The sequence below is a fragment of the Streptomyces sp. NPDC059850 genome, assembly GCF_042731515.1.
Lineage (GTDB): Bacteria > Actinomycetota > Actinomycetes > Streptomycetales > Streptomycetaceae > Streptomyces.
Map to the genome: position 1 here is coordinate 1 of NZ_JBHWJI010000046.1, position 57,671 is coordinate 57,671.

A 57,671-nucleotide genomic window follows, 5' to 3' on the forward strand; every position below is an offset into this window, starting at 1 on the left:
ATCCAGCCCGTCCGGCGTTTGAGGACCGGGGGTCCGGGGGCGGAGCCCCCGGTTACAGGTAGCGCTTCAGCTCGCGCCGCGCCAGCGACCGCTGATGCACCTCATCCGGGCCATCGGCCAGCCGCAGCGTACGGGCCGCCGCCCACAGCTCGGCCAGCGGGAAGTCCTGGCTCACCCCACCCGCGCCGTGCAACTGCACCGCCTGGTCCAGGATCCCCACCACCGTCCGCGGCGTCGCGATCTTGATGGCCTGGATCTCGGTGTGCGCCTCCCGGTTGCCCACCGTGTCCATCATCCAGGCCGTCTTCAGCACCAGCAGCCGCAGCTGCTCGACGGCCACCCGCGCGTCCGCGATCCACTCGTGGACCTGCCCCTGCTGGGCGAGCGCCTTGCCGAACGCCTGCCGTCCCACCGCCCGTCGGCACATCAGCTCGATCGCCCGCTCGGCCATGCCGATCAGCCGCATGCAGTGGTGGATACGGCCGGGGCCAAGACGGGCCTGGGCGATGGCGAAGCCGCCGCCCTCCTCGCCGATGAGGTTCGCGGCCGGGACCCGGGCGCCGTGGAAGACGACCTCGGCGTGGCCGCCGTGGTAGTGGTCCTCGTAGCCGTAGACCTTCATCGCCCGCCGCACCTCGACCCCGGGCGTATCGCGCGGCACCAGCACCATGGACTGCTGGCGGCGCACATCCGCGCCCTCCGGATCGGTCTTGCCCATCACGATGAAGATCTTGCAGTCGGGGTTCATGGCCCCGGAGATGTACCACTTGCGCCCGGTGATGACGTAGTCGTCGCCGTCCCGCTCGATCCGGGTCTCGATATTGGTCGCGTCGGACGAGGCCACCTCGGGCTCGGTCATCGCGAAGGCCGACCGGATCTCACCCGCGAGCAGCGGCTCCAGCCACCGCTTGCGCTGCTGCTCGTCGCCGAACTGGGTGAGCACCTCCATGTTGCCGGTGTCCGGCGCGGCGCAGTTGAGGGCGGTGGGGGCGAGCTGGGGGCTGCGGCCGGTGATCTCGGCGAGCGGCGCGTACTGGAGGTTGGTCAGCCCGGCCCCGTACGCGGAGTCGGGCAGGAACAGGTTCCACAGCCCCTGCCTACGGGCTTCCGCCTTCAGCTCCTCCACGACCGCCGGGGTGTCCCAGGGCGAGCCGAGCTTGTCGCGCTGCTCCCCGGCGATCTCCTCGGCCGGGTAGACGTGCTCGTCCATGAAGGTCAGCAGTTTGGCGCGGAGTTCTTCGGTGCGGGCGTCGAATGCGAAGTCCATGAGGTGTCTCAGCTCTCCTGGAGGGTGGTGAGGCCGTTTTCGATGAAGGCCGGGACGATTCGGCCGATGCGGTCGAAGCCCGCGCCCAGGGTCTGTCCGAGGGTGAAGCGGTAGTGGATGCCCTCCAAGATCACCGCGAGCTTGAAGTAGGCGAAGGCGGTGTACCAGGCGATGCAGCTGACGTCCCGGCCCGAGCCCTCGGCGTACCGCTGGATCAGCTCGTCGGTGCCGGGGTGGCCGGGGGCGCCCTGGGTGGAGGAGATGGGCGCGTCGTCGAGGGTCGGATGTTCGCTGTACATCACGATCAGACCGAGGTCGGTCAGGGGATCGCCGAGCGTGGACATCTCCCAGTCGAGAATCGCCTTGATCCGGTCGTCGGCGCCCACGAGGACGTTGTCCAGGCGGTAGTCGCCGTGCACCACGGTGGGCGCGGGGGAGGCGGGCAGCGCCTTGGCGAGCCGGGCGTGCAGCTCGTCGATGCCGGGAAGTTCACGGCTGCGAGAGGCCTCCAGCTGCTTGCCCCAGCGCCGCAGCTGCCGCTCCAGGAAGCCGTCAGGCCGCCCGAAGTCGCCGAGCCCGACCGCGCCGGGGTCGACGGAGTGCAGCGCGACGAGCGTGTCCACCAGGGACAGCACCACGCCCCGGGTGCGCTCCGGACCGATGACGGCCAGCTGCTCGGCCGTACGGTACGGGGTGCCCTCCACGTACTCCATGACGTAGAACGGCGCCCCGGCCACCTCCTCGTCCTCGCACAGCAGCACCGGCTCCGGCACCGGCACGCTGGTCGGGTGCAGCGCGCTGATCACCCGGTGCTCGCGCCGCATGTCGTGGGCGGTGGCCAGCACATGCCCCAGCGGCGGGCGGCGGACCACCCAGCGGGAGGTGCCGTCGGTGACGGCGTAGGTGAGATTCGACCGGCCGCCCTCGATCAGCTCCGCGCCGAGCGGGCCGCCCACCAGCCCCGGGCGCTCGCGGTCGAGATGGGCGCGGAGCCGCGTCAGGTCCAGTCCTGGTGGATTGCCTGCGTTCATCGAACCTCTTCTTCCCTGGGAGGCGGGCGGCGGATGGGGTCACTCCATGTCCACCTCATGATGCCGACCAGTCGGTATGCCGTCCAGTGTCCGACCCCCACGGGTTCCCTCCCGCCCGGGCTGGATTTGCGGTGGCGGTTCGTGAGCAGGAGCGTCGTAGGGGAAACCGGGGGAGTGGGGGCAACGACACCAGGAACCGCGAGGAGCAGCCACCATGAAGGCCATCAGCTACCGCCGCTACGGCGGCCCCGAGGTCCTCGAATTCGGCGAGGTCCGGGACCCCAAGGTCGGGCCCGACTCGGTGCTGGTCAGGGTCAGGGCCGCCGCCGTGAACCCCGTCGACTGGAAGGCGCAGGCCGGATATCTCGACCCCGTCCTGGACGCCGTCTTCCCGGTCATCCCCGGCTGGGACGTCGCCGGGGTGGTGGAGCGGACCGGACCGGCGGTGACCGGGTTCCAGGAGGGGGACGAGGTGATCGGGTACGTACGCGAGGACTTCCTGTCCCGGGGCACCTGCGCCGAGTACGTGGCCGCGCCGGTGCGCACGCTCGCCCGCAAGCCGCGCAACCTCACCTTCGAGCAGGCGGCGGGCATCCCCCTCGCCGGGCTGACGGCCTACCAGAGCCTGGTCGGCGCGCTGCGGGTCGGCGAGGGCGACACGGTGCTCGTGCACGCGGCCGCCGGGGGCGTCGGCTCGATGGCGGTGCAGCTGGCCCGGCACCTGGGCGCCCGCGTCATCGGGACGGCCGGTGAGCACAACCACGACTATCTGCGGACGCTGGGCGCCGAGCCGATCGTGTACGGGGAGGGGATCGCGGGTCGGGTGCGAGCGCTCGCGCCCGACGGGGTGCAGGCCGCGTTCGACCTGGTCGGCGGCGACGCCCTCACCGCCTCCGAGGAGGTGCTCGCCCCGGGCGGACGGCTGGCCTCCATCGCCGACCCGGCGGTGCTCGGCCTCGGCGGCCACTACGTCTTCGTACGCCCCGACCCCGACGACCTCCAGGACCTGACCGACCTCGCCGAGCGTGGCGCGCTGGGCGTCGAGGTGTCGGCGACGTACCCGCTGGAGCGGACGGCGGAGGCGCAGCAGCGCAGCGCGGAGGGCCACACCCGGGGCAAGATCGTCATTACGGTGGACTAGCGCAGCATCGCCGCGCCGCACACCGCCGCGCCCAGCACACACCCCACCGCCGCCACCGCCGCGCGCGCCGTCAGGAGGGGTGGGCGCGGGGCGTGCAGGTGGCGGATGCGGTGGTGGGCCACGGCCGAGAAGGCCAGCCAGGACAGGACGACCAGCGACAGGGCGAGCACCGGCAGCGGGCCGAGGCCCGCGTGCAGGGTCTGGCGCCCGGCGAGCGAGGCGGCCACGGCGCAGGCCAGCGTCGTACGCCGCCACGCCAGCCGGGTGCGCTCCGGCTGGAGCCCGGGGTCCCGTACCGGCTCGGTCACCCGTCCCACCCCACGGCGACGACGATCACCATCAGCAGCGCGACCACTCCGACGGCGAGGCCCAGCATCGCCGGGAACCGCGACACCGGCAGATCCTCGCCGCGCCGCATGGCCCGCTCGCAGCGGATCCAGTGGTTGATGGCGCGCAGGGCGCACACCGCGCCGCCCGCGAGCAGGGTGAGCGCGAGGGCCAGCCGCAGCGGGCGGCCGGTGTCCGGCAGGAACTGGTCGACCGCGAAACCCCCGCCCACCAGGGCCATCGCGGTGCGCAGCCAGGCCAGGAAGGTGCGCTCGTTGGCGAGCGAGAAGCGGTAGTCGGGGGTGTCGCCCTCCTCGCGGAGCCGTTCGGGCGAGAACCACAGCCGGGCGCTGGCCACGGCGTCCGCGAATCTGCCTCGGGTCACGGGGCGGGCCTCTCGCGGCGCCAGTCCAGCAGCCGACGGTACGCCTCCGCGCCGTCCGGCACCCACTCCCACTCGGTGAGCCGCCGCTTCAGCTCCTCCTCGGTGACGAAGGCGTGCCAGGCGATCTCGTCCTCCTGCGGTGCGACCGGGAGGTCGCAGCGGACCTCGTAGACCCGGCTCCACCAGGTGTGCTCGGGCGTGTCGTAGAGGAAGGAGAACAGCGGTACGGGCGTGGGGAGCCCCTGGACCCCCAACTCCTCCTCCGCCTCCCGCAGCGCCGCCTCGTCGTAGCTCTCGCCCGCCGCCACGACCCCGCCGACGAACATGTCGTACAACGAGGGGAAGACCAGCTTCCGGTCGGTGCGGCGGTGGACGAAGACGCGGTCCTCGGCGTCGCGTACGAGGATGAAGGCGCAGCGGTGGCGCAGCCGGTGGGCGGTGGCGTCACCGCGGCGGGCCTGGCTGATCACCCGGTCCTGCTCGTCCACGATGTCCAGCAGTTCGTCGGCGGAAAGCGGTTCCTGGTCAGGCATACGGCCATACAAGCAGATGGCGCCGCCGTCAGCGCGAGGGGCCACCGCCGTGGGGGCCGCCGTAGCCGCCCTGGCCGCCCTGCCCGTCGTAGCCGCCGCCCTGGCCGTACGGGCCGCCGCCGTTCCCCTGACCCTGGCCATTGCCCCAGCGCCCCTGACCCTGGCCGCCCGCGGGCGGCTGTTCGGCCTGCTGCCTGGCCTGTTGCTGGCGGGCCTGCTCGGCCCAGCGCTTCCAGGCCTCGGCCCGCTTCTGCCACTGCTCGGCCCGTTCCGGCCAGGACGGGGCCGGGGCGGAGCGCTGACCGGACGACGGGGTGCGGGACTCGGCGGCGGGGGCGGCCGGGGCCTGCGTGGCCGGTTTCGCGGCGGGCGCCGGGGCCGCGGGGTCGGTGGTGCGCGAGCCGCGCAGCGGCTTGTCGCCGACGGCCGACTCGGCGAGCGCGGCGGTCTTCGGCTCGGGCGCGTCGGGGGTGGCGGTCGAGGCGTCGCGCCCCGGGGCGGCCTGCGCCTCGCGCGCGTCCTTGCCCATGAGCATGAAGAGCGCGGTGGCCGCTCCGGTGGCGGACAGCAGGATCGCCCCGGCGGCCGCCTTGCGCCGCGGGTCGATGCCACGGCGGCGGGCGCGGGCGTGCCGGGGGCCGATGACCTCGCCCTGGAGGATGTGCGGGGTGACCGCGTCGCCCGCCTCGAGGGGCTGAGGGCCGGGGGTGACAAGTGTCGGATTCACGATGCGCTTGTCCGCCGGATACGGCGGCCCGGATTGCTCAACGGAGCGGTCAGCCATGGTCGTTGATGATGCCGGTTTGGCTGAACCCTGTCCAATAATGATGGGGGATTGTTCCCATTTGCTGCACAAGAGAGTTATAGCCTGAGGGCGACCGTGTCCGGAAAGCGCTCTCACCCTGGTTTTCGGACCAGCTGACGACCAGTTGACGCCGTACTGACCGGTAGGCAGGATCGCACCCGACGACACCGTCGACCGGCTGACGAGGACGGGATACCACCAACCATGGCGTACGACGCGGATGTGATCGTGGTCGGAGCGGGCCTGGCGGGGCTCGCGGCCACCGCCGAACTGGCCGACGCGGGCCGCAAGGTCATCCTGCTCGACCAGGAGCCCGAGCAGTCGCTCGGCGGCCAGGCCCACTGGTCCTTCGGCGGCCTCTTCCTCGTCGACTCGCCCGAACAGCGGCGGCTGCGCGTCCGCGACAGCCGCGACCTCGCCTGGCAGGACTGGCTGGGTACGGCCGGTTTTGACCGCGACGAGGACCACTGGCCGCGCCGCTGGGCCGAGGCGTACGTGGACTTCGCGGCGGGCGAGAAGCGGTCCTGGCTGCACGCCCAGGGGCTGCGGCTGTTCCCCCTCGTCGGCTGGGCCGAGCGCGGCGGCTACGACGCGACCGGCCACGGCAACTCCGTACCCCGCTTCCACATCACCTGGGGCACCGGACCCGGCGTCGTCGCCCCCTTCGAGCGCCGGGTGCGCGCCGCGGCCGCCCGTGGCCTGGTCGACCTGCGCTTCCGGCACCGGGTCACCGGGCTCTCGCGGAGCGCGGGCGCCGTCGACACCGTCACCGGCGAGGTGCTGGAGCCGAGCCGCGCCGAGCGGGGCACGGCCAGCAGCCGCGAGGTGGCCGGTTCCTTCGAGCTGCGCGCTCAAGCCGTGATCATCACCTCCGGCGGCATCGGCGGCAACCACGACCTCGTACGCGCCAACTGGCCCGAGCGGCTGGGATCCCCGCCCGAGCGGATGATCTCCGGCGTGCCCGCGCACGTGGACGGCAAGATGCTCGGCGTCGCGGAGGCCGCCGGTGGCCGCCTCATCAACCGCGACCGGATGTGGCACTACACCGAGGGCATCGAGAACTGGAACCCGATCTGGCCCCGGCACGGCATCCGCATCCTGCCCGGCCCCTCGTCGCTGTGGTTCGACGCCCGTGGAAAGCGGCTCCCGGTCCCGCTGTTCCCCGGCTTCGACACCCTCGGCACCCTCGAACACATCATGCGGACCGGGTACGACTACACGTGGTTCGTCCTCACCCGGAAGATCATCGAGAAGGAGTTCGCGCTCTCCGGCTCCGAGCAGAACCCGGATCTGACGGGCAAGAGCGTCCGCGATGTGCTGGGGCGCGGACGGGCCGGGGCGCCGGGTCCGGTCCAGGCGTTCATGGACCACGGCGCGGACTTCGTCGTCGAGCGTTCGCTGCCCGCCCTGGTGCGGCGGATGAACGAACTGACCAAGGACCCGCTCATCGACGAGGCCGAGCTGCGCCGTGAGATCGTCGCCCGGGACCGCGAGATCGCCAACCCGTACACCAAGGATCTCCAGGTCACCGCCCTGCGCGGAACCCGTAAGTACATCGCCGACCGGCTCATCCGCACCGCGGCCCCGCACCGCATCCTCGACCCCAAGGCGGGCCCGCTGATCGCCGTGCGGCTGAACATCCTCACCCGCAAGACCCTGGGCGGGCTGGAGACCGATCTGTCGTCGCGGGTGCTGACCGAGGGCGGGGAACCGCTGCCGGGCGTCTACGCGGCGGGCGAGGCGGCGGGCTTCGGCGGCGGGGGCGTGCACGGCTACCGCTCGCTGGAGGGCACCTTCCTGGGCGGCTGCCTCTTCTCGGGCCGCACGGCAGGCCGCGCGGCGGCCAGGGCGGTGTCATAACCCCGGACCCTGACGCCCACCGGCACCCCCGACCGGCCACCGGCCGAGCCCGGACCGCCTGCCGGGCGGCTGGCGGCGGGTGGATGCGCCGGATCTGGTTCCGGGCCGACGCCAGGCCGCGGCGGTCTCATCGCCGGGGTATGCGTCCCCGGGCGCCCCTCATGGCCCGGCCCGCCCCTCGGCCGCCGACGACCCCGGGCCGGGCCGCTGCCGCGCGGCAGGCTGTGGCGCGCCGGGAAAGGTGTCCCGCGTTCCGCGGGGACCTCTCGGGTGCCCGGGGCGGCGCCCCGGTTTCGGGAAGGGGCGGGGTGGGGGGAAGGCTCCCTCACGCCCCGTGCGGCGTTCAGTTCTGACGGAAGTCTGACGAAAAGCCACAGACGATGGCGCGCCACGCCGCCCGGTGGTCTCATCAGGGCATGGACGCAACCCCCGGCGACGGCGACCGCGACGGCGGCGAGGACCACGGCGCACCCGTCGGCCGCCGCATCCTCCTCGGCATGCTCGGCCTCGGCGCGGCCGGTATGGCCGTCGCCCCCTGGGCGCAGCGCGGGCTGGAGAAGACGCTCGGCGCGGTGTCCGACAAGGACCCCACCGGGGTGACCGGGCTGCTGCCCAACGGCGGCGGGTTCCGGTACTACTCCGTGACGTCCTCCGTCCCGCACAAGGACGCCACGGACTACCGCCTCACCGTCGGCGGGCTCGTCGACAAGCCCGCCGACTACCGGCTCGCCGAGTTGCGCGCGCTCCCGCAGGCCCGGCTCGTCCGGGACGTCCAGTGCGTCACCGGGTGGCGGGTGCCGAAGACGCCGTTCGAGGGGGTGCGGCTGTCGACGCTGCTGGACGCCGCCGGGGTGAGCCCGCGCGCCAAGGCCGTCCGGTTCACCTGCTTCGACGGCGCGTACTCCGAGAGCCTCACCCTCGACCAGGCGCGCCGCCCGGACGTGCTGGTGGCGCTGCGGATGCGGGACAAGCCGCTGGGCCACGCGCACGGCGGCCCGGTCCGGCTCTACGTCGCGCCCATGTACTTCTACAAGTCGGCGAAGTGGCTCTCCGGTATCACCGTCACCGACGAGGTGCGCCCGGGCTACTGGGAGGACCGGGGGTACGACGTGGACGCCTGGGTCGGCAAGTCGAACGGACGCGACGATGCCCCCACTGTCTGAATCCCCGCTGCCTGAATCCCCCCTGCCTGAAACAGCCCCGGGCCCGGCCGCCGCCGCCCGCCGGGTGCGCCGCTTCACCCCCGCCGAGCGCTGGATCCACCGTACGACCGCCGCCCTTCTGGGCGTGTGCATCGTGAGCGCGGCCTGTCTGTACGTACCCGAGCTGGCCCAACTCGTCGGCCGCCGCCTGCTCGTGGTCACCGTCCACGAGTGGACCGGCATCCTCACGCCCGTCCCGGCCCTCCTCGGCCTCGCCTCCCGCGCCTTCCGGTCCGACCTGGGCCGACTCAACCGCTTCGGGCCGCACGACCGCCGCTGGCTGCGGGCCGCGCTGCGCCGCGACCACAGTCCCGCGGAGCGCCCGGCGGGCAAGTTCAACGCGGGCCAGAAGGTGTACGCCGCCTGGACGGCGGGCGCGGTGCTGGTGATGGCGGTCACCGGATCGCTGATGTGGTTCACCGGGCTCGCCCCGCTGATGTGGCGCACCAGCGCGACGTTCGTCCATGACTGGCTGGCGCTGGCCGTCGGCATCGTGGTGATCGGACACATCGGGAAGGCGCTCGCCGACCCGGAGGCGCGGCGCGGGATGCGCACCGGGCGGGTCGACCCGCGGTGGGTCGCCCGCCAGCATCCGCTGTGGCGCACGGAGCACGACGGCGGCGACAGCGACGGCGGCGACAGCGACGGCGGCGACAGCGACGACCGGGGACACCCCGCACGCGGCGTCCGCTGAACCGTCGGCACTCGGTGCCATGATGCCTCGCATGCGCGAAAAAGATCCAAAAAAGTCGGTTATGCGGCGATTGGTGACGCTCGCCGCATGTGGTGTCGTGGCGATGGTGCCGCTGTGCGGATGCCAGATGTTCGACTCCCCGCGGCGGGACGGGCTCTGGGTGAACCCGGACGGCCCGGCCGCCCGGCATGTCCGTGCGCGGGAGGAAGACGGAAAGAACGGAGGAAAGAACAACGACGCCGAGCTGATCCGGCGGATCGCGCAGCGGCCGGTCGCCGAATGGCTCGGCCCGCAGCCCCCTCGCGAACGGGTGCGCTTCATCACCGAATCCGCGGCCCGGACCGGCGCCACCCCGGTGCTGGTCGCCTACAACATCCCGCACCGGGACTGCGGCGGACACTCGGCGGGCGGCGCGGCGAACGGCGCGGCCTACCGGAGGTGGATCGAGCAGGTCGCCCTCGGCATCGGCGACCGCAAGGCGATCGTCGTGCTGGAGCCCGACGCGGTGGCGCAGGTCGTCGACCGCTGCGTGCCCCGCCGCGTGGTCGGCCCCCGGCTGGCGATGCTGCGCGACGCGGTGGCCGCGTTCGCCGCGCTGCCCCACGTACGGGTGTATCTGGACGCCGGGCACGCGGGCTGGATCAAGAACCCCGCCCGGCTGATGCTGCCGCTGCTCAAGAGCGGCATCGAGCAGGCGGACGGCTTCTCCCTGAACGTCGCCAACTTCCAGCGCACCGGCCGCACCAAGCGGTACGGCCACCGGCTGTCCCGCGCGGTCGGCGGCGCGCACTTCGTCATCGACACCAGCCGTAACGGCAACGGCCCGCTGCGGCGCGGGGGCAAGGCCCGGCACGGCACCCGGCCGGGGGAGGCCTGGTGCAACCCGCCGGGGCGGGCGCTGGGCGAGCCGCCGAGCACCCGCACGGGCGATCGGCTGGTGGACGCGTATCTGTGGATCAAGCGGCCCGGCGAATCCGACGGGACGTGCAACGGCGGGCCCCCGGCGGGCCGCTGGTGGCCCGAGTACGCGCTCGGCCTGGCCCGGAACGCCGACGGCCCGGGCCGTGACGCACACGGTCCGGGCCGCCACCGCTGATTTCCGATATCACAGGGCGCACACCGCGTCCTGGTCCTTCGCCGGGGCGCACGGTCCCTCGCTGTCCGCGCGCGCGGTCGGTACGGCCGGCGCCGCCACCGGGCGGCGCCGGCCCCGCAGCACCCCGCCGTACCAGATGGCCACCGGCGCCAGGCACAGCGCGAGCGCGAGGACGGCCCAGGTGCGCATCGCCGCGTGGGTATGGCCCAGGAAGAACGAGGCCGCGAGCGAGGTGCCGAAGAGCCCGCCCCACAGCAGATGGATACGGAACGTGGAGAGCCGGTCCGGGCTGGACGAGTCGCCCTTGGGCGTGACCACGAACCGGCTCTTGCGCCGCAGCACCGCGTCGAACAGCGACTTGACGTAGATCGGCGCGGACAGGGCCGAGAGCAGCATCCCGGCGAGTCCGCCCGACCCCTCGGGCTCGTGCGGGGAGACGTTGTGGCGGCGGTTCCAGATGTACAGCCCGATCTGCAGCATGGCGGCGTCGCTGTAGAGCATCATCCACAGCTCGGCCGGGATGTCGAGCCCGGCCGCGCCCAGCATCAGGAACAGCGTGCAGGACAGCGCGGAGAGCACCCAGTTGACCGCGGTCATCGGGTAGTACGTGATCAGCAGCGTGTAGTTGAGCAGCTTCCCCGGGGGCAGCGTGAACGGGGCCTTCCAGAACTGCTTGAGCACCGTCTCGTACGTGCCCCGGCTCCACCGCATCTGCTGGGTGAAGAAGTCCGTCCAGGAGCTGGGGCCCTCGCCGACCGCGAGCACGTCCGGGGTGTAGACCGAGCGCCACTTCCTGCCGGTGGCCGGGTTGCGGTGGCGGTGCAGCTCGAAGCCGGTGGCCATGTCCTCGGTGATCGAGTCGTACAGCCCGCCGATGGCGCGCAGCGCGCTGATCCGCACCGCGTTGTTGGTGCCCACGAACATCGGGCTCCCATAGGCGTTCCCGGCCCGCTGGATCAGCGCGTGGAACAGGAACTGCTGGCTTTCGGCGGCCTTCGTGACGGCGCCGTCGTAGTTTCCGTACACCTGCGGTCCCACCACGAACGAGACATCCGGATCACGGAAGTAACCCAGCATGCGCTCCAGGAAGTTCGGCAGCGGCACATGGTCGGTGTCCACACACGCCATGAATTCATAGTCGTCGCCGTGCGCGTCCAGCCAGGCGTTGTAATTCCCGTGCTTCGTCCGCGCCCGGAATGCGCCCTTCGGCTGGTTCCACTTCTCGATTCCCTTGCGCGAGAAGTGCCGCACGCCGAGCCGCGCGCACAGGTCCTTGACCTCCGCGTCGTCCCCCTCGTCCAGCAGCCAGACGTCCATCGTCCCCTGGTGCCGGATGCGCACCGCGCCCTCCAGCGTCGCCCGGACCATCGCGATCGGCTCCTTGCCGGGCACGAAACTGGTCAGGAACGCCACCCGGGTGCCGCGCTCGGCCGTCACCGGCACCGGATCCCGCGCCACCAGCGTCGCGTGCGCGTTGGAGACGACCGTGACCAGCCGGAACGTCTCGATCAGCGCGATCGAGACCAGCATCGCGACATCCGCCGCGGTCTCCCACGCCGTCACATAGTCGCGCCGCGCCCAGTGGTCGGGCTGCAGCAGCCAGAACAGCAGCAGCGCCGAGCACACCGGCGCCCCGCACAGCAGCAGCGCCGCCCGGAACCGGTGCGGCTCCTGCGCCAGCAGACTGCGGCTGCGCACCCGGTACGGGCGGCCTGCGGGCGGCTCCGTCAGCGGGCCCGCCAGCTCGCTGTACCGCTTGTACTCGTACACCCCGGCCGGGCGGGGGTGCGCGGTATCCGGGGCGGGGCGCGCATGCGGGGGTGCGGCGGCGTGCCCGGCGGTACGCGCGGCGGGGGCGGCGGGGGCGGCTCCCCGGCGCGCATGGGGTGCGTCTCTCGAATTTCTGACGGGGGTCTGTGCAGACATGGGCACTCCCGCGGGCTGTCTTGAACCGAATATCGCGCCGCGATGACCCGGACGGACCACATTCGTCATGTCATCGCGCGAGATGAGAAGGTAACAATCGGATGTGGCGGTATCGCGCACATCGGATTTTCGGCGCGCCCCTGGTGATAGGCCGCGAAAGAGCCACCCTGACGGCCCATCAGCGCGCGTCTTACGTGATTTACATCCCGGCCTCTGGCAAGGTCGGATATCGCGTGAAAGACGGACACCACGCGAAACCACGGCGGAACAACGGAGGATGGGGCGGGGTCGCCCGATGAGAGTCCTGCACATCATCTCCCGCCTCGGCGCGGGCGGCGCCGAGCAGCAACTGCGGCTGCTGCTGCGCCACGTACCGGTGCGCTGCGACGTGGTCGTCCTCGCCGCACCGGGCAGCACCGCCCACGGCATCCGCGCCGACGGCATCCCGGTCACACAGCTGCCCATGGACGGCCGCGCGGGCGAGCTGCGGGCGCTGCCCGCCCTCGTGCGCACCATCCGCTCCGGCGGCTACGACCTGGTGCACACCCATCTCTACCGGGCCTGTGTCTACGGCCGGATCGCCGCCCGGCTGGCGGGCGTACGGGCCGTCATCGCCACCGAACACGCCCTGGGTGAGCGCACCGTCGACGGCCACCCCCTGAACCCCGCCGTCCGCGCCCGCTATCTGGCCGCCGAACGGCTGGGCTCGGCGACCGTCGCCGTCTCGGCCGCCGTCGCCGACCGGCTGCGCGACTGGGGCGTGCCCAACCACCGCATCCATCTGGTGCCCAACGGCATCGACGCCCGCCACTTCCGCTTCACCCCCGCCGCCCGCACCGCCGCCCGCGCCCGCCTGGCCATCCCCGAACACGCCTTCGTCGTCGGCGGGGTCGGCCGCCTGGTCCCCGCCAAGCGGTTCGACACGGCGGTACGGGCCGTCGCCAACGTCCCCGGCGCCCGGCTGCTGCTGGTCGGCGAGGGCCCCGAGCGCCCCGCCCTGGAGGACCTGGCCGCCCGGCTCGGCGCCGCCGACCGCGTCCGGCTGCTGGGCGAGCGGGACGGCGCCGTCGCCTCGCCCGACGACCGGCCCGCCGGGCTGCCCGGGCTGCTGGCCGCCATGGACGTACTGGTCTCGCCGTCCGCCGAGGAGGCGTTCGGACTCGCCGCCCTCGAAGCCCTCGCGTCCGGTCTGCCCGTGCTGCACACCGCATGCCCGGCCCTCGACGAACTGCCCGCCGGCGCCGCCCCCGCCGCCCGCCGCATCGCCCCCGGCGCGGCCCCCCTCGCCGACGCCCTGCGCCGCCAACTGGCCACCGGCCCACACCGGTACCCGGTGCCGGACGCGGTCGAGCGCTACGACATCGCGCGCGGCGTCCGCCGCCTCATGGACCTCTACGACCGCACCACCACCTGCGGCCCGGACGGCTGCCTGCGCGGCCCCGCAGCGGGAATGCGCCCCGTACGCGGCGGCGACCGAGGCGCCACCACGGGCTGAGCCCGGCGTCTCCGTACGGGCCGCCGGTCAGCTCGCGGTCGGCGCGGGACCGTGGGCGCGGTGGTCGCGGGGGCTGATGCCGCGTTCGCGCTTGAACGCCGTGGACAGCGCGAACGCGCTGCCGTACCCCACGCGCCGGGCCACCGCCGCCAGCGTCGCGTCCGGCTCGCGCAGCAGATCGGCGGCGAGTGCCAGCCGCCAGCCGGTCAGATACGCCATCGGCGGCTCGCCCACCAGCGCGGTGAAGCGGCGGGCCAGCGCCGCCCGCGAGACGCCCGCCTTCGCGGCCAGCCCCGCCACCGTCCACGGATGCGCCGGGTTGTTCTGCAGCAGCCGCAGCGCATGGCTCACCACCGGATCGCCCAGCGCCCGGTACCAGGCCGGGGCCCGCGCCTCCGGCCGGGCGAACCAGGCCCGCAGCACGGCGATCAGCAGCAGGTCCAGCAGCCGGTCCAGCACCGCCGACTGGCCCGCCTCGTCCCTCACGATCTCCTCGCCGAGCCAGGGCATCAGCGGGCAGTCCCACACCTCGCCGTCCAGCACCAGCAGCGGCGGCAGCGCGTTCAGCAGCCGCCCGCTGATCTCCCCGTCCAGCAGGTAGGTGCCGATGAGCAGCGTCGTCGAGCCGTCCGCGCTGTTGCCCCAGGTGCGCACGCCCAGCGCCATCGCCTCGGCCAGATCCCGGCCGTCCGCCGTCCGGCACTTCTCGTCCGGCAGGATCCACGCCTGCGGCGCGGTGTCCGGCGAGTCCGCCACGGTGTACGGATCCGGGCCGCGCACGACCGCCACGTCCCCCGGACCCAGCCGCCGTGGCGCGCCGTCGCCCGGCACTACCCACGCCTCGCCGCGCGCCACCGTCATCAGACACAGCGGGGCCCGGTCCTCGATCCGCACCGACCACGGCGGCTCCATCACGGCCCGCAGCAGAAAGGCGTCCCGGGCCCGGGGCCCGTCCAGCAGGTTCGCCAGCGCGTCCATGCCGCACAGCGTAGACGCGCGCTTATGCGGATGAGCCTCTCGGCCATGGCCCGTCTCACCGCAGCCCAGTTGACTGTCCGTATGACCACAACCGAGAACACCACGCTGGTACTCGGCGGCACCGGCAAGACCGGCCGCCGGATCGCCGAGCGGCTGACCGCCGCCGGGCGGCCGGTCCGTATCGGCTCCCGCACCGGCGAGCCGCCCTTCGACTGGGAGGACCGCACGACCTGGGCGCCCGCGCTGCGCGGCACCGGCGCCGCGTACCTCGCGTACTACCCCGACATCGCCGACCCGGGCGCCGCCGCCACCCTCCGGGACTTCGCCGAACAGGCCGTCCGCGGCGGCACCCGGCGGCTGGTGCTGCTCTCCGCGCGCGGTATGGACGCGACGCTGCCCGCCGAGCGGGCCGTGGCGGTGGACGGCGCCGAGTGGACGGTCCTCCGGGCGAGCTGGTTCTTCCAGAACTTCAGCGAGGGCATCCTGCGGGACGGCGTGCTCGGCGGCGAGATCGTCTTCCCCGCCGGGGACGTCGAGGAGCCCTTCATCGACGCCGACGACATCGCGGACGTCGCGGTCGCGGCCCTGACCGGCGACGGGCACGCGGGGCGGATCCACGACCTCACCGGCCCCCGGCTGCTGACCTTCGCCGAGGCGGCCGGGGAGATCGCCCGCGCGAGCGGACGCGAGGTGCGCTACACACCGGTCTCCGTCGAGGAGTACGGGACGATGCTGAGCGGCTACGGGCTCTCCGACGACCTCGTCGCCTTCCTGGCCGAGCTGTTCGGCGCGCTCCTGGACGGCCGTAACGCACAGCTGACGGACGGCGTCCAGCGCGCGCTGGGCCGCCCGCCGCGCGACATCGCCGACTTCGCGCGCGAGGCCGCGGCGATCAGTCTGTAGAGATCAGCTGGTGGCGAGCAGCTTGTCGAGGGTGATCGGCAGGTCGCGCACCCGCACACCGGTCGCGTGGTGCACCGCGTTGGCGATGGCCGCGGCCGTGCCCACGATGCACACCTCGCCGACCCCCTTGGCGCCCATCACATTGGTGTGCGGGTCCGCCGCGTCCACCCAGTGCGCCTCGACCGCGTGCACATCGGCGTTGGCGGCGATGTGGTACTGGGCGAAGTCCTGGTTGACCACATGCCCGAAGCGCGGGTCCAGCACGCTGTGTTCGTACAGCGCCATCGACATGCCCTGCGTCATGCCGCCCAGCAGCTGCGAGCGGGCGGTCCTCGGGTTGATGACCCGGCCCACGTCGAACATGCCCAGCAGCCGTGGCACCCGGATCTCCCCGGTGTCCGCGTCCACCCGGACCTCGGCGAACTGCGCGCCGAAGCTGTGCATCGCGTACCGCTCGGCGGCGGGGTTCGCGGGCAAGTCGGCGGTGACCTCCAGACCGTCCGGCGGGATCACACCGCCGTGCTCGGTCTCCAGGAGCGCCCCCAACTGGTTGGCGGCCTCCGCGATCGACGAACCCCAGCTGTTGATGCCGGAGGAGAAACCGGCGGGGGAGGCGCTGGGCAGGGTGGTGTCCCCGATGCGCAGCTCCACCCGCTCGACCGGCACGCCGAGCGCGTCCGCGGCGATCTGGGTGAGCGCCGTCCAGGTGCCGGTGCCGAGGTCGGCGGCGGCGATCAGCACCGTGCAGTGCCCGTCCGGTGCGATCCGGACCGTCGCCGCGTTCCCCGGGAGGCGCGGCGAGGGGTACGTGGAGACGGCCACCCCGGTCCCGATCAGCCAGCGCCCCATGCGGCGCGCCCGGGGCGTCGGATCGCGGCGCTCCCATCCGGCCCGGCGGGCGCCCTCGCGCAGACAGGCCACCAGATGGCGGCTGGAGAACGGCAGCCCCGACTCGGGGTGGACGTCCGGCTCGTTGCGGATGCGGAACTCCACCGGGTCCATGCCGCACGCGATGGCCATCTCGTCCATCGCCGACTCCAGCGCGAACATGCCCTGCGCCTCGCCCGGCGCCCGCATGATCGTCGGCACCGGGATGTCGAGCGGGGCCAGCCGGTGGGTGGTGCGCCGGTGTGGGGCGGCGTACAGCAGCCGGGTGCAGACGGCGGTCTGGTCGGCGTACCCCTTGGCGCGGGCGGTCTGCTCGACCACGTCATGGGTGATGGCGGTGAGCCTGCCCTCGGTGTCGGCTCCCAGCCGGATGTGCTGGATCGACGCCGGGCGGAAGCCCACCAGCGCGAACATCTGCTGGCGGGTCAGCGTGAACTTCACCGGTCTGCGCACGGTCCGCGCCGCCATCGCGGCGAGCACCGCGTAGCTGTGCGGATAGACCTTCGAGCCGAAGCCGCCGCCGACGTGCGGGGACACCACCCGCACCCGGCCCGGTTCGAGCCCCAGGGTGGCGGCGATCAGATCGCGGCTCATGGTGGCGCCCTGCGTGGAGCAGTACACCAGCAGCTCGCCGTCGGTCCAGGTGACCACGGCGGTGTGCGGCTCCATCGGGTTGTTGTGGTGCATCGGCGTGGTGTACGTGGCGTCCAGCGTGGTGTGCGCACCGGCCAGCGCCGCGTCGGCGTCGCCGAGGACGCTGTCGGCGGGGGAGCCGTCCTGGAGTTCGCCACCGCCCTGGCCGAACTGGGCCGCGTCCAGCGGCTTGTAGAGGTCGTCGCGGTCCTCGCGCAGCGCGGTGTCCGGCGGGCGCTGCTCGTACGTGAACCGCACCAGGCCCGCCGCGTACCGGGCCGTCTCCGGGGTCTCCGCGACCACCGCGCCGGTGAACTGCCCGCGCCAGGCCACCTCGTCGGACTGCAGCACCGCCAGCTCCGGATCGTCCGGGATGGTCAGCCGTGGCGCGGTGAGATGGGTGAGCACGGCCAGCACCCCCGGCTCGGCCTCCGCGGCGGACGTGTCCACCCCGGTGATCCGCCCGGCGGCGATGGTGGACTGCAGCGGATGGAGATAGGCGGGGTGCTCGACGGGCCACTCGAAGGCGTAGGTGGCGGTGCCGGTGACCTTCAGCGCGCCGTCGACCCGGCGCAGCGGCGTGCCGACCGCCCGCGGCCGCTCCCTGACCTCCTCGCTGGCCTTGCTCATCGGGCGACCTCCAGCAGATCGAGCAGCGTGGCGACGAGGGTGTTGCGGGCGAGCGCCACTTTGAAGGCGTTGCCCGGCAGCGGCTCCGCCTGGGCCAGTTCGGCCGCGGCGGCGTCCCGGAAGCTGTCCCACGTCGCGGGCGCGCCGCGCAGCGACTCCTCGGCCTTCCACGCCCGCCACGGCTTGTGCGCCACGCCGCCCAGCGCGATGCGTACGTCCCGTACGGTGCCGCCGTCCGTGACGTCCAGCGCGGCGGCGACCGACACCAGCGCGAACGCGTACGAGGCGCGGTCGCGCACCTTGCGGTAGCGGGAGGTGGTGGCGAAGTCGGGCGGCGGCAGCTCCACGGCCGTGATCAGCTCCCCGCGCCGCAGCACGGTGTCCTGCTCGGGGGAGTCGCCGGGCAGCCGGTGCAGCTCGGTCAGCGGGACGCGCCGCTCGCCGTCCGGGCTCTGGCCCTGTACGCCCTGGACGCACACCACGGCGTCGAGCGCCGCCAGCGCGACCGCCATGTCGGAGGGGTGGGTGGCCACACAGGAGGGCGAGGCGCCGAGGATCGCCATATCGCGCTGATGGCCCTCCAGCGCCGAACAGCCCGACCCCGGTGCGCGTTTGTTGCACGGGGTGGTCACGTTCTGGAAGTACGGGCAGCGGGTGCGCTGCAACAGGTTCCCGCCGGTGGTGGCGAGGTTGCGCAACTGGCCCGAGGCGCCCGCCAGCAGGCCTTGCGAGAGCACCGGATAGCGCCGCCGGACCCGCCGGTCGGCGGCCAGATCGCTGCCCGTGACGGCGGCGCCGATGCGCAGGGCCCCGTCCGGCAGCTCCTCGATCCGGTCGGAGGTGAGCCGCCGGACGTCGATCAGGACCTCGGGGGTCGCGACCTCCAGCCGCATCAGGTCCACCAGGTTCGTACCACCGGCCAGATACGCCGCCCCGGGCTCCTCGGCCAGCGCGGTCACGGCCGCCGACACGGTGTCGGCATGCTCGTAGCGGAAGGGTTTCATCGGTGCCCCTCCTGATGGCGTGCGGCCTCGTCCCGGTGCGCCACATCGGCGATGGCCGGGACGATGTTGGCGTACGCGGCGCAGCGGCACAGGTTGCCGCTCATGCGCTCGGCGATCTCCTCGTCGTCCAGCACCACATCGGCGGCGTTCGGATCCTTGGCCACGGCGCTCGGCCAGCCGTCCGCCGCCTCGCGCAGCATGCCGACCGCCGAGCAGATCTGGCCGGGGGTGCAGTAGCCGCACTGGAAGGCGTCATGGGCGATGAACGAGCGCTGCAGCGGATGCAGGCCGTCGCCCTCCGCGGCACCGTCGCCATTGACGAGACCGGCGGCCGTGACGATGTCGGCGCCCTGGTGCGCCACCGCCAGCGCCAGACAGGCCAGCGCGCGGCGGCCGTCGAGCAGGATCGTGCAGGCGCCGCACTGGCCATGGTCACAGCCCTTCTTGGGGCTGGTGTTCCCCAGCCGCTCGCGGAGGGTGTCCAGCAGCGTCGTACGGGTGTCGACGGTGAGCCGGTGCTCCGTACCGTCCACCCGGAGCGTGATCTCCACGTCCATGCTTCACATCATCGGACATATGTGCACTGATCGCCCGTTCTAGGTCATGCGAACGGCTCCCGACCGGGTGCACGAGATCGCCGACGGCGCGGTGGGCTCAGCTGACCGTCCCGCCGCGCCATCGGCGCCACCGGCTCCGCGCGCCGCTCAGGACCGCTCGGCGCCGCCGTCGACGGACGACAGCACGCCGTCCAGATGCGGCAGGTAGTGGTCCATCCGCTCCCGCTTGGTCAGCAGGTACGGCAGGTTCTCCTCGCACGGCTGGATCAGCAGCGGAACCTGCTCGCTGATCTTGATGCCGTGGCGCAGCAGCGCCTCCCGCTTGCGCGGGTTGTTGGAGAGCAGCCGTATGGAGCGCACCCCGAGGTCGTGCAGCATCTCCGCCGCCACCTGGTAGTCGCGGGCGTCGTCCGGGAGGCCGAGGGCGAGGTTGGCCTCGACCGTGTCGAGCCCTTCCGCCTGCAGCTGCATCGCCTGGAGCTTGGCCAGCAGGCCGATGCCCCGGCCCTCGTGGCCGCGGAGATAGACGAGGATGCCCCGCCCCTCGCTCACGATGGCGCGCAGCGCCGCGGAGAGTTGGTCGCCGCATTCGCAGTGCCGGGAGCCGAAGGCGTCTCCGGTCAGGCACTCGGAATGCACGCGCGTGAGTGCGTCCTCGCCCTTGACGTCGCCGTATACCAGCGCGATCTGTTCGTCTCCGCGATTGTGGTCCTGGTAGCCGAAAGCGAGAAAATCGCCGTGCACGGTGGACAGCCGGAGATTCACCACTCGTTCGACATCCGATCGACGTGCGCTGTCGACCAACACGCTATCACTTGCTGTCATGTTGCAACCCTATCTGGTAAACGCCGGGTGGCGTAGGGGAAAATGGAGAAGTCGGCCGGGTGATTGGCCGCGCATCCCGTAGCACGAAGAACGAAAGGCCCGAAGAACATGAGCGATTCGGAAACGCCGGACCAGTGGGCCTCGGGGCTCCTGCCGCCGACGACCACCGAGGAGGTGCGGGACCTGCGGGCCGGCGTCGCCGTCCTGCCCATCGGCAGCTTCGAGCAACACGGCGCGTATCTCCCGCTGGTGACGGACACGGTCATCGCCTGCACCATCGCCAGAGAGATCGCCGCGGCGTATCCGGTCCAACTCCTCCCGCCCGTCACGGTGTCGTGCTCGCACGAGCACGCGGACTGGCCGGGCACCGTCTCCATATCCGCCGCGACCCTGTACTCCGTGGTGCGCGACATCGCCGGATCGCTGCGCCGCTCGGGTGTCGGCTCGCTGATTCTGGTGAACGGACACGGCGGAAATTACGTCCTGCGCAACATTGTTCAGGAATCCGCCGGGACCGGTACCCGCATGGCCCTTTTCCCGGGCTCGGCCGACTGGGACACGGCCCGCACCAGGGCCGGTGTCCAGACCCCGTCGTACAGCGATATGCACGCGGGGGAAGTGGAGACCTCCATCCTGCTGCATGCCCATCCCGAACTCGTCCGTCCCGGTTATGAAACCTCCGATTGTCTCGCCGACGACCGGAAGCATCTGCTGACTCTCGGTATGGCCGAGTACACCGAGTCCGGTGTCATCGGCCGTCCTTCCCTGGCGTCCGCCGGGAAGGGAAAGGAACTTCTCGCCGCACTCACCGAATCCTTCGCCGAGTATCTAGATTTGGTCGGCGACCGGCAGAAAGTCGGCGACCGGCAGAAAGTCGGCGACCGGCGGGAAGTGTGCGACCGGCAGGAAGCGGGGGAGACGCGATGACGACCCTGGATACGGCACAGGCATGGGAGCGGCTGCTCTCCATACGGACCGTGGCCGAGGCCCGGGCCGCCGGGCTGACGCGCGGCGCGGACGGCGCGGTGCGCTGGCGGCAGGACGCCACCGAGGAGGCGGACGAACTCGCCGACCGCTATCTGCCGCTCTGCCTGGCCGGGCCGCGGCTGACGATCGCCCAGCTCGGCCAGAGCCTCGACGGGTTCATCGCGACCCGCACCGGCGACGCCGACTACGTCACCGGCGAGGAGGACCGGTGCCATCTGCACCGGCTGCGCGCCCTCACCGACGCCGTGGTCGTCGGGGCCGGGACCGCCATCGCGGACGACCCCCAGCTCACCGTGCGCGCCTGCGCCGGACCGCATCCGGTGCGCGTCGTGCTCGATCCGCACGGCCGGGTACCTCACCATCGCCGGGTCTTCACCGACGGCTCAGCGCCGACCCTGTGGGCGGTGGGAGCGGACGCCCGGGACGGGCGGCCGGCGCCGGACGGAGTTGACGTACTGACCCTGCCGGACCGTGCCGCGTTCGCGCCGCAGCGCCTGGTGGAGGCGCTTGCGGCGCGCGGACTTGGCCGGGTGCTGATCGAGGGCGGCGGCGTCACGGTGTCGCGCTTTCTGCATGACGGCGCGCTGCATCGCCTCTATGTCACCGTGGCACCGGTTCTGCTCGGCGACGGCATCCCGGGGCTCCGCTTCGACGGCACCCCCGTCATGCGCGACGCCCTGCGGCCCCGGACCCGCCGGGCCCGTCTCGGCGAGGACACCCTCTTCGAGCTGGACCTGGGGACGCCGCAGCCCGACGGCCCACTGACCGACCAGCACACCGAGACCGGGCAGGCTCGCGGCGAAGGTGAGCACCCCGTACACGACGGAGACCGTCAGCCCCTGGGCGGCGCCCAGGCCCGCGGTGCCGAAGGCCCAGGCGGTGACGCCCTCGCGGGGGCCCCAGCCGCCGACGTTCAGCGGCAGCGCCATGGCGAGCAGGGCCAGCACCATGATGGGCACCAGCTCGGCCGCCGGGGCGGTTGATCCCGCCGCTCGCGCGGCCAGCAGGAACGTTCCGAGATAGCCCGCCAGCACCACGGCGGACGAGAACACGACCCCCGGCCAGCTCGCGCGGGCCAGCAGCCCGAGCCGCGCCTCGGCGAGCGCGGTGCGCAGCGCCCGGCGCCCCCGCGAGGTGCCGGGCCTGCGGCGCAGCCGTACGACGGCCACGGCCCCGAGCCCGCACACCGCGATCAGCGCGAGTGCGGCGCCGGGCGTCGTGGCCACGGCGTGGAGCGCCTGGCGGGCCTCCGCGAGGACGAGCGAGGGCCGGGCGAAGAGAACCGCCACGCCGACCATCACCAGCACCACCTGACCCGCCGTCCGCTCCAGCACCACCGCGCGCACGCCCCGGGCGACATCGCCCTCGGTGCGCCCGTGCCGTACCGCCCGGTGCACATCGCCGAGGACGCCGCCGGGCAGCGCCGCGTTGAGGAACTGCGAGCGGTAGTAGTCGGCGACGGCCTGGGCCAGGGGCAGCCGGATGCGCAGCGCCCGCGCCACCACGCACCAGCGCCAGGCGCTGAACACGGTGGTCAGCAGGCCGAGTCCGAGCGCGGCCAGCAGCGTGAGGCCGTCGATGCGGCGCAGCCCGTCCAGGAAGGCGCCGGTGCCCATCTGCCACAGCAGCACCGCGATGATGGCCGCCCCGGCGAGGGTGCCGAGCCGCGCCCGGATCGTCGCGCTCATGACACTCCGCCCGTAGGCCCGTCGCCCACCGGACGCGGCAGCGCCAGCAGATCGTCGTGGTGCACCACCACCCGCAGCCCGCCCGCCTCGCACTCCGCCAGCCTGCGCCGCAGATACGTCTCGGCGCGCGGCTTCAGCTCCGGCCGGTGCTCCACCGCCGCGCCCACCCAGCCCCGCAGCCACTCCGCCGCCAGCGCCGACTCCCCGGCGCCCAGCAGCCAGGGGCTGGCGTGCGTCCGTACCGTCGCACCGTGCCGGGCGAAGGCCTCGGACGCCACCTCGACCGCGTCCGGACCCAGCAGACCGGACCGGCGCTGATGGGCGTTGAACGCCTCCGCGATCTCCGCGTCCAGCGGGTCCTCCGGGGTCAGATCGACCCGTCCCGCCACCGACAGCGCCAGCAGCACCGGACAACCTGCCCCGGCACTCGCCGCGGCCAGCCCCTCCACCTCCTCGGCGGTGAGCACGTCCAGCAGCGCGGAGGCCGTCACCAGCGAGGCACCCGCCAGATCGGCCGCGGTCAGCGAGCCCAGGTCACCGCGGCGCGTGCGCACCGTGACCGGGCTGCCGTCGGCGGCCGTACGCGGCGCCCGCGCGGCCGCCAGCTCCAGAAGCGCCGGGTCGTGGTCGTGCAGAACCCACTGCTGCGGGCCGTCCAGCCGGGGCGCCAGCCACCGGCCCAGGGAGCCGGTGCCGCAGCCGAGGTCATGGATCACCCGCTCGGTGCCCTCGGGCAGCTCGGCGAACCGGGCCCGCAGCGGCACCACGAGTTCGGGCGCGCGGGCGAGGGCGTCCGCGCCCTCGCGCAACTCCAGCCACTCGGGTGCGTACTGAGGCGTATCGGTGGTGGTCACGCGGCCCTCCGGGGTTCGCGGCGAAGTCGTTCCAGCGCACCGGCCAGATCCCGGACGGTCGTCTGCCAGCCGTCCAGCGCGGTGCGGCGGCCGCGGGCGGCCGTGATCAGCCGGCGGCGTACATCGGGGTCGCCCAGCCAGCGGCGCAGCGCCGCCCTGAGCGCGGCCGGGTCGTCCGGGGCGACGAGCAGGCCCGGCACACTGCCCTCGGGCGCGTGCCCGAGCGCCTCCGGAACCCCGCCCACCGCGGTGGCCAGCACCGGAACGCCGTGCGCCAGCGCCTCGGTCACCACCATCCCGTAGGTCTCGGCGTACGAGGCGAGCACCAGCAGATCGGCACCGGCGAAGCTCGCCTCCAGCTCCGGGCCCTGGAGCGGCCCGGTGAGCCGTACCCGGTCGCCGAGGCCGTTCGCCGCGATCAGCTCGCGGACCCGTTCCACATAGCCGGGGTCCTGGCCGAGACCGCCGACGCACTCAAGCGTCCACGGCACATCGGTGACCTCGGCCAGCGCCTCCACCAGCCGGTGCTGGCCCTTGCGCGGCGTCACCGAGGCGACGCACAGCAGCCGGGTGCCCTCGTCCGTGCCGGACGCCTGCGACGCCACATCGGCGCCGGGCGCGGCCACATGGACCCGGCCCGGGTCCAGCCCGTGGTGCGCCACGAGCCGCCGCGCCGCCCAGCCGCTGGTGACGACGACGGCGGGCATCGCGCCCAGCGTCTTGCGCTCCAGCGCGTCCAGGTCCGCCGCCCGGCCGGGGGCCAGCCCCGTCTCCTCACCCAACGGCAGATGCACCAGCACCGCGAGCCGCAGCCGCTCCGCCTCGGGAACGACGAGATAGGGGAGCGCGCAGGCGACGAGGCCGTCGAGGAGGACGATGCTGCCGTCCGCCAGCTCGGCCAGCAGCCGGGACAGTTCCGCGCGCGTCGCGGGCCCTGGCTGCGGCCAGCTGCCCGCGATCGTGTGCTCGTGGACGTCCCAGCCGATGCCGGGCAGCTCCCGGCAGATCCGCCGGTCGTACGTATTGCCGCCGCTCGGCGCGGCCGGGTCGGCCACCCCGCCGGGCATGACGACATGCACCCGGCGCACCGGCGGCGGGGCGGCACCGCCGCCGAAACTCATCAGGCTCCCGGGGCTCTCCAGATGGGCGGTCACAGGTCACGCTCGTAACTCGCCCAGGCGACATGCGACTCATGCAGGGTCACCTGAATCCCGGCCAGGCCGCGCGCGCCCTCGCCGAGCGCCCCGGCGTGCACCCGCTCCGCGAGCCGGTCGGCGATGACCTTGGCCAGGAACTCGGTGGAGGTGTTGATCCCCTTGAAGGCGGGCTCGTCATCGAGGTTGCGGTAGTTGAGGTCGCCGACGACCGAGGACAGTTCCTGGGTGGCCAGTCCGATGTCGACGACGATGTTGTCGTCGTCCAGCGCGGCGCGCCGGAAGGTGGCGTCCACCAGAAACGTGGCTCCGTGCAGACGCTGCGCGGGTCCGAAGACCTCTCCGCTGAAGCTGTGGGCGACCATCAGGTGATCGCGGACGGTGATGCTGAACAACGGCCCTCCCGGTCCGGCGGCACATCTCGGCTACTAGTACGGCCGATGCCTTCCCCGTGTTCAGCCCCAGCTCAGCCTTGTTTCAGTCGGCCGGTGAGCACTGCGTCACACGCTGAGCGCGAACGCCTAGTACCGCACCCGGTGGCACAGCCCCGGCAGCTCACCGGCGGCGATCCGGGCCATCACCCCCGGCAGTTCCTCGAACGCGCACTCCCCGGTGACCAGCGCGTCGAGCGCGGGATCGGCGAGCAGTTCCAGCGCGACCGCCAGCCGGTCCGCGTAGCCCCGGCGGCCGCTCCGGGCGGCCGGGGACACCGTCCCCACCTGGCTGCTGCGCACGGTCAGCCGCCGGGAGTGGAACGCCTCGCCCAGCGGCACGCTGATCCGGCGGTCGCCGTACCAGCTCAGCTCGATGACCGTGCCCTCCGGAGCGAGGAGTTCCAGGGAGCGCGCGAGGCCTGCCTCACTCGCGCTGGCGTGCACCACCAGATCCCGCTCGCCCTCCGCCTCCTCCGGCAGCGCGAAGTCGACACCGAGCGCCTTGGCGATCTCGGCCCGCGCCGGGTCGGCGTCCACCAACTGCACCCGTACGGCCGGATAGCGGGCCAGCAGCGCGGCGACCGACGCCCCGACCATCCCCGCCCCGACCACCGCGATCCGGTCGCCGAGCAGCGGCGCCGCGTCCCACACGGCGTTCACCGCGGTCTCCACCGTCCCGGCCAGCACCGCCCGCTCGGCGGGCACGCCCTCCGGTACGGGTGTCACGGCGCTCGCCGGGACCACGTACCGCGTCTGATGCGGGAACAGACAGAAGACCGTACGGCCCTCCAACTCCCGAGGCCCCTCCTCGACCACCCCCACATTGAGGTAGCCGTACTTCACCGGCCCGGGGAAGTCGCCCTCCTGGAACGGCGCCCGCATCGCGCCGTACTGGCTCTGAGGCACCCCGCCCCGGAACACCAGCGCCTCCGTGCCACGGCTCACACCGGAGCACAGCGTCCGCACCACCACCTCACCCTCCGCGGGCTCGGGCAGCACCACATCCCGTATCCCGCCGTGACCGGGGGAGTTGAGCCAGAAAGCACGGGCGGCGCGCTCCATGAGCGTCCTCCTTAAGGATCGAGCGGAAACTCCGCCCGGAAACAACGGGCCGCATCTCGCGCTGAACAAACGGGAGACGCGCCACGTACGGGACATCATCAAGCCGCGCACACGCTACGCGGCGCCAATCGACACTGTCACACAGCCGGAGGGGTGCCCGGTGGCCCTGAACACCACATACAACGCGAGGCTGTTGCGGCAGGAGACGGCGGCGGGAGCGGGCGTACAGCTCCTCCTGCTCACGCTTCTGGGCGCCTCGCTCGGCCTGGGTCCCGCAGGCTGGCTCACCGGCCTCGCCTTCGCGGCCGTCACCTGGGCCGTACTGACCCGCGCCGTCTCCCGCTCCTGGCTGTCCTCCTTCGGGCCCGCCAACCGCGTCACCCTGGCCCGCGCCACCCTCGTCGGAGGCGTGACCGCGCTGGTCGCCGACTCCTTCACGAGCCCGCCCCGGGTCGCGGTCCTCACCGCCCTCACGGCGGTGGCCCTGATCCTCGACGCGGTCGACGGCCAGGTGGCGCGCCGCACCGGCTCCTCCTCGGCGCTGGGCGCCCGGTTCGACATGGAGGTCGACGCCATCCTCATCCTGGTGCTCAGCGTCTACGTCGCCACCGCGCTGGGCCCCTGGGTGCTGCTGATCGGCGGCATGCGCTACGCCTTCGTCGCCGCCGCCCGCTTCCTCCCCTGGATGAACGCGCCGCTCCCGCACAGCATGGCCCGCAAAACGGTGGCCGCCCTCCAGGGCGTCGCCCTCCTCCTGGCCGCCACCGGCCTCCTCCCGGCCCCCGCCACCCTCGGCGTCGTCCTGCTGGCCCTGACCTCGCTGGTCTGGTCCTTCGCCCGGGACATCGGATGGCTGTGGACCACCGGCAAGGCCACCCGCGCCGAGCAGCGCCCGGCCCCCACCGCCGTGGCCCGCGTAACCCACCTCGCCCGCCCGGTCCCCCGGGTAACCACCGAAGACGGCCCCCTCCCGGCCCGCAGCGCATGAAAAAGCCCCCCGGGGTCGCTGCCGCGAGGAGCAGGCGGCCCGGAGGGCTTTTATGTGCGTGTCCGAGGGGGGATTTGGACCAACGCCCCACGGCTCACACCCCTCACGACGGTGCTGGCGTTGGCGTAGCCGCAGGTGCGACACGTGAAGGCGGTGGCACGCCACAAGCGTGTGTGGCCGGTCAAGCTCGGCCGCGAATACCTTGCCGCGGCCTTCAGAGTCTCGTTGTCGGACAGGCCCGACTGGCGTTATCAACGTTCGTGATCAATACAGCTATGACGCACGTGCCGCCGTAGCATCCGCCACTGACAGCCAGGGCGTTTGAAGCATCTCTTTGAGTCATCCCATGCCGCTTCTAACTGGATGACTTCTGATCCGGAGCCGCCGCGCAGCTGCCTTTGGCCGACCCATGAATCACCACCAAGGTTGGCCGGAAAGAGCGAGCGTTGCTGCAAAAAGCCCAGGGCGAGCGCCATGGTTCCTGGCACGCACCCGTTGTGTGCGTGGCCACAGAGGGGGATAAGTGATTCCATCCACGCGAGATGGGAAGGCTGGCATGGCCTTCCAGGACATCATCACGGGGCTGACCCGGCGGCGCATCCAGATCTACGACCAGGCAGGCGAGGACTGGCGTTTTGCTGAGAGCCTGAAGTCGGTCAGTGAGGACACGGCCCAGGAGTACGAGGGTCGCGCTGTATTGGAGCTCATCCAGAACGGGCACGATGCGCTGACCGAGTGCGGCGCTGGAAGGATCGCTGTCCTGGTCTGCCCGCACGCGGGCAAGAACGGTGTCCTGTACGTTGCCAACGAGGGCGCGGGATTCACCGAGAGCAACTTTCGCGCGATTACGGAACTCGCCTTGTCGGACAAGGGCGCCGGGGAGGGCATCGGCAACAAGGGGCTCGGATTCCGCAGTGTGCTCCAGCTGACGGACTGGCCCGAGGTCTACTCCAAGGCGTCCCCGTCATCGGTGGAGTTCGACGGATTCTGCTTCCGGTTCGCGCGGCCTGAGGACGTGCGCGAGCTGGTGGACGACCCGGAGCTGGCCGACCGGGTGATCGAGGACATCTCGCCCCTGGCCCTGCCGGTCCCGGCCAAGGTCACCGATGCCGCACTCAAGTCCCTGGCCGCGGAGGGATTTTCCACAGTCGTACGCCTGCCGCTGCGCAACAAGCACGCGGTGGAGGCCGCGATCGCGCAGGCCACAGAAGCGATCAGTAGCGAGGCTCCGCTCCTGCTCTTCCTGGACCGGGTCGGTGAGCTGATCGTAGACGTCCAGGACAGTGGGGACCGGGACGGTCGCCGCGTGCTGGCCCGCTCCGTGGCCCCGTCCACGCTGGTTGCCCGAGAGGAGGGCGGGTGGGTCGAGGAGGTTGACCTCGCAGAAGGCGGACGCTATCTGCTGGCCCGCCGCACGCTCGCCTCCGAGGGGCTGCAACGGGTGATCGAACAAAGCGTCGAGGCGCGCGAGATCGACGCGAAGTGGCTGAAGTGGGAAGGCGAAGCTTGGGTCGGAATCGCGCTCCGGCTGGACGAAGACCTGGAGTGCGGTCTTCTGTACACCTTCCTTCCCATGTCGGATGCGGCCCGGGCGCCCTTCCGCGGCCACGCCCATGCTCCGTTCTTCACCAAGCTGGCCCGGCTTCACATCAGCGAGGCTGTCGGCCTGAATGCGTTCCTCCTGGACCAATTGGCCAAGCTATGCCTCCGATTGGTGTCAGCACTGCGCACTGAGGGACCGTGTTTCGCGGTCCGGCATCTCGTCCTGGACCTCGTGTGCTGGGACGTCCCGGCCCGAATCGACAGGGTGCTCGACGGGAAGCTGGCGGACGAGCCGATCGTTCCCCTGGTCGGGGCAGACTCGTGGGGCACGCTTCGAAATTCGTTCGCATGGTCGGCCGGGACGCGCCCCTGGACGGTCCTCACGGCCGAGGCGCTGGCCGAGGCCGGAGGGTGCCTCCTCGATCCTTCCATCGGGCCACTCCGGGAGGCCCGTCTTATCAAACTCCACAAGAACCTTCTCGGAAGGCTCATGCGCCCTTCGTCGCGAACGGCTGCGGCGTGGGTGGAGCGCGTCGCCGAACGGTTGCAGCCCGCTGAAGATGCACAGTCGGTTCCCCTGTGGGCGGACTTCTACGACGACCTCGCGCGGGCGTTCGCCGACGACCCCGAAGACCTTCGTGGTCGACGGATCATCCTCGATCAGGATGGCCGGCTCTGGCCCGCGCTCGGTGGTGCGGAGACGGCTGGCAAGGGCGAGCAATCAGTCTTCTTCCATCCCGAGGACGAGGCTGGCAACGGCACCGCTCAGGTACCGAAGGCCCTGAAAGCCCTGCGTCGGCGTATGGCCTTCACCCATCCCAGCATCGCCTGGGGACGTCCCGGCCGTACCTTCCTCGAAACCCACCGACTGGTACGCCCGTACCGGCCCGGCCGGGTCTTCGAAGCGCTGAGGGATCTCCTCGCTAAGAGCCCCTCGAACGCCCTGTGCCGGGATTCCTTGGCCTTCGCCCTCCGCCTCTTCCCCTCACTCACTGAGGCCGAACGCCGTCGGCTACCCCAAACAGGCTTCCGCCTGCCCACTGGCGACGGCGACTGGACCAAGGCGACACGTTGCCTCTTCTCTCCTGCTTGGGGCACCGAGGGAGGACGACACCTGGCGAAGTTTCTGGAGACAGGTGGCAGTGGGATCCCGTCCCTGGCGGCCCTGCGTCAGCGCTGGCTCAGCGACCCGGACGACTGGCCCGTGCCGGTCAGCGACCTCGCGGCCTACGTCGACTTCCTCAAGGCCATCGGTGTCGGAGACGGCCTGCCCCTCTCCTGGGTTGGCGGCAGGCTCGGGGCAGCCAACGGCCGGAACATGGAACCTGGAGTCGTGGCCCGGAGGCTGCCGCTCGGCGACGAGCTCGGACGTGCCTGGGCAAAGGACGTCGACCGTACGTGGAACAGCTTCGCCCACCCGTGGACGCCGTACGAGTTTCGCCGGCAACTACCCCACCTGCCAGGTGCCGTCGAGGTCGCGGAGCTGGGCTCGGCCGCTCGCCGAGAATTCGCGGAGTTGCTGCTCATCGGACTCCGCACCTGGAGGGACACAACCTTCACCGTCCCCCTTCATCGGCCGTACCACGACCGGAATCCCGACCCCCACACCTGGCCGAGCCCGCTCGCGTCCTTCCTGCGCTTCATGCCCTGGCTCCCAGTGGAGGGCAGGGACACCGACGGTCCGACCTTCGTCCCGCCGAACCGTGCCTGGTTCAGCACCGAAGGAGATCTTCCAGCGTTCGTCCCCTCACTCCCCCTCTCGATCCGTCGGGCTCTGGCCGACAAAGCGGTACTTGAACGTCTACGCCACTCCGGTCTGCGGTTCTGGGACGAATCCAAGTACGCTGGGGCGGCCGTGAGGGACCTCGGCGTGATCGTGGCCGCGGGTGGGGTGCCCGACCACCTCAGCGTCTCGTTCAAGAAGCACTACGGGAGGGCGTGGTCCCACGTAGCGGAAAGCGAGCGCTGGCCCTGGCCAACCGGAGAGCCGGTACAGCTGGCGGTGGTCCGCGAGCACACCCTGACGACCCTTACGCCCTCCTCCGAGGAGGAGCCGGTCTACGTCTGCGACGAGTCCGATCCACTCAAGGAGACACTCGTCGAGCTGGCGGGCCATCCCATCCTGATCGCCGGATCCGACGACGGCGCGAGGATCGCGAAGAAACTGGAGTCGGGCGGAACACACGTGGCCCGGCTGTCCGAGGCGACGGTGCAGGTGAACAACCGTGACAAGGAGCCGATCAGGCCGTCAAATGACCATGCCCGGCTTACCGAGGGCCGGGAGTGGCTGGTCCTGGTGGTGGCCCTGGTGGTGGAGCTCAAGTCCGGCGCGTTTCTGCGTCGTAGCGAACGCACCGTGCGCTCACTGCTCGACCGGTTGCGCGGAATCCGGATCGTCCGGGTCGAGGAGATCGAGATCCTGATCGCCGGTGAGCGCGTGGAGCCCCCGCCGACGACCCGCAGCCTGCCACTGCCCCATCCCGTCCACCCTACGGTCGTCGTCTGGAACGGCGACGGTGACTGGGACGAACTGCAGGCATCCACGTCGGCGGTCACGCAACTCCTCCATCAGCCGTCCCTGCAGGACGCCTTGGAGCTCGTTCTCGTCAAGCTGCAGCGGCACCTGGACGGCGAGATGCCGAACCACATCGACGACCGCACACTTGCGCTGTCGCTCGACACCACCGAGTCCAGGATTTCGGAACTGCGGCGCAGCCTCACGAACGACCTGCACCACACGGTCCGGCAACTGCGCCCCGTCCTGGTCTGTCTGGCCGACATCGACCGCGCCAGCGCGGTTTTCGAGGCCCTGGACGAAGCCACCGGCGAGGAGGAGCTGATCACGGTCCTCGGCCTGTTCCCATACACCCTCCCGGTCCCCGCTGCCGAGCTGCTCACCGTCGCCCGTTCCTCCACGACGCCCGCCGAGCTTCGCGAAGCCCTGGCGCTGGACTACCAGGCGTTCAACGAGGCGCTCGCCGCGCTCGGAGCCCCCTACAAGCCCGTCTGCGACCCAGACCTCCATGAGCGGACGTTCAGCGAGTTCGTCCGCGCCCATGCCGATGCTGTCCTGGACCGCCTGCGCGAGCGGTACGCGCCACAGGCTGCGGGAGGAGGCGACGTGGCCGCGTACGCAGCGGCCCGCCATCTGGACGACCTCACTCCCGACCCTGACTGGCTGCCCCGCTTCGCCTCCCCTCCCGAGGAGCAGATGCGGGCACGGGTCGCCCACTGGCTGCGGTCGCACGGCGCCGACGACGACCTGGAGCGCGCAGGCGATCTCGAACCCGTCGACGAGCTACGCAGCCTCAACACGACAGCGCTCGAACGCTTGGTCTCCGTGCTGACGAAACTGGTGCCCTCCTGGTGCCGTCATCACCGCGTCCCCGTGCCGACCGGCTGGAACAGCACCCCACTGATGGAGGCGCGGACCGCAGTGCACGGTTCCGGATTGGCCGACCTTCTCCTCCTGAGCGACGAGCGACTCCTGAACGAGGTAGCCCGCTGCGTGGGCTGGCCAGCTGGCATGCCGCACAGCGCCGATCCCGACTTCCTGGGGCTCACGGCCCGCGACCTCGCACAGTCGTCTGTGCCATCTCCCGGCGTCATCGGATCCCGCGGATCGGTCCAGCCCACGATCAAGATCGGCGAGGAAGAGATCGTCGTGGGGCGCGGCCACTTCGCAGCCATCGCCGAACTGGCGGCGCGGACGGTCGACGAGACCTTCCTCGCGCAGTCCGGGAAAGTGCGCCTGGACACAATGGCGTCCGTTCCGCAACCCCGCCGCGCAGTGGACGCGCGGACACCGAGAATCGTCGTCTCGCGCAAGGCCCAACTGAGTGAGGAACAGAAGGCGGCAATCGGTCTGGTGGGCGAGGTCTCTGCACGCGCCTGGCTGGAGCGTCGGTACGCCGAGGTCCACTGGGTCTCGGGCTACGCCGCGGTCCTCAACGAGGACGCGGCAGCGTCCGACGGCCACGGCTACGACTTCGAGGTTGCCTACCGCGGCACCACACGCCTGTACGAGGTGAAGGCGACCAGCGAGTCCGACACAGAGCGGATGGAGTTCGAACTGGGTGTCTCCGAGGAAAGGGCGGCGCGAGAATACGCTCGTGGGACCCGCTATCGGATCTTGCTGATCACCTCTGCCCTCGATCCAGAACGGCGGCGGGTTCTCGAACTACCAAACCCATTCGCGGCGGCCGGACGTGACCGGTTCCGGGTGGTTGGCAGGGGTCTGCGTTACCAGTTTTCCCCGACCCATAAGACATCCCGCCCGATCCCGAAGAAGTAAGAGATCAAGGACACCGGTCGCAGTGCGGTGAGGGAAGAAGGGTCGTGTCTCCTTCCCTGATTGATCTACGACATCGAGCGATCGGAGGCAGAGGGGGTCGCCGGGCGCGCGTGGGCGGCAGGCATCGGGAGAAGGCCAAATGCCTACTACTCGGATGCGGTTTCGTGTCCCCGCCGTGCTGCGTCACCCAGGGACGGCACCGGAAGTTCACAGCGGCTTTCGACGCCGTGTTCGCCCGGCGAGGGCATCACCGTGACCAAGATCCCTCCCCGCAGCCCCAACTGCAATCCGCATGCCAAGCGATTCAGACGCTCCGTCCGCGAGGAGTGCACCGCCCGAGTGCTGATCTTCGGCAGAGGCCACGCGGACAAACTCCTTCACGACTGCGCCCGTCACTTCAACAGCCACCGTCCCCACCAAGGCCGAAACCAGCTGGCACGCTTCGACGCCCCGAACGTTATACCTCTACCGACAACTCGACTCGAACACACACAGGCCGTCACAAGCATCATCAACGAATACCACCGAGCAAGCTGACCACCCAACGAAACCCCAGCTCACAACCAGTGAAGCCGTTTTGAAGCCCTACGGGTCGGTCAGGTTCGCGCCCGCCCGCATCCTCGGTACCGTCAGGAGCCTGATGATTGCCGTGGACGGTACGGACCAGCCGGTCGCGCTCGCCGACATGGCCGCCGCCCACGCCTCCGTCACCCTCCTTGAACGGCTGGCCGACAAGCGGCACCCGGACTTCAGTGACGGCCGTCTTCGGTGAGCCGAGGTCACCGTGATTCCGGTCACCGAGGTCGCCTTCGGCGGCGGCGCGCGACCCGAGGTCGGCGCGGCCAAGACCAGCGAAGGCAGAAGCGGACGCGGGGCACAGCCGCGCGGCTTCATCGAGATCAAGGACGGCACCGCCACCTACAAACGCTCCGGGCCCCCTGGGCGGATGTCGTCGTCCAGCTCGCCACCCTCATCGTCGGCGCGGCCCTCCCACGACTCGCCCGCCGCCTCACCGCGCGGCGCATGCGCTCAGCGGACCGCCTCGGGCGGTGACGGCGAGGGGCAGCCGGATCGCTTCTGCCAGTCGCAAGGGCTCGGCCGAGAGCCGTGTGGGCTTGTCGAACCCCTTCGTCCCTTCTCAGTTGCCGCTCGCGGTCCTCGTCCCGCCTCCGTGTTTTGTCACCCGCGGACGGCACCTCACCCGCACCGCTCCGTGGGTGAATGCCGGATCGGTGGCCTTGCTCGCCCACACATACGCCTCGCCGGGCTGGAGCTCGGCCAGCTGGTCCGGGCGGAGGCCGGCGAAGGCGGTGTTCGCCTTCTGGAGGTGCTTCAGCCAGGCCGGGGAAGTGAACTTGTGCAGGATCACGTGGTCGGACAGCTCGATCAGGGAGATCGGTACGGAGGGCGGGTCCTGACTGGCGACCAGGATGCTCATGCCCTTGTGTCGCATCTCGCGGACCGCCTCGACCAGTCCGGCCACGAGGTCGGGGCTGTCGATGTACTTGTGTGCCTCGTCGAACACGACGAGCTTGTTGAAGTGCTCGCCGTCGACGCGGGCCTCGGCGAAGAGCTGCATCAGGACGACGAAGAGCCCAAGGGCTTCGTCCTTCTCGATGAACTCGTCCCTGAGGTCCACGATGATCAGGCGCCCCGGCCGGATGTGGGCGGTCAGCCGTGCCCCGTCGTCGATGTAGTCGCCAGCGAGCTTCAGTCGTTCCAGGGCCAGTTGTTTCACGTGGTCGGGCATCCCGGAATCGGCGACGCCCTGCCGGATCACGTCAAGGCTCAGGTCGTTGCGGTGGGTGCGCATGATGCGGGTCAGCTGGCGAATGTAGGTGGACTGGTTGCCCACCGCGCCCATGAGGAAGCGCCAGTGCGCCGCCTGGAGCTCGCTGGACGCGAAGGCCAGAGGCTGGACCGCGATGCTGGGGAACTCCCTCCGACGTTCCTCGACCTGATCGGTGGGGGCCAGCAACAGGACATCGTCGAGTGCGCGGGGGTCCGCCCCGTAGCGCTCCTTCAGCACGGCCAGTTGCGCCTCGTTGTCGTTGGGTGCCGCCATGGATGTGAACTCGGGTGCGTAGTCCATGGTCTGGCTGTAGTGGAAAACTACGGTGGCCAGGGGGTGCGGAAGCTCGTTAACCGGTGGGGCGGGAAGAGATGCGGCCTCGATGACGCTGCCGAGGGTGTAGCTCTTGCCGCCGCCCTGGACTCCGAAGAGGCTGATCGTGTGTGTCTCGTGGAGATCGAGTGCGACCTTACGGCCGGCCACCTCCCCTAGGACGCCGTGCTGGGGCGACGGGCGGGTGACCCCGAGGAAGACGTCCGGCACTGTCGTACCGACAGTGAAAGGGCGCACCGGAGTCGCAATGGGTCCCACGGCGCCGATGGTCGGTGCCTCCTGGAAGCTCTGCGGGTCGAGCACAGCGGCCGACCGCTGTACCGGGCCGTCCGATGACGCGGTCGGAGAGGCGGAAGTACTCGGTGTGCCGGTACGCGACGCACCCCACTCCTCCTGCTCCCGTTCGAGGGGCGGCGCCTCTGCGGACGGTGTGGGCGGTCCCGACTCCTGATGCTGCTCCGGGGACGGAGAGTACCCGCCCTCCGGCGCCGGAGTCTGAGGAATTCCGGCCTCAGCCTGATCGGGTTTCTCTGCGGCCGACTCCTCCACGATGACCCCGGCCGTGCTGTCCGGCATGTCGCTCGGTGGGCCCTCTGGTTCCGCACGGAACTCCGCGTCGGCGAGGCGAGGTAGGGAGAGCTGAAGCAGCGCCAGGGTCGGTGCGGTAGCGGACCCCCTCGCCTCGGACGCATCGGCCAGCGGGAAGATGCCGCTCCCCTCCGGGCTCTCCGCGTCAGACGCCGGAACAGCGTCCAGGCCGGGCCGCACCGTGGGAATGGCCTGGATCAGCTCGTCGATCAGGTCGCTGCCGATCCGGTGGAATTCCACGCCCTCGTCGATCTCCCGGTCGGTACCGGTTCGGGCGAGGTCGAAGATGAGTCCGCTGCGGGTGAAGCGCAGCTGATAGCCGTCGTCGAGGCTGTCGAGCAGCTGATGTGTGCTGGTGCGGGCGGCCTGGTCAATGGTGCCGTGGCGGGCGGCACGCTCCAGGTAGAAGCGGAGCATGGAGCCGAGGGCGAGGTTCTTGACCGGCCGGTCCACACGGTCAGTCGTGTGCAGGGCAGGGTCGAAGGATTCGGTGAGTACGCTCTGGCTGCGCTCCAGCTGCTGGACGATCTTGTTCTTCAGTCGCTGGTACGCACTGACGTCGTCGAGTGCGGTGTAGCACTTGACCTCGACGAGACGGCAGGTGATCGTGCGCTGCCGTGCGTCCAGATGGAAGAGCGCGAGGTCGCTGCGCTGGAAAGAGAGCGCGTCGCCCAGTTCGCGGGCCTGGCGGCGTACTTCGGCGTACAACTCGGGGTGGGCGTCGAGAGGGACGACGATCTGGTCGCGCAGCACGTCCTGGTAGTCCAGGTAGAGGCGAGCCAGGGAAAGGCCGAGAACTTCGGTGCGCTGGTTGGGGGCGGTGGAGGCGAGCTTGAAAGCCAGGTTGTCGGAGAGCAACCGGAGTTGGTCGAAGAACGTGTTGAGGTGGCGTTCGGCGACATCGAGTCCGTGCTGCCGGGCGGTGGGGCCGAGCAGGCCACGCAGCTCGTCGACGGAGTTCGAGCTCACCATGATCTGGTGTCCGAGTCCGCTTCCCAGCGAGGGCGCGTAGTCGATGACGTATTCCGGCCTGCCGTGCTCGTCGGCGTGGTCGAAGTACTCCAGGCCGAGGGTTCGGTCGATGGTGACGACCCAGTCCCCGGTCTGGTGTGCCTGGTAGAGCAGGGCGCGGTCGGCGGTGTCGAGGGAGAGGACGGTACAAGGGACGTTTCGAGGTGCCTGCCCGGCGGTGGCCACACTGGCGGCCGCGGTGGCGAGGAGCCCGGGTAGGCGGCTCATCAGCGTGGCCAGGTCCTCGGAGTCCTCTATGGTCCGAGCGGCCCCGTGCCGTGGTGCGGTGCGCCAGACGATCTGCTGCTCGGTGTCCTGGTAGGCGGCGGTGGTCGTCTGCACCAAGCCGTGGACGGGGGCGTGGGCGATGCTCTGGCGGGGAGCGGAGGAGTGCTGTTCGCCGCCGAAGGCGTCGATGAGGACAGTGAGGTGGGCGTCGAACTCGGCAGGCAGGCGGGTGAATTCCGCTACCGAGCGGACGGAGTGGACGAGCTTCGGCGTGCGTGCCGGGCCGGTCGTGTGGAGGAACGCCTCGGCTTCGGCCGAGGAGATCTCGCTCTGCACGCTCTGTAGTTCGGTGAGGGCCGCGCCGACCTCCGGGGCCTCGGGGTCGGCCACACACAGTCGGATGTCGTAGGTGAGGTCACGGGTGGCGGTGCGTCGCTGCAGTTCGAGAAGGGCGTCGGCGACGATCTCGGCACGGCCCGCGTTGACGACATTGAGGATCAAGGTGCGGACGTAGGGGTGCAGCCGGATGTACCGCTCGACACGGTCGGCCAGGGCCGTCCCGGACAGCGCACCGGCACCGTTGCCCGGCCGGGCCGCGGCGGGCAAGCGCAGTACGGTGGCGAGCCTGCCGAGCAGACCGCGGGGGTCTGCGGTCTCGCTGGGCAGATAGGCGCCCCAGTACGGGGTGAGGTTGTCGGCGGCGGCCATGAGCCGACCGTCCTGACGGGGAACGGCGAACGGGAAGCCGAGCGGCGCCAGGGAGCCCAGGAGGGAGTCCTTGGCGGCGAGCACGGCCCGCTTGTCGCTGGCTCCGAGCCGCCGGGTCCAGTCCAGGCCCATTGCGGACCAGGTGGCCAGCCAGAGCGCGCGCAGCGGATGGGTGGGAGAGACCAGCAGGACCGTGTCCCCGCGGCCGAGGCCGTCGGTGAGGGTCGCGGCCACGCAGTCGATCTGCTGGATCCTGGCCAGTGCGGCCAGTGCGCTGCCACGGCCGGTGTCACCGGCCCGTTCGACGTGGAGCGACTGGGCGTCGAGCAGTTCCGCGTACGCCTCCACGTAAGCGACCAGTTCGTCCCGGATGCCTTCGAAGTCGACCGCCTCGCTGGTCAGGAGGTGCGACGGATCGGCCTCCTGACCGTCCGCGGCCGCGGGTGCGCCGCGAAGGGCGGCGAAGTAGGCGTGCCGGGTACCCAGGAAGGTTTCGTATGCCTCGGCTGCCCGCCCGGTGAGCTGTTGCCGCAGGTCCTCGTCCAGACCGGTGGGCGTATCTGCGGTCCCGTCCGGACGCAGGAGGAGACGCCGGAGAAAGGTGTCATCGGGGTGGGCGAGAAGGTCCTGCTGAACCTGTACGAGCGGGGGCGAGAGCCTGACCTCGGCGTTCCCCGCAGACCTGACCTTGACGTGGAGAACCTTGTAGGGGCTTCTCGCGGTGGTCGGCCGCCAGCGGATGTCGGTCGCGAGCACCCGGGAGGGGTCCTCGCCGCCGGCGAGCGCGTCGAGCTGCAGGGCCCGCAGCGCCTGCGCGACACCCGGGTGGCGCCCGGCGCTGCGTTCCGGGGGCTCCTCGGTCTCCCCCTCGGGGATCACGTAGAAGCGTTCACTTTCACCGCCAGGGAGGTTATGGGCGCCGAGTGCGACAAGGAGCGGTTCACCGGCCGCGTCGAGCGGGACTACGCGGATGTAGTGCCAGCCTTCCTCCCAGTCGATCTTGTTGAGTCGCTCCAGCCTGGCCTGGTACTCCGCCGTCCTGCGGGTCCCCTTGCCCTTGTGGACGAAGCGACCGATCGGATCGCCACCCTCGGTGACGATCTCCACCCGGAACCGCTCAAGCCCTTCCACTGTGCGCGGGTCGGGCTCCACCGCGAACCGCGCGGTGATCTCGCGCACGCCCTTCTCGCCCGCGAGTAGGTATGCCTGGCCGGCAATGGCCGCGAGCACCGGATGGCTGTTCACGTCGGCGGGGTTGTCGCCGGCGAGGGGAAGTCCGAGTTCTGACACGTCGATGGCCACGGTGGCACGGTGCCGCTCGTCGATGCGCCAGTGCCCGAAGGACAGCCCCCAGTTTTCCCGCTCGACCACAATGCGGCGGGTCCAGGCGGCGGGGTCTTCAAGTCCGCACCGGGTGGCGAAGCCGGCGAGGCGCGCGGCGAAGTCGCTGTCGCTCAGCCCGAGGTCCAGGACACGCTGGCGCTCGGACCGGGGCGAGGTGGTCAGTTTCTCCACCAGCGCCCGGTTTTGGGCGACCCGCTCGTGCACCAGGGCAGGGTCGGCGAAAAGCTCGAAGTCGGGGACAAGCCCGAAGAGGTACACCGCCGCCCCAGCGACCTGATCGCGGTGGTCGTTGCCCTGGAGAGTGAGGAGATATTGGGCGACCGCTCGGTCACTACCCCGGCCCTCGGGGGGCTCGCGCACGGCGGCGATCAGGGCGTCCACGCTGGGGCGCAGGCGCTGCGGCACCTGGTCGAGCAGATGGTCCGCGAGGAGGGCATAGGCATCGCCGAGGGACACTTCCTCGAAGGTCGCGATGCCGAAGGAGTCCTCGGCGCTCACCTTCGTACCTGGGGGGACGAAGACCAGGAGTGGCCCGGGCAGAATGCCTTCGCCCTCACCACGGTTGCGGAGTTCGACCAGCTTGGTGCTGGTGACACCCACGTCGTGGAACTCACCGTCCGGGCTGAGTTCGTCTGCGGGCTTGAGCAGACACACCGTGGCGTCGGGGCCAAAGGCCCCGCGCAGTCGGCGTACCAGCGACGCCGCGAGTTCGGAATCCGCCTCGGTGACCCGCATGCAGTGCCCGGCGCCGCGTTGTCCGACGAGTGCCGCGAGCCGGGGCACGAGGACGCTTTCGAGCGCCTCGCGCAGCTCCCTGGGGGTGGTCTCCGACATCCCTGTCGTCCCCGTCGTGCTCATCAGGCGGTGGCTCCCGTCCGTGCCCCGGTGCCGATGGCGTACCGGGGGGTGATGGTCTGCGTCAGGTAGGCGTCGGACATGTCCCGGTAATAGCCGATCTCGCGGAGCCGGTTGAGGAACGCAGCGGAGTTGGCGCGTAGCGCAGCCTGGTCGTCGAGGTGGGCGCCGGAGAAGCCGTCGCCGTCGGGGAGCCGGTCGATGTACAGCCCGTAGCGGTCCCGCAGCAGCGCGAGGAACTCGTCCACCCGCATCGGGGAGGTCGCGAGATCACCGGAACCGTCCCCCGCCGCACGGAGCAGCGACACCTGGAGGAGCACTTCGAGGAGCCGCGCGTCCAGGACGAAGCGGCGCGCCGATCCCTCTGCGCCCGTACTGCCCTTGCCGCGGGGCTGGGCGATCAGGGCACCGGGGCGGTGCTTGAGCAGCATCGAGTCCAGGCATTTCACGAACTGGCTGCGGTAGTAGCGCCCTCGGTAGTGCATGAGCATCTCGGTGTACTCCTGGAAGGGGTCGAGCCCGAGCTGGGTGACCCGCTTCAGCTCCGTGGGCAGCTCGTCCTCCTCGTCGCGGACCCGGGTGGCCCGCTGGAGGAAGAAGGCGTCGCGTTCCTGGCGGTGGGAGGTGCCGAGCAGCCGCAGCGCGCCCTCGACGGTTGAGTACTTCGCGTCGCCCGCCCGGCCGGCGGCGGTGGTCTTGGTCGCGCGGTGCACGGCGAAGTCGTCGAGCTTTTTGACCTGATACGTCGCCTGAATGAAGCGGGGAATACGCCGGTACCAGATGTCCGCGCTGTGTTCGGCCAGGGCTGCGGCCGGGGTGCCGGGGTTTCCGTCCACGTCGAGGAAAAGCCGCACCTGGTGGGGGCAGCAGTCGGCGGCCGTCCGGCCGGTATGCCCCTTGCGGCAGGCGGCCGGGACAGTGCCGTTCGCCACGGCGGCCGGCAGCAGTTTGACCATGCGCAGGTGGTAGAGCGCCAGGTGGAACGCGAAGAGCGTCTTGAGGTGGTCCACGAGGACGGTGCGCGGCATGTGGTCCTGGTGGTAGAGCAACCGCATGACGTCCTGGCAGAGCAGCTGGGCGGGTTCGGCACACAGTGGTGGATGCGGGGTACGAGGCCTTCCGGTGTCCGCGCGGTCCTGCATCTGGCCTCCGGCCAGTTCCACGAGGTGGAGCAGCGCCTGGGTCTCGACGTCCGTGCCCCGGCCGGGGGTGATCATGCCAGTGGCGCGATCCACGTCGGAGAAGAAGAACTCCCGCAACCCCTTCAGGGCGCCCTCATCGACGGTGAGCATCTCGTAGAGCTGCTCATCCGCCCCGTAGGGACGGGATTTGCGGCTGTTACGGAATCGGTAGGTGAAGCCGTGCAGGGGCCGTGGTCCCGCCACCGCTTCGTCGGCCCGACCCCGGTTGACCAGGTCCAGGAGATGGGTGGAGATCCAGCGTGAGGTGGTCTCCCGCTCGAAGCCGTCGAACACCTCAGGATTGTCCTGGAACAGCTTGACGAACACCTCGACCTCGAGTGTCCTAGACCGGCGGATCTTGCTGGGCATGCCGTGGTGCCACAGCCGAGCGAGCAGTGCGGTGAGGACACGGTCCATGTCAAGGGGCTTGTAGTCGACCCTGCTGACGCCCGGGTGGTGGAAGGTGCCGAGCGATCCGGTCAGCGCCATGTCGTCTCCTCCTCGCCGGTGGTGTGGTGCGGTGCGTCGTCCCGCCCGGACGCGTCGCCCTCGGTCTCGCCCGCGGCCTCAGCCGTGATCTCTTCCATGTGCAGGACACGGTCCTCGGTACGGTGGATGCGCTGCAGGTCGTGTCCGTGGGTGGTGAGCAGGATCTCTTGGTACGGGACGGCGGACAGCCGGTTCTTGAAGACCGCGAGGGCCAATTGCTGTCCCTGCAGGTCGGCAACCGACGGCCGATAGCCCTTCTCGAATCGCTGGAGCAGCTCGTAGAGGTCGAGCCGGATGTCGAGTTCGGCGGTCCCGCCCTGGTGGCCCGCCGGGTCCGTGTAGCCGAGGCGCAGCGCGGTGCGGCCGGACTCGACGTACGGGGAGGCGGGAACGGATCCGGGTTCGAGACGGAAACCCTCGGCGGGGAAGCTGCGGAAGCTGCGGATGGTGCCTCCCGGCACGTCACGCACCTTCAGCGCGAGCGCGTTGCCCACCCGCTCGGGGGCCGTCATGCCTTCCCCCCTGTTGAGCGCATGGAGGACGGAGTCACGCGCACGGGCCACCCGGGGAGGATCAGCGGCGAGCAGCTCCATGAAGCGCAGCACGGAGGGGAAGGGCAGCATCCGCTGCGCGCGGTCCTCGTCGTGGAGTTCGAAGTAGAGGAGACGGCGGGCAGCGTCAAGAAATCGTCGGTGTGCGGTGGCCCGTCCGCCGTCCGCGACGCCCACCTGCCCGAGCTCCGCGAACTGCCGACCGAGGAGGACACGATCGCGGTCGCCGCGGCCGTCCACGGTGACCAGCGCCCGGTCCTCCAGAAGTCCGGTGTGGTCCAGGCGCCGGTCGAGCCGGGGCTGGGGCGTGGTGGCGACATCGGCCTCGCGGAGCAGCGAGAGCAGCCGGTCACGCTCCCGCACCGTCCCGTCCTCGTCGGGTGGTGTGCCCAGGTGCGCGGAGAAGTAGAAGCTGTTGAGGATCCGCTGGGCGTCACCGTCCGCGTACAGCTGGTGGATCTCGGTGCAGTCGCGGCCGGAGGTGAGGGTGAAGGCGAGCGCCGAGCGCAGGTCGCGCAGGGTGATGTGGAGCTTGCCCCGTAGCTGGGTGAGCTCGTAGAGCCGGCGCAGCCGGCGTCCCGCTTGCGGGCCGGCCGACGGGTGCTGGAAGGTCTGGGCGTTGTGCCGGGCGTAGCAGCTGGAGGCCAGATCGCAGGCGGCGCAGTCCTCCCAGAACCGCTCGTGCGTCATCCGGGCGAGCATCCGCTCCAGGAGCGATTCGCCGTCCTGCGGAGCGCCGTCGGCGTCGACAGGCCGGGCCGACACATCGCGTGCGTTGAGATTGACGACGGCGACGGTCTGACCCGTCTCCCGGCCGGACAGGCCGAGATTGACGAGCCTGGCCAGGTGACCGTATCGGTCGTGGCGGCGACTGAGGAAGTCGATCAACCGTCCCTCGTTGACCGCGATCAGCCGGGTCTCGCCGCCGATGCCGCTCCAGTCGTCCTCGGACGCCCCCGCATAGGGGGCGAAGAACTCCTCCAGGACCCCGTCGCCACCGGTGTCACCCTCGTCCTGGCTGCCGTCGTGGTTGGTACGGAAACGGTGACCGGCCAGAGTGAAGTCGCTGCCGTTAGGCCGGTACGGGCCGAAGTCCGCACCGGCCTCGCGGGCCTCGCGCTCGAAGCTCTCCAGGAAGGCCGTCTTGCCGTCGCCCGCGTTGCCCGTGACCACCACAAGCGCGTGCTTGCCCTGGCGGAGCGCGGGGACGAGCTCACGGTCCAGGGCGGTCTCGATGTAGACCGACATGTCGTGCGGGTCCAAGCCGCGGGTACCGCGGTTGCTGCGCCGGCTCTGGCTGTACAACGTCTGGAGGTGGGCGACGAACGGGTTCTGGTTCGGATCCGGAGACGTCTCCGCCAGGCCGCCTTCGCCGGCCGGCGGGATGGGCGGCAGCGGGGCACGCTCGGCCTGCGGCGAAGTGCCGAGGGCAGAGCTGGTGCCGGTGTCGGGAGCCTGGCGGGCCGAGCCCAGGTCCTCCAGCGCCCGCAGCAGTTCCTCGGCCGTGCCGAATCGCTCACCCCGGTGCGGGGAGATCGCCCGCAGCATGATCTCCGCGAAGCCGGGCGCGAGGTCTCCGAAACCGCTGTAGGCGATGCGCGGGTCGATGGGCATGACGCCGGGCAGCGGCCAGTTGGCGTCCCACGGGTACTGCCCGCCAGTGAGCGCCTCGTACAGGGTGACCCCGAGCCCGAACAGGTCACGGTCGGTGTAGCCGGTGCCATCGGCGGGCACCTCATCGAGGTCGGGCGGGGAGTAGCGCGGGCTAGTATAGGTGTGCCCCTCGGAGGAGTCGGCGGTCTTCGCGATCCCGAAGTCGATCAGCTTGACCCCGTCGTCGGTCCACAGCAGGTTGCTCGGCTTGATGTCGCAGTGCCACACCCCGCGCTCATGGATGTGCCGTAGACCGCGAGCGGTGTCCACGGCGAGTCGCAGTACGTCCGCCGCACCCATCCGCCCGCCCCGGATCACCTCGGCGACGTCCTTGCCGTCGACGAATTCGAAGACCAGATATGGGTATTCGTCCGGGGTCGGCAGCCGGTCCGCATCCACCATCGACACCACGTTTGGGTGCGGGGCGTTCTCCAGCCGGGCCAGCACATCGTGCTCCCTGCGCAGCCGCTCCAGGGTCGAGTCCCGGTCCCGCAGGACCAGCTTCACCGCCCGGTCCCGGCTCCTTATCGTGTCGTACACCCGGTAGGCCACCCCGAACGATCCGGGACGCCCCAGCCGGTGCCGCACCAGGTACTTCGTGCCGAGCTGGAAGTCAGCCGGCAAGGAACGATAGAAGTCGGGGCCGCGCGGCGTGTCCGGGTCGGCCGGAGCCGCGGCGGACTCCTCGGCCCGCCGGGGCGAGGAGGAGCCGATGCGCCGGGGCGGTGTCCGGCGGGCTCCCACAACAAGGGCAAGACGGCGCAGCGCCTCGACGGCAGTGGGTCGCGCGGCCGGGTCCCTGGCACACAACAGCTGAAGCCAGTGGGCGAGTTCCACCCCCACCCCAGCGTTCTCCATGCCTGATACGGGCAGCTGCCCGGCAGCACTGGCCTGTTCGGTGGCGCTGGCGAAGGGGAGTTCCCCGGTCAGCAGGTGATAGCCGATGACGCCGACCGCGTAGATGTCCGAGGCCATGCCCATGGCGGACGGGTCGGCGTGGCACTCGGGCGCCAGGTACGCCGGATCGGCGGCAAGACGCGCCGCGTCGCCCAGGGTGTGCGCGCGGCGCTGCGCCGTCTTGGCGTACTCGAAGCCAGTCAGCAGGGCCCGCCCATCCTGCGCGATCAGGATCGTCGACGGGTTCAACTCGCGGTGGGCGATGCGGCGGCTCTGGGCGTGCGCGAGGCCCTGGAGGATGTCACGGATCGTGCGCAGTTTGGCGTCGGCGGTCAGCGGGTCCGCCGCCCCGGTCAGGTGCAGCCGCAGGGCGTGCCCGGGGACATCGTCGAAGACGGTAACGTACACGTCCTCGTCGTCGCTGGCGAAGAAGTCCCGCACCCCCACGACGTTCGGGTGCGCAGGCAGCTTCCCGAGCGCCTCGTAGGCGATACCGATGCGCTTGCGCTCCATCAGCCGGTCGGGCTCCGGCGCGTACGGATCGGCCGTGCGGACCTGGAGGCGGACAGTGCCCGAGCCCTGCACCGCCATGGCGTTCTTCGCCCGGTACTCGGCGAGGACCTCGATGCCCGTCGCGTGCTGGTACTCGCTGAGCCGCTCGATCACCTCCCAGTTGCCGAACCGGAGCGGCCCGGTGGGCGGGCGGGACGAGCCCTGGACCGTCCGCACGATCAGCTCGTGGTGCGCGGAGATGTCGGTGTCGAACCGTCCGCCCGACACCGGCACCCGCCCGGCATCGGCCAGTCGGCCGATCAGGTCGGGCAGGGAGACGGTCGCCTTCGCATCACGCTGCTGGGCGGTGGAGTCGGTCAGTACGGCGTCGGGCGCCGGGAGGACGAGCAGGGCGTCAGTCCAGAGGCGCGACAGCGGCGGGTGGGCCGTTTCCAGGATCGTCTTGAGCTGCTTGGCATGACTCTGGAGCTTGGGCACCGGACTGCGGAACGGGGCCCGGTTCGCCGGATACCACTTGCGCCCGTCGGCCTCGATCCGGCCACGGGTGCCCTTCACGTCGATGACGTACACCGCGTGACCGGTGACCACGACGAGATCCACCTCAAACAGGCGGTCCCGTTGCGGGATTTCGACGGAGTGCAGGACCGTCCAGTCGTCGGGAGCGTGATCACGCAGGTGCGCGATCACCCTCCGCTCAGCATCGTTGACGGCCTCCCCAACAGCAACGATCCTGGCACCCATCAGCCGGCGGCCTCCTCGATGGCGGTGGTCAGCAGCGCGAGCGCTTTGTCCTCTAGGATGTCGGCACGGTCGCGGCACTTGTAGGCGTAACGAACGGTATCGGCGATCCGGGTGCGATCGGCGAGGGGTGCGAGGGGGATCGGAATCGCCGCGCGCAAGGACTCATGGATGTCCTGCTGCTTGCCGCCGACGCTCAGGGAGCGCAGGAGCCGGAAGGCGGCCTCGGAGCGAAAAAAGGCGAAGAGATAGGCACCGGGGATGTCGGGGTCGCCGCTGACGACACGGAGGAAGTGTTCCGAGTAGGCGTACTTCAGGAACGACCCGGTGGCCAGGATCGGCCGACAGTAGACCTCGTTCTGCCCCAGAGTGCCCTGTGCCGCGATCAGGACCGTCTCATCGCTCGCGAAGACCTCCGAGGGCGTCTTGGACGCGGCGATCCACCGCCCCTCGGGTCGGAGCCAGAACGCCTGACGCTGCCCCACCAGCTGCACCCCGTGCTCGGTGTCGCTCTCGACACGGGTGAAGCGGACACCGCGACTGAGCTGCCCACCGGCACAGATCGTCCCAAGCGTCTTGTGATCCACCAAACCGAGTTTCTCGAACACCTTCCGCGCCCGCGGCGCGAAGTTCAGCGCCCGCAGCGACACTTGCCCCACGCTCTCGACCTCGAACCCGAGATCCCGCTCCTGCTGATGCCACCCAACCTCGTTCAGCTCGGGCAACCCGTTGCTGTCGAAGAAGTCCTTCGTGGCCGCCACCAGCGCCGACTGGTGGCAGGCCCGTAGCCGCGCGCTCTGCTGGATCAGCACATGGATCCGCCCCTCAAGATCCGCGTCGAATCGCGGCACCGGCAGCCCCGCGATGTGATGCGGCTCGATGTGCTTCACGGCCGACCCGTACACCGAGCCCCGCACCAGCGACTCCCCGAACCGGCTGAGCAGGAAGGCGTACAGATAGCCGGACTTGATCTGCTTGGGGTCGGGCTCGACCTTGAGCGTGTCCTGCGAAGACCAGCACTCGTCCATGTCGGGACGGACGTACGCTCTCCGTCCGGCGTTGAAGCCCGAGCAAGAGATCAGCGTCGTCCCCGGCTTGAGCCGCAGGTAGGACAGCGTCGCCGACTCCGCGTCGGACTTCCGCAGCCGTGGCAGCCCTGTGAGGTCTGCTGCCATCATGTCCTTCGTCCCGAGGAACGGCACGCTGTGATCAGGATCGGTGAGATAAACCCGCCGGAACATGGGCCCGTGGAAGATCCCCCCGTTGTGCCCGGCGGTCAAACTCGCCAGCGGCACCGTGTCCTTCAGCCGCTCCAGCGCCTTCTTGCCCTCCAACGCGTCCGAGACGTACGGCGACGCGTCGAGTCGTAGCCCCTGGCCTTCGAACCAGTCGGACATCACCGGATTGGTGAGGCTGGTGACCTTCACGCGCCGGCCTCCGCACCCTTGCGCGGTGCCGCGCCGGGCACCGGGTGCTTGGCCCGGAACTCCCGGTACTTCTTTGCGATCACCGGCAGGTCGTTGTCGACGACCTTCTTGCTTCGGGTCAGGGTCCGCTCGATCTCCTTGCCGCGGATCCGGATCCGTTCGATCACGGTCTCCGGCTCCACCACGATCTCCCCGTTCGGCTCACGCTTGTAGAGCTCGTTGCCCCGGCGGTCGAAGCCGACCTTCTCGGCGACGGCCATGAAGACGGGGTACGGCTCCTCCGTGCCCAACCGCTGGTTGCGCACCTCCTGGTCGGTCTTCCGCTTCAGGAAGAGCAGCGTGGTGAGGATGTTGACGTTGGCGTCGACGATGAAGGTCTCCACCGGCAGCTCGACACTCGCGAGCACCCAGCAGTGCTCCAGGATGTAACGGCGGATCGCCTCGTCCGTCGGCCCCGGGTTCGACAGGATGCCGTTGGGCAGGACGATGCCGATCCGGCCGCTGGGCTTGACCCACTCGATGGCGCGCTGGATGAACAGCTGCTCGGGCGCCATGCTCTTCGGAGTGCTGAGGGTGCTCGCCACGACCTTGCCGGTCTCCTTGTCCCGCGCCCAAGACTGTGCGATGCCGTCGCGGTACAAGTCGAGGACCGCTTCGTCGCTGACCGGGATGTCGACTCCGAACGGCGGGTTCGTCAGCAGCACATCGACGCTCCCGAGCGGGATCTTCTCCTTCGCCTTCTCGACGCCGGGAAGATGCCCGCGCGGGAAACCGAGCGAGTCCATGTAGAAGATGTTCCCGGTCGTCTGGGCGAGTGTCATGATCGCCATGCTCGTCGTGCGGACCAGGGACTTGTCGAAGTCCGCGCCCATCAGGCGGGTCTCCGCGTACTTCTTGAGCTTCTCGCCGTACCGCTCCCGCTCCTCGTCGGTGTCGGGATGGCCAAGGGTCTTCGCCTCCCTCTTCCAGCTCTGGTGGAGGTGTTTGAGGGTGGCCTGGAGGAAGCCGCCGGTGCCGCAGGTCGGGTCGAGGACGGTCTCGTCCTCCTTGGGGTCGAGGATCTCCACCATCAGGTTGACCGCGCCGCGCGGGGTGAAGTACTGCCCGCGGTCGCCGCGGAGGTTGGTGCCCACGAGCTCCTGGTAGGCGAGGCCCTTGGCGTCGACATCGGTGCCGCTCAGGTCGTAGGGTGCGAGCTCACTGACGATGAATGCGAGCGCCCGGTCGGAGAGGGTGATCTCGTCGGTGTCCTTGAAGACGTCCTTGTACTCGCGCTTGACGTCCTCGAAGAGTGACCGGACCCGGGCGCTGATCTCGGCCCGGCCCTCGTCCTTGAACTTCTCCTTCAGACCGACGCGGAACCGGCCGCGTCCGGTGCCCCGGCTGACCCGCTCGTCGTACATCTTTGTGAAGAGCAGATAGAGGAACTGCCAGAACGCGGCGTCCTTCGGCATGCCCTCGTTGCCGTGGATGTAGTTGTGACACCGCTGGAAGGCGACCTTCAGCCGCTCCGGCTCGGCCGTGCGCAGCCGCTGGTGCGAGGCGACGGTCCGGCTGCCGACGGTCCCGTCCTCGACCTCCCAGTCGCTGCGGTCCTCAAACCGCACGCCGAAGTCGCTGACCACCTTCTTCAGGAAGAAGAAGTCGACACCGTCGGTCCACATGCCGTCCGTGCACAGCGGGCGGTTCTCGTTGCCCAGGAGGTCCTCGAGCTCCTCCAGGTCCTTCCGCACCTGGTCCGGCTCGCGGAGCTTGACCACGTGCTTCCCGCGCTTGGGCTCCGGCTTGCAGACCACCACGCGCCGTAGATTGGCCGTGATCGGCTTGCTGCCGGGCGAGAAGATCGCGATGTCGGCCTTCCTGCTCCGCTTCCGTGGGGCCCCCTCCTCGCTGACCGTAACCGGGAAGTCGCGCTTCATGTCGGCGGGGTCGATCCCGTGCTCGTGGACAAGCGCGCGGACGACGCGCTGCCGGACCTTCTCCTTCGGCGTCTCCTTGATCGCCTCACCGGTGATGTAGTCGACGGTGTACCCGTCCTCCAGGGCGGTGACCTGGGGCTTGGTCTCCTCCGCCGCCGGGACGGGACCGTCCGTACCGTCCCCCAACTGCTGCGGAAAATCCATGTCCAAGGTCTGTTCTTCCATCGGCGTGCTGCTTCTTCCTTGCGCTCGGTCGTGGTGGCGGCAACCGTCTCACCGTACGGTTCGAAATCATCCGGTCCGGCTCGGCCACCCCCTGCGATCCTACGGTCACAGGGGCGGTCCAGTGGCACGTTCGACGATCACCGTCCGGGCTGCTACCGGACATTGCGCGACCGTACAACGAGGCACTGACAATCGCGCCCGCACAGCGACTTCCCGGCCGTCGGCATCGCACCAGGCATCCGTCAGGCGTCAGCCGGCTCCTCCCCGACCTCGAGCCCCTCCTCCAGCCGGACGGCATAGGCCAGCTCGTCCAGCGAACCCTCACCCGACACGAACCACCGGAGGGTCCCCTGCACCGAGGTGTCGACGCCCGAAGCGAGGAGCCGCATCTGCCGCGCCAGGCCGCTCGGCGAGTACCACGCGTCGTCCGCGTGCCACTGCAACGGGTGCCGACCGCCTTCGTTGCTCCAGGTCGCCAGCGACCGCCGGGGGTCTTCCGCGAGCCATTGCGCCATGTCACGCCGCTCCGGCTTGCTGTACGGGCGGAACTCCAGGACCGTGCCGTCCTGGATCCGGCCGGCCGCGACGAGCGTGACGACCGCGTTCGTCTTCCGCCCCCTCGTCACGGCCCTCGTCTCGGCCTTGGATACCTGGTAGTCCGCGCTCAGGCCCGGGGCCGGGCTGTCCGAGTCGAGTCCGCGGAGCGTGGCCCGTACCACCCGTTCGATCCGCTCGGCGTTGCGCACGGCGGCGACGATGTGGCTGGTGGTCCCGTACTCGTCGTCGATCGCGGTGAGAACCCAGGAGAGGGCGTCCCGTACCAGAGCGGGCACCTTGGCGAGCTCCCTCGACCAGTCGAACTCCGGGGCCTCGATGGAGTGGGTGACCAGGCGACGGAAGACGATATGGGTGACCAGGAGATCACCGTAGAAGGCGGCGGAGTCGGCCCGCCAGACTAGTCCCTCGCGCAGGCTGTGCAGCTCCGTGCGGACGGCTCGGAGCAGCTGGACGCAGCGCCACACCCGGAAGACGTTCGGCTTGGCGCCGAACACCTCCTGGTAGTTGCCGTCCTCCCAGAGTTCCGAGGCATGCTGGTCCCGCTTGGCCACGGCGGCGAGCTGGGCATTCGGACTGGTGGCTGCGAGTGCCTCGGCCGCCTCCGAGATGGAGCAGCCGTGCGCCGGGTCGGGCACCGTCTCGCCGCGCTTAGTGACGTAGACGAGCTTGAGGAGCAGCGTGAAGTCGTCCCGGAGCTGGACCTGCCCGGGGTCGAGGGACTTGAAGTCGCGTTCCTCGATCGGATTCTGCGTGTTCGTGGTCGTCGTCACCTGGTCGCCGAACCCGGGAGGGCAGTTCTCCAGGGAGATCAACCGCACCATCACCCGGCCGTCCTGGGCCGCACCGGGATCCCTCGCGAACGCCCGGTGCATGGCACTCACCGTCTGTGCGCCGTTGACCACGCTGACGCCAGAGAGCTGGAAGTTCCCGACCTTGCCTGGCAGCGCACGTCCGACCGTTTTGATCGACTCGCACAGCATGGTGATGCCGTTGCTGAAGTACCAGAAGTGCTCCGGCTCCTCGAGCAGCGTGTTCCTGATCTTGATGTTGACATCGGTCAGGTCAAGAGCGTTACGGATGTTCCGGGCGAAGAGCCCGCGCCCGTGCTCCTCATAGAGATCGGCGAGGTCGGGGACGGTCATCGTGCCATACATGGCCTTGTAGGGCAGTGACTCCTGGACGAATCCGTCGAGCTGCACCCGTGCGTCGATCTTCGGCGCGGAGGCGTCGCCGAGGATGGCACGGTGGAAGTCACGAAGGGTGAGGACCTTCACCTCGACGAAATCGTCGTCGACGTCGTTCACCTTCTCGAGCTTCATCTTGATCAGATCTTGGACGCCGTCGCTGAGCGGGGCCTCCCGCATCAGGGCAAGCACCATCGTGATCTTCGGAACACCGGTGTCATAAGCCCGCTCGATGTCATTGACGAACGGCTGGAAGCGTCGGTTGAACTTGCTGTAGTGACGTTCCAGCATCAGGTCGAGGCCATGGAACATCTTGTGGACATCAGCCTCGGTGAACTTGCCTTTGTTCCCGTCGCTCCACTTGGCCTGCACGAGGCAGATCCGGGACTGGTTGACGTCGGACTCGACGGCGATGGAGTCGAGCCCCTGGTCGTCCTCTCCGTCGAAGACCCGTAGAGCCGCCACGCGATCACTGCAAGGGTGCTCGATCTGCACCGCGAGGGCGGCCAGCCCCCGGCTCAGCAGCTTCTGATTCGCTGTCTCCCGGGGTGTGTGCACCAAATCCGACTTGTCAACCAGATCGACGAACCGGTCCTCGATCGCCTTGCGAACGTACCCGACATGAAGTTTGCTCACGTCCCACCCCCGTCAACACCAGCGTCCTCGACAACTCTAAGGGGTGAAGAGACCTAACCTACTGGGCTTTTGAGTAAGGAGGAGATCAAGGTGGACGGCGCTTACCCGGTCCGATACGGAGTCGTGGACGAGGTCACCCACCTGCGCTCCGGCCGGTCGAGGCCTCATGCCGCGTCCTGGCACTTCAGACCAGATGAAACCGTACCCGTGGCCACCTCGTTGCTGCCCGGGTCCACCTGACAGGCCTGCTGACAGGCCTGTCGACCATCGATCTCTCAACGATGTTCAAGGACCTGGAGCACAACGAGCTGGGACCCGCCTTCGACTGTCTCGTCGAGCTGGGTGACGGCCTCGACCTGCTGGCCGACCTCTGCCGACGCCGTCTCGCAGCTGCCTCCGAGCAGGAATGGCCCGCCAGTGCAGTCCTCCGGTTTGTGTCACCGCTCACTGGCGAGCGTGCCGTAGTTCTCGCTTTTCTGTTGGGTCAGGTTCCCGTGCGCAGGTGCTGGGTGAGGCGTTTGAGGGTGGTCCAGGTCTGGTCGATGGTGCCGTCGCCGAGGGCGTAGTGCAGAGCAGGGCGGGAGGTGAGGCCGAGGCGGGCGGGGGTGAGGTTGAGGGGTGGGTGCTGGGCGTGGTGGGTTCCGATTTCGTGGACGGTGTCGGGGCCCAGGGTGAGGGCGACGGGATTGGGGGGTGTCGCGATGTGTGGGGCGATGGTGAGGTCGCGCGGGCCGTGGCCCAGTGAGGTGAGCATCGAGGTCAGGGCGTGCTCGGTGGCGAGGGTCTCGGCGAGCTGGGGGATCGTGTCCAGCGGCGGGGGCTCGTGTTCGCCGTAGCCGAGGGCGAGGGTGATGTCCTCCTCGACTCCGGCGGGGGTGCGCGAGATGCGGATGGCGGCGAGTGCGGGGCGGTCGGGGTGACCGACGGCGATCAGCCAGGTGGGTTGAGGTGCGCGCTGGCGGGCTAGGTCGGTCAGCTGGCGGGTGGACCAGGGCAGGTTGACGGGTTCGGCGGTGCTCCATCCGGCGGGCGGGGCGCCGGTGAGGTGATGCCAGGTGGTTTCGAGGGCGCGGCCGAGGACGAGTTGTTCGTCTGCGGGGTAGCGGGTGCGGATGGCGAGGATGAGTTGGCGGTCGCCGGTGTCTGCGGTGTTGGTGAAGGCTTTGGCGACGGGCGTGGTGCCGGATGAGGTGCGGGCGGGGGCGAAGGTGCCGTTTTGCCAGCGCAGTACGGCGCCGGAGAGGCCGTCGTAGTAGCCGTCCTGTGGGTCTTGGATGACCCAGCGGTGGGGGTGCCCGCCCAGGGCGTTGCGGGTGGGGAGGGTGAGGCGTGCGGTGTTGGGGGTGACGATGTGGAGGGCGCGGTCGGTGGTGATGGCGGTGCGCAGGGCGTCGGAGAGCCAGCTGGTCATGGCGATGACAGGGCGGTCCTGGAGGACGACCGCTGTCGTGTCGGTGTGGACGTCGATGGCGGGGTGGGTGTTCGCCGGGGTCGCTGGGCCGTCGGTGGTGAGGGGTATGACGTCGGTAGTCGCCGCTTCCGGTGGCCAGGTGGTGCCGTTGAGCACGGTGGCGAGGCGTCCGGCGAAGGAGCCGGCGAGCTGTCCGGCCTCGGGTACGGCGGTGGTGGCGCGTGCTTCGGTCCACCAGACGGGGGTGTCTGGGGCTGTGGTGCCGAGGAGGCGGGCTGGTTCGCCGGGGGTGTGGATGAGGACCGGGGCCTCGATGGAGACGAGCGTGTTTCCGTCCGGAGCGCAGAGCTGGACCACGGCGCCGTCGGCGGCGGTTCGTACGCGCACGTCAGGGCCGCCTGCGTAGAGCCCGGCCAGCAGGGTGCGTACGTCGGGCATAGTCGGGGTGAGGGCGATGACGTCCTTGGTCACGGGGCGCTGTCCGGCGTGGTCTCGGGGGCGAGGGCGGTCTGGATGAGCTGGTGGGGGTGGCCGCGGCGTACGAGGGTGCCGCGGCCGGGTGGCTGGGCCGAGGCGTAGAGGCCGGGGAAGAGCTGGCCCTCGGTGCGGTCGCCGGTCATGACGAGGGCGGCGGTCCCGGTCTCGCGCAGGGTGGTCAGCAGCGGTTCGTACAGGGCCCGGGAGGCTCCGGCGGTGCGGCGGGCGATGACGAAGTGCAGCCCGATGTCCTGGGCGGAGGGGACGTAGGGCAGGAAGCCGGCCAGGGGCTGTTGCCCCGCGGTGGTGAGGATGTCGTAGTCGTCGACGAGGATGACGATGCGCGGCCCGCTGAAGGTGGGCTCGTCAGCGAGTGCGTCGTGGTCGACGGTCTCGTCGGGGAGGCGCTTGTCGAGTTCCTTGGCGATGCCTGTGGTGAGGGCGGTGGAGAGCTTGGCGTTGTGGGCGTAGCCGCCGCGGTAGGGCTCGGGGATGACTCCGCGCAGGCCGCGGCGGGGGTCGAAGACGGCGAAGACGAGTTCGTCGTCCGAGTAGCGGTCGGTGAGCTGCTGGGCGATGAGTCGCAGGAGGTTGGTCTTGCCGCATTCGTTGTCGCCGAGGATCAGCAGGTGCTGGTCGTGTGCGAAGAGGTCCAGGTTGACGGGGGCGAGGGCGTCCTGGTCGAGGCCGATGGGGATCCGTGACGGCTCGATGGCGGGCGAGGGGAGCTTCGCGGAGGGCAGGCGGGTGGGCAGGACGCGTACGGGGGCGGCGAGCTCGCCGTGCCAGGTGGCGCGGACCGTGCGCGCGGCCTCTTCGAGGGCGGCCCCGAGGTCGCCGGTTTCCGGGCGGGTGTCGATGCGGGGCAGGGCGACTTGGGCGAAGAGTTTGGCGTCGGTCAGGACTCGGCCCGGGGTGTCGGGGCTGAGGGTTTCGGAGAGCTTGCGGTCGATGCTGGAGTCGGCTGGGTCGTTCAGCCGCAGTTCGATGCGGGTGCCGAACATCGACTGGGTGGCGATGCGTACGTCGTTCCAGCGCAGCATCCCGGCTACCACGTGGATGCCGTAGCCGCTGCCGCGCTTGAGCAGGTCGATGACGGCGTCCTCGAGGTCGGCGAACTCGTCGCGCAGTGCGCCGAAGCCGTCGATGAGCAGCACGATGTCGGTGGAGGAGAGCCCGGACAGTCGGCCCTGGGCGCGCAGGGACCGGAGTTGGTCGACGGAGTCGATGCCGTGGTCGCGAAAGAGCTGTTCGCGCTCGTTCAGCATGGCGCGGACTTCGGCGACGGCGCGGGTGGCGCGCTCGTGGTCGGCACGCCCAGCGATGCCGCCGACGTGCGGCAGGTCGGAGAAGGCGCTGAGCCCGCCGCCGGCCAGGTCCAGTCCGTAAACGGCGACCTCGCGCGGGGTGTGGGTCAGGGAGAGGGACAGGGCGAGAGCGCGCAGCAGGGTGGTCTTTCCGGACTGCGGGCCGCCGATGATCGCCGCGTGTCCGCCGGCGACGGTCAGGTCGAGCAGCCACTGGTCCTGCCACTGCCTGGCCGGGTCGTCGAGGACACCGAGCGGTACGCGCATGGCGTCCGTGCGTCCGGCAAGATGCAGTCCGCGTTCCGATGCCTGGACCGGCCCGGCCGCGGCGTCGAGCGTGAGGGCATCCGGCAGCGGCGGCAGCCAGATGCGGCGCACCGGCTCCGCGACTCCGCGCAACTGGTCGACCATCACCGACAGCACAGTGGGCCCGGTGTCCCGCTTCGTGCTCTCCGGCCCGGGAGCGGCCGCGGCCTCGGGGGCTTGTTGGGTGTTGAAGGCCGGGTACGGCAGGGCGAGCGGCTCGTCGTCCTTGGGCTCGTGTCGGGATGGGCCACGGTAGCCGCCGGAGACGTAGCCCGCTTTGAAGCGCTCGTAGGTCGAGGTGTCGACCTTGAGGTAACCGAAGCCCGGGAGCGGCGGAAGGTGGAAGGCGTCGGTGGTGTCCAGAACCGTACGGCTCTCGTCGGCCGAGAAGGTGCGCAGGCCCAGGCGGTAGGACAGATAGGTGTCCAGGCCCTTCAGCTTGCCGCCCTCGATGCGCTGGCTGGACAGCAGCAGGTGCACTCCGATCGACCGACCGATGCGGCCGATCGACAGAAAAAGGTCGATGAAGTCGGGCTTGGCGGTGAGCAGTTCACCGAATTCGTCGATGACCACGAACAGATGTGGCAGCGGCTCCAACTCCGGCCGCTGTGTCGCGCGCAGCGCCGCGTAGTGGCCGATGTCGGCGACGTTCCCGGCGTCCTTCAGTACCTGCTGGCGGCGCTTGACCTCTCCGGCCAGGCTTGCGTGCACTCGCTCAACCAGCCCGGCCTGGTTCTCCAGATTGGTGATCACACCGGCGACGTGCGGCAGATCGTCGAACGGGGCGAAGGTCGCGCCGCCCTTGTAGTCGACCAGCACCAGCGCCAGGTCCTCGGGCGGGTGGGTGGAGACGAGGGCGAGTACGAGGGTGCGCAGCAGCTCGCTCTTGCCGGAGCCGGTGGCCCCCACGCACAGCCCGTGCGGCCCCATCCCCAGCTCCGAGGACTCCTTCACATCGAGAAGCACGGGCTCGTGGCGGTCGCTGAGCCCGATCGGCACGCGGAGGAAGGCCCGCTCGCCCCGCGGGGCCCACAGCCGCTTCAGGTCCAGTGCGGCAGGGTCGTCGATGCCGAGAAGTTCGGGGAAGTCCACCGGCCCGGACACGGGGGCGCCCTCCGGCGCGGACGCGGCCGACAGCCTCAGCGGGGCGAGCTCGCGCGCCAGACCTTCCGCACCCGGGAGGGAGACGTCGTCCACGGTGCCCGTGGAGCGTGTAGGTACCGATGTGCGCAGGTCCTCGACCTCGATCCGCTCACCGTCGACGATGATGCGCACACTCACCTGGTCCGGCTCGTGGACTTGCTGCTCAAGCAGGTGCAGCACGGTGACGCCCATCTCGCGCAGGGCGACGGCCTCATCCGGGCGGGGCAGCTCACAGGCCACCTCCCCGTACGCGTCGCTGATCACGAGGAGCCGGTCGGTGAGCTGCAGTGCGTTCCGGTCGGACAGACCACGGCGTACCTCGGCGGCGTACGAGGCACGGCGCCGCAAATCCGCGGGCAGCAGCTTCGCCAACTGCGGCAGGTCAGGCGCGATCCGGCGGGCGACCACCGGCCCGTCACCCTCGTCCGTATCCAGCACGTGAGGCAGCCACTTGCCCCATGACCAGTCCTCCTCCCGCTCCGCGGGGAACGCGAGCCCCACGGCGAGGTCGTCCGGCGCGTGGGCCACGGCAGCCTGGAGTAGCAGTGCTCTGGCGACGCGCAGTACACCGTCACGATCGCCAACAATCGACACATCGCCCACCCGGTCCAGCGGCACCGTGAGCGGAAAGTCCGTGGCGGTGGCGAAGCGGCCCAGGAGCGCGTGGGCCTCGTTCAGCATGAACGGGTCCGGCGGGGTCAGCACACTGCCCGAGTGCTGCCCCACCGTCAGCTCCTGCACCGGCACCTCGCCGACGCCCATCCTCACCCGAAGGAAATCCCCGTCCAGCCGGCGGCGTTCCCACAGCCGCGCCGGATCCCGAACGATGTCGTACAGAGCCTCCGGCGGCGGGTTCAGGATCCGCGCGGCCTGACGGCGTTCCCGCTCCAGCCGCCCGAACTCCTCGCGCAACTCCTCCAGGTACTCCAGATACCGCTCCCGCTGCGCGCGGCGCGTGCGCTGCGCCTTGCCGCGCTGCGACCAGAAGAGGGCAATGGCCCCCAGCAGGGCGAA

Annotated in this window: 36 protein-coding genes and 2 pseudogenes (1 of these 38 running past the window's edge); 13 read left to right on the plus strand and 25 right to left on the minus strand. The window is 70.6% G+C overall.

Going from position 1 to position 57,671, the window contains the following annotated elements:
• Positions 1 to 52 precede the first annotated feature (52 nt).
• Together ACFV9T_RS30355 and ACFV9T_RS30360 are read right to left on the minus strand one after the other, a co-directional pair.
• On the minus strand, positions 53 to 1,267 hold the full coding sequence (locus tag ACFV9T_RS30355; protein ID WP_385445638.1) for an acyl-CoA dehydrogenase family protein: 1,215 nt from the start codon (positions 1,265 to 1,267) through the stop codon (positions 53 to 55).
• A gap of 8 nt (positions 1,268 to 1,275) precedes the next feature.
• A complete protein-coding gene (locus tag ACFV9T_RS30360; RefSeq protein ID WP_385445639.1) occupies positions 1,276 to 2,298 on the minus strand; it encodes a phosphotransferase family protein in 1,023 nt (340 codons plus the stop codon).
• A 214-nt stretch (positions 2,299 to 2,512) separates the two neighbouring features.
• On the opposite strand from ACFV9T_RS30360, the gene ACFV9T_RS30365 reads away from it, so the two are divergent.
• Positions 2,513 to 3,439: an NADP-dependent oxidoreductase gene (locus ACFV9T_RS30365; protein ID WP_385445640.1), complete on the plus strand. Its 927-nt coding sequence runs from the start codon at positions 2,513 to 2,515 to the stop codon at positions 3,437 to 3,439.
• On the opposite strand, the gene ACFV9T_RS30370 is transcribed toward ACFV9T_RS30365, so the two are convergent.
• Genes ACFV9T_RS30370 through ACFV9T_RS30385 form a run of 4 tightly spaced genes read right to left on the minus strand, consistent with a single transcriptional unit; the run spans position 3,436 to position 5,468 of the window.
• The gene (locus ACFV9T_RS30370; RefSeq protein WP_385445641.1) at positions 3,436 to 3,756 is read right to left on the minus strand and encodes a DUF202 domain-containing protein; all 321 of its coding nucleotides are present in this window, start codon (positions 3,754 to 3,756) and stop codon (positions 3,436 to 3,438) included. The genes ACFV9T_RS30365 and ACFV9T_RS30370 overlap by 4 nt on opposite strands.
• The gene (locus tag ACFV9T_RS30375) at positions 3,744 to 4,151 is read right to left on the minus strand and encodes a YidH family protein (protein WP_385445642.1); all 408 of its coding nucleotides are present in this window, start codon (positions 4,149 to 4,151) and stop codon (positions 3,744 to 3,746) included. The genes ACFV9T_RS30370 and ACFV9T_RS30375 overlap by 13 nt, the downstream gene beginning before the upstream one ends.
• Complete coding sequence (locus ACFV9T_RS30380) at positions 4,148 to 4,684, minus strand: NUDIX domain-containing protein (protein ID WP_385445643.1); 537 nt, start codon at positions 4,682 to 4,684, stop codon at positions 4,148 to 4,150. The genes ACFV9T_RS30375 and ACFV9T_RS30380 overlap by 4 nt, the downstream gene beginning before the upstream one ends.
• 28 nt (positions 4,685 to 4,712) lie before the next feature.
• Entirely contained in the window at positions 4,713 to 5,468 is a 756-nt protein-coding gene (locus ACFV9T_RS30385) for a hypothetical protein (RefSeq protein WP_385445644.1), read from the minus strand.
• A gap of 225 nt (positions 5,469 to 5,693) precedes the next feature.
• On the opposite strand from ACFV9T_RS30385, the gene ACFV9T_RS30390 reads away from it, so the two are divergent.
• The 4 genes from ACFV9T_RS30390 to ACFV9T_RS30405 all read left to right on the plus strand — a co-directional run bounded on the left by ACFV9T_RS30390 (position 5,694) and on the right by ACFV9T_RS30405 (position 10,341).
• On the plus strand, positions 5,694 to 7,349 hold the full coding sequence (locus ACFV9T_RS30390; RefSeq protein WP_385445645.1) for an FAD-binding dehydrogenase: 1,656 nt from the start codon (positions 5,694 to 5,696) through the stop codon (positions 7,347 to 7,349).
• Between the two features lie 416 nt (positions 7,350 to 7,765).
• Positions 7,766 to 8,512, plus strand: coding sequence for a molybdopterin-dependent oxidoreductase (locus ACFV9T_RS30395; protein WP_385445646.1), 747 nt, complete (start codon positions 7,766 to 7,768; stop codon positions 8,510 to 8,512).
• Positions 8,496 to 9,245 carry a cytochrome b/b6 domain-containing protein gene (locus ACFV9T_RS30400; protein WP_385445647.1) on the plus strand — a complete coding sequence of 250 codons (750 nt, stop codon included), beginning with the start codon at positions 8,496 to 8,498 and terminating at the stop codon, positions 9,243 to 9,245. The genes ACFV9T_RS30395 and ACFV9T_RS30400 overlap by 17 nt, the downstream gene beginning before the upstream one ends.
• A gap of 73 nt (positions 9,246 to 9,318) precedes the next feature.
• Positions 9,319 to 10,341 (plus strand): glycoside hydrolase family 6 protein, encoded by a 1,023-nt coding sequence (locus tag ACFV9T_RS30405; RefSeq protein WP_385445648.1) that lies wholly within the window; start codon positions 9,319 to 9,321, stop codon positions 10,339 to 10,341.
• 9 nt (positions 10,342 to 10,350) lie between these two features.
• Here ACFV9T_RS30405 and ACFV9T_RS30410 read toward each other — a convergent pair whose 3' ends face one another.
• The gene (locus tag ACFV9T_RS30410) at positions 10,351 to 12,267 is read right to left on the minus strand and encodes a glycosyltransferase family 2 protein (RefSeq protein WP_385445649.1); all 1,917 of its coding nucleotides are present in this window, start codon (positions 12,265 to 12,267) and stop codon (positions 10,351 to 10,353) included.
• Positions 12,268 to 12,562: 295 nt separating this feature from the next.
• On the opposite strand from ACFV9T_RS30410, the gene ACFV9T_RS30415 reads away from it, so the two are divergent.
• Positions 12,563 to 13,762, plus strand: a complete 1,200-nt coding sequence (locus tag ACFV9T_RS30415) for a glycosyltransferase (RefSeq protein WP_385445650.1) — start codon at positions 12,563 to 12,565, stop codon at positions 13,760 to 13,762.
• A 27-nt stretch (positions 13,763 to 13,789) separates the two neighbouring features.
• Here ACFV9T_RS30415 and ACFV9T_RS30420 read toward each other — a convergent pair whose 3' ends face one another.
• Positions 13,790 to 14,740 (minus strand): AraC family transcriptional regulator, encoded by a 951-nt coding sequence (locus ACFV9T_RS30420; protein ID WP_385445651.1) that lies wholly within the window; start codon positions 14,738 to 14,740, stop codon positions 13,790 to 13,792.
• Between the two features lie 81 nt (positions 14,741 to 14,821).
• Between ACFV9T_RS30420 and ACFV9T_RS30425 the strand changes: the two genes are divergently transcribed.
• Positions 14,822 to 15,643 (plus strand): NmrA family transcriptional regulator, encoded by an 822-nt coding sequence (locus ACFV9T_RS30425; RefSeq protein ID WP_385445652.1) that lies wholly within the window; start codon positions 14,822 to 14,824, stop codon positions 15,641 to 15,643.
• Positions 15,644 to 15,646: 3 nt separating this feature from the next.
• Here ACFV9T_RS30425 and ACFV9T_RS30430 read toward each other — a convergent pair whose 3' ends face one another.
• The 4 genes from ACFV9T_RS30430 to ribA form a co-directional block, all read right to left on the minus strand.
• The gene (locus ACFV9T_RS30430) at positions 15,647 to 17,794 is read right to left on the minus strand and encodes a xanthine dehydrogenase family protein molybdopterin-binding subunit (RefSeq protein WP_385445653.1); all 2,148 of its coding nucleotides are present in this window, start codon (positions 17,792 to 17,794) and stop codon (positions 15,647 to 15,649) included.
• On the minus strand, positions 17,791 to 18,798 hold the full coding sequence (locus tag ACFV9T_RS30435; protein WP_385445654.1) for an FAD binding domain-containing protein: 1,008 nt from the start codon (positions 18,796 to 18,798) through the stop codon (positions 17,791 to 17,793). Before ACFV9T_RS30435 ends, ACFV9T_RS30430 begins: the two co-directional genes overlap by 4 nt.
• Complete coding sequence (locus tag ACFV9T_RS30440) at positions 18,795 to 19,355, minus strand: 2Fe-2S iron-sulfur cluster-binding protein (protein ID WP_385445655.1); 561 nt, start codon at positions 19,353 to 19,355, stop codon at positions 18,795 to 18,797. Before ACFV9T_RS30440 ends, ACFV9T_RS30435 begins: the two co-directional genes overlap by 4 nt.
• A 147-nt stretch (positions 19,356 to 19,502) precedes the next feature.
• Positions 19,503 to 20,180 (minus strand): GTP cyclohydrolase II, encoded by a 678-nt coding sequence (ribA, locus tag ACFV9T_RS30445; protein WP_385445656.1) that lies wholly within the window; start codon positions 20,178 to 20,180, stop codon positions 19,503 to 19,505.
• 108 nt (positions 20,181 to 20,288) lie between these two features.
• On the opposite strand from ribA, the gene ACFV9T_RS30450 reads away from it, so the two are divergent.
• Positions 20,289 to 21,107, plus strand: a complete 819-nt coding sequence (locus tag ACFV9T_RS30450; protein WP_385445657.1) for a creatininase family protein — start codon at positions 20,289 to 20,291, stop codon at positions 21,105 to 21,107.
• A pseudogene (locus ACFV9T_RS30455) lies at positions 21,104 to 21,745 on the plus strand (RibD family protein); the annotation flags it as partial. The gene ACFV9T_RS30450 and the pseudogene ACFV9T_RS30455, both read left to right, overlap by 4 nt.
• 270 nt (positions 21,746 to 22,015) lie before the next feature.
• Here ACFV9T_RS30455 and ACFV9T_RS30460 read toward each other — a convergent pair.
• The 5 genes and pseudogenes from ACFV9T_RS30460 to ACFV9T_RS30480 all read right to left on the minus strand — a co-directional run.
• Positions 22,016 to 22,855: pseudogene (locus ACFV9T_RS30460) on the minus strand (lysylphosphatidylglycerol synthase transmembrane domain-containing protein); the annotation flags it as partial.
• Positions 22,852 to 23,709, minus strand: coding sequence for a methyltransferase domain-containing protein (locus ACFV9T_RS30465; RefSeq protein ID WP_385445658.1), 858 nt, complete (start codon positions 23,707 to 23,709; stop codon positions 22,852 to 22,854). The gene ACFV9T_RS30465 and the pseudogene ACFV9T_RS30460, both read right to left, overlap by 4 nt.
• Positions 23,706 to 24,830: a glycosyltransferase family 4 protein gene (locus ACFV9T_RS30470; protein WP_385445698.1), complete on the minus strand. Its 1,125-nt coding sequence runs from the start codon at positions 24,828 to 24,830 to the stop codon at positions 23,706 to 23,708. Before ACFV9T_RS30470 ends, ACFV9T_RS30465 begins: the two co-directional genes overlap by 4 nt.
• A gap of 29 nt (positions 24,831 to 24,859) precedes the next feature.
• Positions 24,860 to 25,258 (minus strand): 6-pyruvoyl tetrahydropterin synthase family protein, encoded by a 399-nt coding sequence (locus ACFV9T_RS30475; RefSeq protein ID WP_385445659.1) that lies wholly within the window; start codon positions 25,256 to 25,258, stop codon positions 24,860 to 24,862.
• A gap of 126 nt (positions 25,259 to 25,384) precedes the next feature.
• A complete protein-coding gene (locus tag ACFV9T_RS30480; RefSeq protein WP_385445660.1) occupies positions 25,385 to 26,359 on the minus strand; it encodes a zinc-binding alcohol dehydrogenase in 975 nt (324 codons plus the stop codon).
• Between the two features lie 160 nt (positions 26,360 to 26,519).
• Between ACFV9T_RS30480 and ACFV9T_RS30485 the strand changes: the two genes are divergently transcribed.
• From ACFV9T_RS30485 to ACFV9T_RS30500, 4 genes are all read left to right on the plus strand, one after another.
• Entirely contained in the window at positions 26,520 to 27,347 is an 828-nt protein-coding gene (locus ACFV9T_RS30485; RefSeq protein WP_385445661.1) for a CDP-alcohol phosphatidyltransferase family protein, read from the plus strand.
• Between the two features lie 556 nt (positions 27,348 to 27,903).
• On the plus strand, positions 27,904 to 33,183 hold the full coding sequence (locus ACFV9T_RS30490) for a sacsin N-terminal ATP-binding-like domain-containing protein (protein WP_385445662.1): 5,280 nt from the start codon (positions 27,904 to 27,906) through the stop codon (positions 33,181 to 33,183).
• Positions 33,184 to 33,435: 252 nt separating this feature from the next.
• The gene (locus ACFV9T_RS30495) at positions 33,436 to 33,720 is read left to right on the plus strand and encodes an integrase core domain-containing protein (protein ID WP_385445699.1); all 285 of its coding nucleotides are present in this window, start codon (positions 33,436 to 33,438) and stop codon (positions 33,718 to 33,720) included.
• Between the two features lie 103 nt (positions 33,721 to 33,823).
• On the plus strand, positions 33,824 to 33,955 hold the full coding sequence (locus ACFV9T_RS30500; protein WP_385445663.1) for a hypothetical protein: 132 nt from the start codon (positions 33,824 to 33,826) through the stop codon (positions 33,953 to 33,955).
• Positions 33,956 to 34,321: 366 nt separating this feature from the next.
• Here the strand turns inward: ACFV9T_RS30500 and ACFV9T_RS30505 are convergent, their stop codons facing one another.
• The 8 genes from ACFV9T_RS30505 to eccCb all read right to left on the minus strand — a co-directional run.
• A complete protein-coding gene (locus ACFV9T_RS30505; protein ID WP_385445664.1) occupies positions 34,322 to 40,021 on the minus strand; it encodes a hypothetical protein in 5,700 nt (1,899 codons plus the stop codon).
• 23 nt (positions 40,022 to 40,044) lie between these two features.
• Entirely contained in the window at positions 40,045 to 41,712 is a 1,668-nt protein-coding gene (locus tag ACFV9T_RS30510; RefSeq protein WP_385445665.1) for a hypothetical protein, read from the minus strand.
• Positions 41,703 to 46,067 (minus strand): protein kinase, encoded by a 4,365-nt coding sequence (locus ACFV9T_RS30515; protein WP_385445666.1) that lies wholly within the window; start codon positions 46,065 to 46,067, stop codon positions 41,703 to 41,705. Before ACFV9T_RS30515 ends, ACFV9T_RS30510 begins: the two co-directional genes overlap by 10 nt.
• Complete coding sequence (locus tag ACFV9T_RS30520; protein ID WP_385445667.1) at positions 46,067 to 47,491, minus strand: restriction endonuclease subunit S; 1,425 nt, start codon at positions 47,489 to 47,491, stop codon at positions 46,067 to 46,069. The genes ACFV9T_RS30515 and ACFV9T_RS30520 overlap by 1 nt, the downstream gene beginning before the upstream one ends.
• Positions 47,488 to 49,635 carry a restriction endonuclease subunit M gene (locus ACFV9T_RS30525; RefSeq protein ID WP_385445668.1) on the minus strand — a complete coding sequence of 716 codons (2,148 nt, stop codon included), beginning with the start codon at positions 49,633 to 49,635 and terminating at the stop codon, positions 47,488 to 47,490. Before ACFV9T_RS30525 ends, ACFV9T_RS30520 begins: the two co-directional genes overlap by 4 nt.
• Positions 49,636 to 49,877: 242 nt before the next feature.
• A complete protein-coding gene (locus ACFV9T_RS30530; protein WP_385445669.1) occupies positions 49,878 to 52,013 on the minus strand; it encodes an AIPR family protein in 2,136 nt (711 codons plus the stop codon).
• A gap of 484 nt (positions 52,014 to 52,497) precedes the next feature.
• Complete coding sequence (locus ACFV9T_RS30535; protein ID WP_385445670.1) at positions 52,498 to 53,895, minus strand: DUF6177 family protein; 1,398 nt, start codon at positions 53,893 to 53,895, stop codon at positions 52,498 to 52,500.
• On the minus strand, positions 53,892 to 57,671 hold the 3' portion of the coding sequence (gene eccCb / locus ACFV9T_RS30540; protein WP_385445671.1) for a type VII secretion protein EccCb. It continues 216 nt past the right edge of the window; 3,780 of the gene's 3,996 nt are visible here — the last part of the coding sequence; its start codon lies off the right edge, out of view; it ends in the stop codon at positions 53,892 to 53,894. Before eccCb ends, ACFV9T_RS30535 begins: the two co-directional genes overlap by 4 nt.

Bases quoted from the DNA above. Each gene is read 5' to 3' on its own strand.
- ACFV9T_RS30435 (WP_385445654.1), bottom strand. From the start codon at position 18,798: ATGAAACCCTTCCGCTACGAGCATGCCGACACCGTGTCGGCGGCCGTG.
- ACFV9T_RS30470 (WP_385445698.1), bottom strand. From the start codon at position 24,830: ATGAGTTTCGGCGGCGGTGCCGCCCCGCCGCCGGTGCGCCGGGTGCAT.
- ACFV9T_RS30510 (WP_385445665.1), bottom strand. From the start codon at position 41,712: ATGGCGCTGACCGGATCGCTCGGCACCTTCCACCACCCGGGCGTCAGC.
- ACFV9T_RS30525 (WP_385445668.1), bottom strand. From the start codon at position 49,635: ATGGAAGAACAGACCTTGGACATGGATTTTCCGCAGCAGTTGGGGGAC.
- ACFV9T_RS30365 (WP_385445640.1), top strand. From the start codon at position 2,513: ATGAAGGCCATCAGCTACCGCCGCTACGGCGGCCCCGAGGTCCTCGAA.
- ACFV9T_RS30390 (WP_385445645.1), top strand. From the start codon at position 5,694: ATGGCGTACGACGCGGATGTGATCGTGGTCGGAGCGGGCCTGGCGGGG.
- ACFV9T_RS30425 (WP_385445652.1), top strand. From the start codon at position 14,822: ATGACCACAACCGAGAACACCACGCTGGTACTCGGCGGCACCGGCAAG.
- ACFV9T_RS30430 (WP_385445653.1), bottom strand. From the start codon at position 17,794: ATGAGCAAGGCCAGCGAGGAGGTCAGGGAGCGGCCGCGGGCGGTCGGC.
- ACFV9T_RS30400 (WP_385445647.1), top strand. From the start codon at position 8,496: ATGCCCCCACTGTCTGAATCCCCGCTGCCTGAATCCCCCCTGCCTGAA.
- ACFV9T_RS30385 (WP_385445644.1), bottom strand. From the start codon at position 5,468: ATGGCTGACCGCTCCGTTGAGCAATCCGGGCCGCCGTATCCGGCGGAC.
- ACFV9T_RS30505 (WP_385445664.1), bottom strand. From the start codon at position 40,021: ATGTCGGAGACCACCCCCAGGGAGCTGCGCGAGGCGCTCGAAAGCGTC.
- ACFV9T_RS30395 (WP_385445646.1), top strand. From the start codon at position 7,766: ATGGACGCAACCCCCGGCGACGGCGACCGCGACGGCGGCGAGGACCAC.
- ACFV9T_RS30410 (WP_385445649.1), bottom strand. From the start codon at position 12,267: ATGTCTGCACAGACCCCCGTCAGAAATTCGAGAGACGCACCCCATGCG.
- ACFV9T_RS30440 (WP_385445655.1), bottom strand. From the start codon at position 19,355: ATGGACGTGGAGATCACGCTCCGGGTGGACGGTACGGAGCACCGGCTC.
- ACFV9T_RS30450 (WP_385445657.1), top strand. From the start codon at position 20,289: ATGAGCGATTCGGAAACGCCGGACCAGTGGGCCTCGGGGCTCCTGCCG.
- ACFV9T_RS30355 (WP_385445638.1), bottom strand. From the start codon at position 1,267: ATGGACTTCGCATTCGACGCCCGCACCGAAGAACTCCGCGCCAAACTG.
- ACFV9T_RS30515 (WP_385445666.1), bottom strand. From the start codon at position 46,067: ATGGGTGCCAGGATCGTTGCTGTTGGGGAGGCCGTCAACGATGCTGAG.
- ACFV9T_RS30415 (WP_385445650.1), top strand. From the start codon at position 12,563: ATGAGAGTCCTGCACATCATCTCCCGCCTCGGCGCGGGCGGCGCCGAG.
- ACFV9T_RS30380 (WP_385445643.1), bottom strand. From the start codon at position 4,684: ATGCCTGACCAGGAACCGCTTTCCGCCGACGAACTGCTGGACATCGTG.
- ACFV9T_RS30500 (WP_385445663.1), top strand. From the start codon at position 33,824: ATGATTGCCGTGGACGGTACGGACCAGCCGGTCGCGCTCGCCGACATG.
- ACFV9T_RS30360 (WP_385445639.1), bottom strand. From the start codon at position 2,298: ATGAACGCAGGCAATCCACCAGGACTGGACCTGACGCGGCTCCGCGCC.
- ACFV9T_RS30420 (WP_385445651.1), bottom strand. From the start codon at position 14,740: ATGGACGCGCTGGCGAACCTGCTGGACGGGCCCCGGGCCCGGGACGCC.
- ribA (WP_385445656.1), bottom strand. From the start codon at position 20,180: ATGACAGCAAGTGATAGCGTGTTGGTCGACAGCGCACGTCGATCGGAT.
- ACFV9T_RS30490 (WP_385445662.1), top strand. From the start codon at position 27,904: ATGGCCTTCCAGGACATCATCACGGGGCTGACCCGGCGGCGCATCCAG.
- ACFV9T_RS30480 (WP_385445660.1), bottom strand. From the start codon at position 26,359: ATGGAGCGCGCCGCCCGTGCTTTCTGGCTCAACTCCCCCGGTCACGGC.